This is a genomic window from Nocardia sp. NPDC101769, from assembly GCF_044766925.1.
In the GTDB taxonomy this organism is placed as follows: Bacteria; Actinomycetota; Actinomycetes; order Mycobacteriales; family Mycobacteriaceae; genus Nocardia.
The window spans coordinates 1-56,585 of sequence record NZ_JBIWMX010000021.1 but is presented as its reverse complement, the minus strand read 5'-3'; the positions used below and the strand labels follow the sequence as shown (position 1 = coordinate 56,585).

Here is a 56,585-nt window from a genome sequence, read left to right as displayed (position 1 = left end):
GCCAGGCCCGGCTGGTCGAAACGCGTGGCGATGTCCTGGAAGAACCGGTGGATGAGAATCGTCCAGGCCACGTCGAGTTCCCGCGGGCCGATGGCGGCCATCTCCCAGTCCAGGACCGCGACCGGATCGAACTCGTCGAACATGACATTGCCCGGCCGGGCGTCGCCCCAGCTCAGCACGTCCGGTCCGGTATCGGTGGGGAAGTTCTCCTCGAGCCAGTCGAAGGTGCGCTCCAGCAGCGGGATGCGGAAGCCGTCGCGCGCGAGTGCCCAGTCGTACCACGCCCGCTGGGCCTCGAAGTGCCGCCGCAGCGCCGAGCCCTCGCCCGCCAGCATCGGGAACCGCTGGGCCGGATCGGGAATCGAGTGCACCTCGGCGATGATCTCGATGGTCCGGCGGGTCACCTGATAGCGCTGCTCGGGGGTGGCCTCGTGCAGCCAGCCGATGAACACGTACGGCGGATTGTCCTCGGGCACACGGCCGTTCACGCGTCGCATGACGAAGAACGGTGCGCCGAGCACATTGTCGGAACCGGTTTCCAGCCAGCACAGCGGTGGCACCGGCAGGTCGGTGGCCTCGGCGACCCCGGCCATGACCGCGAACTGCGTTGCCAGGTCGTAGTTCTCGAACACGGGGAAGGAGTTCTGATCGGGCGCGAGCCGCGCCACGAAGGACCCGCCGGCCGCCTGCCCCTGCTCGGTCCACGCGGCGTCGAAGAGCAGCGTGGTGCTGGACATGCCGCCGGCCTGCGGCCGGGTGATCGAGGTGACCTGCGGCGGCTCGTCGGCCTCGACCTTGGTCGCGAGCCACTGCGCGAGTTCGGTCGCGAGCTCGTCGAGGTTCTGGTCGGAGACGGTGAGTTCCATCCGCTGGTTGGGATCGGCGTGGGCCGAAGTCATGGGGTCCTCCCTGCGCGGGTGTGACGGAGTGTGCCTGCGGGATCGCCGGGTGCGGGTGAGTGGCCTGTGTGGTAAGCCCGGGCGGCACGTTGGGTGAAATGTAACGCGTTCTAAATGTGTCCGTAAGGGGATCGGGGAGACCTGTTTCATCAGTACCGGTGACCGGGATGGGCCTTGGTCGCTCAGAGGTGGTCGTGCTGGCACGTAGTCCTCGAGAAGTAGTTCCTATCAGGCATATTCCGGGTCGGCTCAGGGTGATTCCGGAAGCGTGCGGGCGGCGCCGCGGCCTAGCGTCGGAGTTTCCGAATGGAAGCGAGGGGATGTGGAATGAGCATGCAGACAATCGATGCCGCGACCGATCGGGAGGGGAGGGACACCGCACCCACACGGTCCTGGAATCCGATCGGACGCATTCTTTTCCGCTTCGGATTCCTGTACTTCGGGCTCTTCTGCGTCTTCTACCCGCAAATGTTGATCGACTTCGTGGGACCGCTGCAACACTGGCTCCCGCACGACTGGCCCCGCCTCTGGATGAGCGTGTCCCTGCCCGTGGTGAAGTGGGTGGGCCACACCGTCTTCGGGACCGATGTGGCGCTGCACAACTCGGGCAGCGGTGACCAGGCGGTCTTCTGGATCCTTGTGTTCTGCATGCTCGTGATCGCGGCGGTCGGGACCGTGCTCTGGACGATGCTGGATCGCGCCCGGACCGAGTACCACCGCCTGTCCGCGTGGTTCCTGCTCTTCATCCGGTTGTGCCTGGCCGGTCAGATGCTCGGATACGGGTTCGCCAAGGCGATTCCGACGCAGATGCCCGAGCCTGCGCTCAGCACGCTGCTGACCCCGTACGGCGACTTCGCGCCCATGGGTGTGCTGTGGAGTCAGGTCGGCGTGTCACCGGTGTACGAAAGCCTGCTCGGTACCGCCGAGGTGCTGGGCGGTCTGCTCCTACTGCTGCCGCGCACCCAGTTGGCGGGTGTGCTGCTGAGCCTGGTGAGCATGGCGCAGGTGTGGGTGCTGAACATGACCTTCGATGTGCCGGTGAAGCTGCTGTCGTTCCATCTGATGCTGCTCTGCCTGGTCCTGCTGGTGCCCGAGGCGCCGCGGCTCACCGCGCTGCTGACCGGCCGGGCCGCCGGCCCCGCCGCCACACCACAGCCGTTCCGCACTCGCCGGACGGTGAGCTGGGCGGCCGCCGCGCAGGTGCTGCTGATCGTGTGGTTGTCGGCGGGCTACGCCTGGATCGGGGCGAACAACTGGCACGAATACGGCGGTGGCAGCGCGAAATCCGAGCTGTACGGTATCTGGGCGGTCACCGACTTCACCCGCGACGGCCAGCCGGTGCCGCCGCTGCTGACCGATGAGAGCCGCTGGCGGCGACTGGTTTTCGACCAGCCTGAGATGGCCGTCGTGCAACGCATGGACGATGAGTTGATGCCTCTGGGCGCGCAGATCGACACCGGCGCACACCGATTGGTGCTCCGCGGCGAGCAGGCGACCACTGACCTGGCGGATCTCGGCTACCAGCAACCGACGCCGAGCCGGCTGGTGCTCAGCGGTCAGCTGGACGGCCACCCGGTCACCATCACGCTCGATCAGGTCGACCTCGGCCAGCTGCCGCTCCGGAAGGGCCGTGGCCTGCACCTGATTCAGGAAGACGCGAACTTCGGCAAGGTCATGGGGTAGTGATGTCGCTGATCTGGTTGGTCCACAGCGGATTCGGGGCGAGGAATTCGCCGGATCCGGCCGTGAACGCCCGCTGGGCGTCCGCGCGGCCCAGCAGGCGGGCGGCCAGCCAGGCCGTCGGATAGCCGAGGTAGCCGGAGACGCCGGAGGTGCACGGCCAGGAGGCGTCGGCGCAACCCGGTTGGCCCTGAACATCATTGTGATTCGGGCCGACGAGAGTGCCCCACGCCTTCGTGATACCGGCGGGCACCGAATCGTAGAAGGCCCGCAGTGATTGCAGGCCGACGGCCGCCGGCGGGAAGGTCTGCTCGGACGGCGAGATGACGGTGTCGGCCGAACCGTTCACGAAGAACACCGAACCGCCGGCCAGTCCGTGGGTATCGAAGCACGAGCCCAGGAAGCACGACAGCTGGATGGGCAGCTCGATCGGCACCGCGGTCTTGATCCGGCCGCCCGAATGCATCATGGCGTTGAGGACGCCGGTCGCTCCCTGTGAATGCCCCACCGCGCCGATCGCATCCGGGTCGAGCCGGTCGTGGAAGACGCTGCCCGGGTCCGTGGCCAGGGACAGCAGCCTGTCGACCGCCCCCGCGATGTCGATCCCCGACCCGGTGGCCGAGTTCTCGGTGGCGATCACCACGAACCCCCAGGACGCGAAATGCCGCAGCAGATACGCGTATTGGCTCGGATGCGCGTTGGTCCCGTTGCCCCAGGTGATGATCGGATGCCGGAACTCGTTGGCCCCCAGCTCGGTCGGATACCAGATATCGTAGGCCGCACCGGTCGAATCGCAGCAGGCGAAGGCGTGCTGCTCGGTCACGGCCCAGGGCCCCGGCTGCGCATAGACGGCCTCCACCAGTGGGTCCGCGTGACCGATTCCGAGGGGAATGCCGAGCATCACCAGTGCGGCGACCAGGCAACAGCGAACAAGCACGGTGGCACGTGTCATAGCTATTCAGCATAGAAATGACCGGCGTGTTCACGGCGCACGATGGCCGCGACCGTTGTGAACTCTGTATCGATTGCCACCCGGATGCCGGGCGATTGTCGTGCGCTGCCGCTCACGCCGTACCCTGAATCCTTGTGCAGAACCCCGTAGCCACCCCCGATGACCAGCCGGTTCCCGAGTCCCGGGTCGACACCGGTGATCCGAACTACCTGGTCGGCCTCGATCTGAACGGTCGCCGCGTGGTCGTGGTCGGTGGTGGCACGGTGGCGCAGCGGCGGCTCGGGCTGCTCATCGCCTCCGGTGCGGATGTGCACGTGATCAGCCGCGAGGCCACGCCCGCGGTCGAGGGCATGGCCACTTCGGGACAGCTGACCCTGGAGTTGCGTGCCTACGCCGACGGCGATCTCGACGGCGCCTGGTACGCCATGGCCTGCACCGACGAGCCCGAGACCAATGCGGCCGTGGTCGCGGAGGCCACCCGCCGCCGCGTGTTCTGTGTCCGCGCCGATACCGCGCGGCTGGGCACCGCGGTCACCCCGGCCACCGCGCGCTACGACGGCATGACGCTGGGCGTGCTGGCCGGCGGTCAGCACCGCCGCTCGGCCGCGGTGCGCAACGCGCTGTTGGAAGCCCTGCAATCCGGTGTGGTGACCGATGATTCGGCCCCCGTGACCCCGGGCGTGGCGCTGGTCGGCGGCGGCCCCGGCGATCCGGATCTCATCACGGTGCGCGGCCGCCGCCTGCTGGCCCGCGCGAATCTCGTTGTCGCCGACCGGCTTGCGCCGCCGGAGCTGCTGGCCGAGCTCGGGCCGGAGGTGGAGGTCATCGACGCGGCCAAGATTCCCTACGGCCGGGCCATGGCACAGGAGGCCATCAATGCCGCGCTCATCGAGGGCGCGAAGGCGGGCAAGTTCGTGGTGCGGCTCAAGGGCGGCGACAACTATGTCTTCGGGCGTGGCTACGAGGAACTCGAAGCCTGCGTCGACGCCGGTATCCCGGTGACCGTGGTTCCTGGTGTCACCAGCGCGATTTCGGTGCCGGCCCTGGCCGGTATCCCGGTCACCCACCGCGGTGTCACGCACGAGTTCGTGGTCGTCAGTGGCCATGTCGCCCCCGACCACCCGGATTCGCTGGTCGACTGGCCCGCGCTGGCCCGGCTGCGCGGCACCATCGTGCTGCTGATGGCGGTGGAGCGGATCGAGAAGTTCGCCGATGCGCTGATCTCGGGTGGCCGCGCCGCCAACACCCCGGTCACGGTCATCCAGGAGGGCAGCCTGCGCACCCAGCGCATCCTGCGCGCCGATCTGGCCACCGTCGCCGAGCGGGTGCGAGCCGAGGGCATTCGCCCACCCGCGATCATCGTCATCGGCCCGACCGCGGGCTTCACGGCGGGGGCGCCGGACCAGGACAACTCCTGACGTCGCGTAATGAGTTCGGTTCGCTGGATAGCGCATCCATTACAGTGGGCGGGTGCTCGATAACCCCGCTGCGACGATGCAGTATCCGGTGACCAAGCGAGCGTTCGGGCTCGCGATTCTCGTCCTCAGCGGGCTTCAGCTGATGGTCGTGCTGGACGGCACCGTCATGATCCTGGCGCTCCCGCGACTTCAAGAACAGCTCGGCCTGTCCAGCGCGGGCAGTGCGTGGACGGTCACGGCCTATGGTCTTCCGTTCGCGGGCCTCATGCTCCTGGGTGGGCGTCTCGGCGACTCGTTCGGCCGCAAGCGCATGCTGATCCTCGGCGTCGCGCTGTTCACCCTCGCCTCGGCGCTGTGCGGCACCGCGCAGAACGAGGCGTGGCTGATCGCGGCCCGCGCCCTGCAGGGCACCGGCGCGGCCATTGCCGCGCCGACCGCCTTCGCGCTGGTGGCGAGCACCTATGCGCCCGGCCCGGCGCGCAATCAGGCGGTCGCCATCTTCGGATCCATGGTCGGTGTCGGCTCGGTCGGCGGTCTGGTCATCGGCGGCGCGCTGACCCAGGTCGACTGGCGCTGGATCTTCTGGATCAATGTGCCGATCGGCATCCTCATCGTCTGGGGCGCGATCTACCAGCTGCGCGACACCGCGCGCCACCGCATGTCCATGGATGTGCGCGGCGCCATCCTGGGCACGCTGGCCTGTGTGTCGATCGTGTTCGGCGCGACCGAGGGGCCCGAGATGGGTTGGGGCAGCCCGGTCATCCTGGGCGCGGTTATCGGCGGCCTGATCCTGCTGGTGGTCTTCGTCTTCGCCGAGCGCGATGTCGCGAACCCGCTGCTGCCGTGGTCGCTGTTCAAGAGCCGCGACCGCGTGATCACCTTCGGCGCCATCTTCCTGACCTCCGGCGTGCTCGGCGCGACCACCTTCTTCGTGGCGCAGTTCCTGCAGAACGTGTTGCGCTACAACCCCTTGCACGCGGGTCTGGCCAGCATCCCGTTCACCCTCGGCGCGGGCGTCGGCACCGCGGTCGCCTCCAAGGCGTGCATGTATGTCCGGGCGCGCTGGCTGCTGCTGGCGGCGGCGGTCGTGCTGGCGGGTGCGCTGTATTTCGGTTCGACGCTGGACAGTTCGGCCGACTACTTCCCGACGCTGCTGGTCATGATGTCGGTCGTCGGCTTCTGTGTCGGCACCGCCATCGTGATCCTGCCGCTGTGCGTGCTGGTCGGCGTGGACATGGCCCACATCGGCCCGCTGTCCGCGGTGGGGCAGATGTTCATGAACATGGGTACGCCGTTCGCGGTCGGCGTTCTGAGCCCGGTAGCCCTGTCGCGCACGCTGTCGCTGGACAAGGGCGCCACGGGCAAGGTGAGCGAGATGTCGCAGCATCAGATCGACGCGCTCGGCAGCGGGTACACCCTCGTCCTGCTGGTGTGCGCCATCGGCACCGCCGTCATGGGCCTGCTGGCGTTGACGTTGCGGTACACGCCGACGCAGCTGGCCCAGGCGCAGCACACGCAGGACGAGGCTCAGAAGAGCTAGAGCACAGCTCAGGAGACCTGAGGCACCTGGGTCACGGCGATCGCCGGTTCCGAGAGGCTGCCCAGATAGATCGTGCCGTCCCGCTCCGCGACCCCGGTGACCATGGCGTAGTCGGTGCCCTCGCGCTGCAGGTCGTGGACGAGATTCCCGTCGAAGTCGAAGGCCTGCACCCACACCGTGCGGGCCGGTTTCGGTTGCAGCGCTTCGGGAATCGCCCACACCAGTCGGCGTAGCACGCCGGGCAGCGGAAGCAGCATGTCCAGCAGCGGATTTCGCGGCGACACCAGCGCCACCCAGGCCAGCCCGTCACTGCCGAGGCCCATATTGTCGGGGAAGGCGGGCAGGTTCTCGGCGAAGTAGTCGTGGGTGCCCGCCTTCGGCCCGGTCAGCCAGTAGCGGGTGATGCTGTAGCCGCCGGTCTCGGCGACCAGCAGGCACGAGCGGTCCGGGGCGAGCACGATGCCGTTCGCGAATTTCAGTCCGTCGACCAGGGTTTCGACGCTGCCGTCGGGATTGCGGCGCAGCAGCCGACCGGTCTCGGAGTGCTCGAGCATGTCGCCCATGTATTCGCCGAGCGGCCAGCGTCGGGTGGATTCGGAGAAGTAGACGGTGTCGCCGTCGGCGACCACATTGCTGGTGAAATTCAAGGGAACGCCGTCGACTTCGGACACCAGCACCTCGACCTGCCCGCCCGGCTTGTCCAGGCGCAGCAGTCCGCGGTCGGCATCGCAGATCAGTAGCGAGCCATCGGGATTTGCGTGCAGGCCCAGCGGCCGCCCGCCGGTGTGCCCGATCCGCTCGACCGTGCCGTCGGCCGGGTCGACCGCCACCAGGGTGCCGTCCGCGAGGCCCGCGACGACTCTGCCGTCGGGGATGATCACCACATCCTCCGGCCCGTCTCCGGGCACCTCGAGCCGCCGCACGGGCGGCATGGGTGGCGCGCTGTGGTTTTCGTGGGCGCGGGCCGTCGCCTTGGGCGGCGTCCAGCGCTTGGGCTGCATGGACATGGCTCACTGTAACCCGGCACTTGGTAGTCAACAGTTGTTGGCCTACACTTGTGGGCATGACTGTGGAGACGGGTCCGCGGCGGTCGGATGCGACCCGCGCGGCAATTCTGGAGGCAGCGCGCCGCCGCTTCGCCGAGGACGGCTACCGGAAGGCGACCATCCGGGCGATCGCGGCCGACGCCGGGATCGACCCGTCGATGGTGATGCGCTACTACGGCAACAAGGACGGATTGTTCGACGCCGCACTGGATGTCGACCTGGAGCTGCCGGATCTCGGTGCGGCCGTGCCGGATTCGCTGGGCGCCCTGCTGGCCGAGCGCTTCCTGGAGCTGTGGGAGCAGCCGCCGACCAGCGAGATCCTGCTCACCCTCCTCCGTTCGTCGCTGACCGACGAGGCCGTGGTGGAACGCACCCAGCGCATCTTCGCCCAGCAGCTCATGCCGGCCGTGCTGCGTTTCGGCGATCCGGCCGACGCGCCGCATCGCGCGGGCCTGATCGCCACCCAGATCCTGGGACTCGCCCTGTGCCGCTATGTCTTACGGCTGCCGCCGGTGGTGGCGCTGAGCTCGGAGCAGGTCGTCGCCGACATCGGACCCACCATTCAGCGCTACCTCACGCTCGGGAACGCTTGACCGTATGTGCCAGTGGTGAAAACCACGCTGCCGGAGGGGTTTTCTCCGGGCCGAAGATTCGGCACACTGCCCCGATGGGGATGAGTCTGGACGCGGATCTGCTGGACCGCTGGACGAAATTGGCCGGGCCGCAGGCGTGCGCGGTGGGGGAGGACCTGGTCCGCCGCTACCGTGAGCCGCACCGCCGCTATCACACCGTCGAGCACCTGGCCGCCATGCTGGCGGTCATCGACGATCTGGCCGCCGACGCCGAAGATCTGGACGCGGTGCGCTATGCCGCCTTCTTCCACGACGCGGTCTACGCCGTCGACGGCACCGACAACGAGGAGGCCAGCGCCCGCCTGGCCGAAATCGCCCTGCCCGCACTGGGAGTCGGCGCGGGCACGGTGGCGGAGGCCGCACGGCTGGTCCGGCTGACCGGCGGCCACCACCCCGACCCGTCGGACCGCAATGGCGCGGTGCTCTGCGATGCCGATCTGGCGATCCTCGCGGCCGACGCGGCCGCCTACGCCGCGTACACCGCAGCCGTCCGCGCCGAGTACGCCCACGTCCCCGACCCGCTCTTCCGCTCGGGCCGGGCGGCCGTGCTGGCGGCGCTCGCCGGGCAGCCCGCCCTCTTCCGCACGCCTACCGCCCGAGCCCGCTACGAGTCCGCGGCCCGCGCCAACCTCGCGGCCGAACTCGCCACGCTCACCGTGGAGCAGGCGCGCGAACCCGGGGCCGAGTGAGGGTCGCGACCCGATCAGCGGGTGCCGTACTTGTAGGTCTGCTTGCGCAGCTTGAGGTACACCATGATCTCGGCGTGCCGGACCCCGGCCAGTCCGCGAATGCGGTTGGACACCAGGTCGAGCAGGGCTTCGTCGTCCGGGCACACGGCCTCGCAGAGAATGTCGTAGCGGCCGGCGCACACCACGACATAGTTGATTTCCTCGATGGCCGCCAAGGTGTCGGCCACCTGCTGCACCGGCCCATCGACCGTGATGGCGATCATGGCCTGCCGGAACAACCCCACCTGCAGGGGATCGGTGACCGCCACGATCTGGATCACCCCGGCATCGGCCAGCTTCTGCACGCGCTGGCGGACGGCGGCCTCCGAGAGACCGACGGCCTTGCCGATGGTCGCATACGCGCGTCGCCCGTCCTCCTGGAGCTGGGAGATGATCCGCTTGGAGATGTCGTCGAGGATCGGAGCTCCCCGGCCGGAGTTCTGGTCGATCACGAGATCATCCTTCCTCATCGCGGCCGGTCGGGCGAACACCCGACCGGCGGCCGCGAGCGCGCGGGTATGTTGGGATCGGTCGCCGGGTCCGGCGGTTCTCGGTCCGACAAGGATGATCTCCCGTGAAGTACGTTCCGCGCGCGGTTCTGTTCCTCGCCATTCCCGCACTCCTGTTCGTCCTCCCCTGGTGGCTGCTGGTTTATACGACGATGTCCGGGACGTGGTTCTGGTTCGGGTCGGCGGTGTTCCTGCTCGGCTATCTGGCGCTGCCCGCGGGCATGCTGCTCGGGCACGGCCCGCGGCAGTCCGATGCGGCGTCGCTGGTGGGCGACACCATGCTGGGTGTCATGTGGGTGGCGTTCACCTGGTCGGTGATCGGCGCCGCGGTCCGGGGTGCGCTCGCTGTCGCGGGGGTGGATGATCCGGTGCGCTCGCGTGTGGTGGCCGTCGGGGTGCTGGCGGTGTCGGTCGTGCTGTCCGCCTGGGCGATCTACGAGGCGCGCCGGGTACCGCGCGTGCGTACGGTCGAGGTCGAGATCCCCGGTCTCGGTGCGGGTTTGGACGGCTTCCGGCTGGTGGTCGTCACCGACACCCATTACGCCGCGACCGATCGGTTGCGCTGGTCGGAGCGGGTGGTCGAGGAGGTCAACGCGCTGCGTCCCGATATCGCCTGCCACGCGGGCGATCTCGCCGACGGCTCGGTGGACAAGCGCAGGGCGCAGGTCGACCCGCTGGGCAAGGTCGAGGCCGAGTACGGCCGTTTCTACATCACCGGCAATCACGAATACTTCGGCGACGCACCGGGCTGGATCGACCACATGTCCGGCCTGGGCTGGCAGCCGCTGCGCAACCAGCACGAGGTCATCACCCGCGACGGCGACAGCCTCGTGCTGGCGGGCATCGACGACCCCACCGGTCGCAGCCTGCCCGGCCACGGGCCCGATATCACCGCGGCCCTCGCCGGCGCCGATCCGGCACTGCCGGTGGTCCTGCTGGCCCATCAGCCCAAACAGGTCACCGACGCGGTGTCGGCCGGTGTGGCCCTGCAGATTTCGGGCCACACCCACGGCGGGCAGATCTGGCCCTTCCGGTACCTGGTCCGCCTGGATCAGCCCGTGGTGGCCGGGCTCAGCCGCCATGGCGAGCGCACCCAGCTCTACACCAGCCGGGGCACCGGCTTCTGGGGGCCGCAGCTGCGGCTGTTCGCGCCGAGCGAGATCACCGCGCTGATCCTGCGCCGGCCCAGCTGATTCCGGCCGGTCAGCTGTCGAAGCCCAGGCCGGTGTAGTCGAGGGTTTTCAGCCACAGATTGCGCCGGCCCTGGTGCGCGTCGGCGCGGGCCAGGGACCAGCGGGTGAGGTGAATTCCCGCGGAGCGCAACGGTTCCGGCGGCAGCGGCAGGGGCCGGGAGCGGACCATGCGCAGGCGGGTGCGCTCGGTGTCACGGCCCCACAGCTGGTCGAGCATGACTTCCGCACCGAAGCGGGTCGCGCCCACACCGAGCCCGGTGTAGCCGGCGGCATAGACCAGCCGGCCCTTGTAGGCGGAGCCGAAGAAGGCGCAGAACCGGCCGCAGGTGTCGATGACCCCGCCCCAGCGGTGGGTGAAGCGCAGGCCGTCGAGCTGCGGGAAGGTCTGGAAGAAGTGCCGGGCGAGGGTTTCGAAGGTGGCCTCGTTGTATTCCAGGGCGGGGGCGATGCGATTGCCGAAGTGGTAGATGGCGTCGTAGCCGCCGAAGAGGATGCGGTTGTCGCTGGTCAGGCGGTAGTAGTGGAAGCGGTAGGAGGCGTCGCCCAAGCCCATGCGGGTGCCCCAGCCGATGCTGTCGAGCTGTTCGGCGGTGAGCGGCTCGGTCATGAGCGCGTAGTCGTAGACCGGCACCACATGGCGTGACACCTTGGGCACCGGGCCCGCGAAAGCGCTGGTGCACAGGGCGACCCGGGGCGCACGGACCTCACCGTGCGGGGTGTGCAGGGTCAGCGTGCCGCCGTGGGATTTCGAAAGACGTTGCACCGGAGTGCCTTCGAAGATGCGCACACCGGAATCCAGGCAGGCGCGCCGTAGTCCCCAGGCCAGCCGGGCCGGATCGAGCATGGCGACGCTGTCGCGGTCCCACCAGCCGCCGAGGTAGGTGGGGGAGTGCACCATGCCCTGCACCTGGCCGGCGTCGAGCAGTTCGGTGCGGTAGCCGAGGGACTCGGCGGCATCATGGCTCTCCTGCAGCCATTCGACCTCGTGGGGCGCGGTGGCGACCTCCATTTCGCCGGTGCGCTCGAAATCGCAGTCGATGCCGTACCGGAGGATGGCCTTCTCGATGTCGTCCAGGTTGGAGCGGCCGAGGCGTTCGAGCTCGCCGATCTCGTCGGGGAAGCGTTCCATGCCATTGGCCAGGCCGTGGGTCAGGCTGGCGGAGCAGAATCCGCCGTTGCGACCCGAGGCCGCGTGTCCGCAGAGACCGGACTCCAGCAGCACCACATCGGTGCCGGGATCGCGTTCCTTGGCCAGCAGCGCGGTCCAGAGTCCGCTGTAGCCGCCGCCGATGACGGCCAGATCCGCGGTGGTGGTGGTGATGAGTGGGTCGGTGGGGGTCGGCCGCTCGGGCCGGTCGGTCCAGAACGGCGTCGGCGCTGCATCGATGAGTGCCGACGCCCACAGTTTGCTTCCTTTGGCCGACATGGCCGATCAACTCCTTCTCTCTCGTGCCGATACGGCGAACGTTCGCGCCTGCGAGCTCGGGGTACGCGGAAGCCGCCGATGGTCACCCGTGGGGGGACCAGTCGGCGGCTTTCGAGAGAGTCAGCTGGTGGCGGCGCGATCCTCGGAGCGGCGGGGCATACGCACGGTGGACCGCAATACCTGCGTCGGCGACGTCGGCCGGTCCATTTCCGCCTCCTCCTGTGTCATGAGGATAGCCCAGAAATTCGCGGGCGGGCCCTATCGGAGCCCGCCCGCCCGATATCGCCGCCGTCTACCCGGCTCGGAAGATGACGTCGTGCCAGGGCTTGTGCGCCGCGCCGGTGATATCCGACATGACGTGCTTGATATTCGTGTACTCCTCGAACGCGTAGGCGGACATGTCCTTTCCGAATCCGGAGGACTTGTACCCGCCGTGCGGCATTTCGCTGATGATCGGAATATGGTCGTTGATCCACACGCAGCCGGCCTGAATTTCCCGGCTCGCCCGCTGGGTGCGGAACACATCGCGGGACCAGGCCGAGGCGGCCAGCCCGTAGACGGTGTCATTGGCCAGGGCGATGGCCTCGTCGTCGGTGTCGAAGGGCAGTACGACCAGCACCGGGCCGAAGATCTCGTGCTGCACGATCTCGGAGTCCTGGGCCGCACCGGTGATCAGGGTCGGCTCGAAGTAGGAACCGGCCGCGGGAGTGTGTTCCGGAATCCGGCCGCCGCGCACGATTTTCGCGCCGGATTCGCGGGCGCGTTCCACCATACCCAGCACTTTGTCGCGGTGCGCGCGCGAAATGAGCGGTCCCATATCGGTTTCCGGGTTCTCGACCGGACCGAGCACCACCCGGTCCATGAGATCGGCGACGCGGCCGACGAATTCCTCGAACAGCGGTCGTTGCACATAGGCGCGGGTGGCGGCCGTGCAATCCTGGCCGGTATTGATGAGTGCGCCCGCGACCGCGCCCCGCGCCGCGGCTTCGGGGTCGGCGTCGTCGAAGACGACGAAGGGGGCCTTGCCGCCGAGTTCGAGATGGACCCGCTTGACCGCACCGGCGGCGGTGGCCGCCACCCGTTTGCCGACCCCGGTGGAGCCGGTGAACGACACCATGGCCACGGCCGGATGCTCCACCAGCGGTTGTCCCGCCTCGGCGCCGGTGCCGGTGAGCACATTGATGACGCCCGGCGGCACGCCCGCGTCGGTGGCGGCCTCCGCGAACAGCAGTGAGGACAGCGGGGTCAGCTCGGAAGGCTTGAGCACCACTGTGTTTCCGGCGGCGACGGCGGGCAGGATCTTCCACGCCGCCATTTGCAGCGGATAGTTCCAGGGCGCGACGGATCCGATGACGCCGAGCGGTTCCCGCCGGATCGACGAGGTGTGGTCGCCGGAGTATTCGGCCGACGCCTTGCCTTCCAGGCGCCGGGCGGCTCCGGCGAAGAAGGCCGTGTTGTCGATGGTGCCGGGCACGTCGAATTCCGCGGCGAGGCGAATCGGCTTGCCCGCGTTGACACTTTCGATCGTCGCGAGCTCCCCGGCACGAGTGCGCAGGATTCGCGCCCATTCGTGCATGAGATCCGACCGCGCGCCCGGGGTGAGCCCGGCCCAGCCGGGGAAGGCCGCCCGGGCCGCGGTGACCGCCGAATCGACGTCGCCCGCGTTCGCGCCGGCGCCCGAGGCGATGTCCGCGCCCGTGGCCGGCGCGATGATCGACAGCGGCGCGCCCGACCCCGATCGTCGTGCGCCGCTGATGAATTGCAGTTGTTCCTGGTTCACCGCGCTCCTCACATTCTCGAAAGTCACCGTCTCCGCGTCACACGGCATGGGCGTCGGCCACCGTGAGCGCCTGGTCGAGGATGGCGAGTCCCTCCTTGGCCTCGGCCTCGCTGATGGTGCAGGGCGGAACCACGTGCAGGCGGTTGAAGTTCACGAACAGCAGCAGTCCGGCGGCCCGGGCGGCGGCGACGGTCTCGTTCATGGCCGGGCTGGTGCCGCCGTAGGGCGCCAGGGGTTCGCGGGTGGCGCGGTCGCGGACCAGTTCCACCGCCCAGAACACGCCGAGTCCGCGAACCTCGCCGACGCTCGGGTGCCGCTCGGCCAGTTCCCGAAGGCCCGGGCCGATGACGCGCTCGCCCATGTCGGCGGCGTTCTCGACGATGCCCTCCTCGCGCATGGCGGTGATGGTCGCGACGGCCGCGGCCGTGGCCAGCGGATGCCCGGAGTAGGTGAGCCCGCCCGGATAGGCGCGGTCGTCGAAGGTGGCCGCGATGTGCGGTGCGATGGCGACGCCACCCAGCGGCACATAGCCGGAGTTGACGCCCTTGGCGAAGGTGAGCAGGTCCGGCGCCACGTCGAAATGGTCGATGGCGAACCATTCTCCGGTGCGGCCGAAGCCCGCCATCACCTCGTCGGCGATGAACACGATGCCGTACTTGTCGCACAGTTCGCGCACGCCGGCCAGGTATCCCGGGGGCGGCACCATGATTCCGGCCGTGCCCGGCACCGATTCCAGAATGACGGCCGCGATGGTGCTCGGCCCCTCGAACGCGATGGTCTGCTCGAGGTGCTGCAACGCCCGTTCGGTCTCCTCGGCCTCGGTCGTGGCGTGGAACTGCGAGCGGTACAGGAACGGTCCGAAGAAGTGCACGACTCCCGCATTACCGTGGTCGTTCGGCCAGCGGCGCGGGTCACCGGTCAGATTGACCGCGGTCTCCGTGCCGCCGTGATACGAGCGATAGCGCGCGAGCACCTTGTACCGCCCGGTGTGCAGCCGCGCCATACGCACCGCGTGCTCGACCGCGTCCGCGCCGCCATTGGTGAAGAAGATCCGGTTCAGCTCACCGGGAGTGAGTTCGGCGATGAGCCGCGCTGCCTCCGAGCGGGCGTCGTTCACGTACGGCGGGCCGATGGTGCACAGGGTGGCCGCCTGTTCCTGGATGGCGGCCACCACTTTCGGATGCTGGTGTCCGATATTGGTGTTCACCATCTGCGAGGAGAAGTCGAGCAGCCGGTTGCCCTCGCCATCCCACACGTAGCAGCCCTGAGCGGCGGTGATCACCATGGGATCCAGCGACTTCTGCGCGGACCAGGAGTGGAAGACGTGCTTACGGTCCAATTCGTAGGCGCGGGCCGCCTTTTCGCGGGCCGCCTCCGGGGTCAGCCCATTGGGCAGGGTCATCGCGGACTCCGTTCAGTGGTTCTGGGGGAAGCCGAGGTTCAGACCGCCGTGGCTGGGGTCGAGCCAGCGGGTGGTGACGGCCTTGGTGCGGGTGAAGAAGTGCACGCCGTCGGTGCCGTGCGCATGCGAATCGCCGAACAGGGAGTTCTTCCAGCCTCCGAAACTGTAGTAGGCCATGGGGACCGGGATGGGGACATTGATGCCGACCATGCCGACCTCGACCTCGTTGTGGAAGCGCCGGGCCGCGCCGCCGTCATTGGTGAACAGGGCGGTGCCGTTGCCGTAGGGGTTGGCGTTGATCAGGGCCAGCGCCTCGTCGTAGCTGTCCACGCGGACCACCGACAGCACCGGGCCGAAGATCTCGTCGGTGTAGACGCTCATATCGGTGGTGACGTGGTCGAGAATGGTGGGACCCAGCCAGAATCCGTCGGGCGCGCCGTCGGCGGCCACCGCGCGGCCATCGAGAACCACGGTGGCGCCCGAGGATTCGCCCGCCGCGATGTAGGCGGCCACCTTGTCGCGGTGCGCCTCGGTCACCAGCGGGCCCATATCGGTGCCGCGGGTGCCGTCACCGGTGCGAATGGTCTTGGCGCGCGTGGTGATCCGCGCCACCAGGTCGTCGGCGATATCGCCGACCGCCACCAGCGCGCTGATGGCCATGCAGCGTTCACCGGCCGAGCCGAAGCCCGCGTTCACGGCGGCATCGGCGGCCAGGTCCAGATCCGCGTCGGGCAGCACCACCATGTGGTTCTTGGCGCCGCCGAGAGCCTGCACGCGCTTGCCGGCGGCGGTGCCGTGCTCGTAGACGTACTTGGCGATCGGGGTCGAGCCGACGAACGACACCGCCTTGATGGCGGGGTTCGCCAGCAGTTCGTCCACCGCCACCTTGTCGCCCTGGACCACATTGAACACCCCGTCGGGCAGCCCGGCCTCGCGCCACAGCTCGGCCAGCCACAGCGAGGGCGAGGGATCCTTCTCGCTCGGCTTGAGCACCACGGTGTTGCCGGCCGCGATGGCGACGGGGAAGAACCACATGGGCACCATGGCCGGGAAGTTGAACGGCGAGATGATGGCCACCGGGCCCAGGGCTTGCCGCACGGAGAAGATGTCGACCTTGGTGGAGGCGTTCTCGGTGTAGCCGCCCTTGAGCAGATGCGGTATGCCGCAGGCGAATTCGACGACCTCGAGGCCGCGGGTGACCTCGCCCAGCGCGTCGGCGAGCACCTTGCCGTGCTCGCCGGTGATGAGGGCGGCCAGCTCCTCCTTGCGCTCGTTGAGCAGTTCGCGGAAGCGGAACAGCACCTGGGTGCGCTTGGCCAGGGAGGCGTCGCGCCAGGCGGGGAACGCGGCCACGGCGGATTCGATCACGGTGCGGACGTCGGCCGCGGAGGCCAGGGCGACCCGTCCGGTCACCACGCCGGTCGCGGGATTGGTGACCGGTGCGGTCGCCGTGCTGGAACCGGTGAAGGACTTGCCGTCGAGCCAGTGTGCGATGGTCTGCATATCTCCTCGATTCCGTGAGTGTCCGTCCCTACTCTGCGCCATTACCCGCCGGTTGATTCCCGACGTTGTGTATCCATCTTCCAACTTCGTATTACGATTCGTCGGTGCTCCTCTGCGTTGCTGATGTGCTGGCCATGCCGGTCGTGCGGGCCGGGCAGCCGCAGGTCGTGGGCGGCGGTCCGCTGGATCGGCCGGTGCGGTGGGTGCATGTGAGCGAACTGCCGGACGTGGCGAAACTACTGGTGGGACGGGAATTGATTCTCACCACCGGACAGGCGCTGGCCGGTAGCGACGCGGCCGCCGTGGCCTATCTGGAATCGCTGGCCGCGGCCGGGGTGTCCGGGCTGGTCATCGAATTGGGCACCTACGTGCGGGAATTGTCGCCGGTGGTGGCCGAGACCGCCGACCGGGTGGGGTTGCCGATCGTGGCGCTGCACCGGGTGGTGCGGTTCGTGGAGGTCACCGAGGCCGTGCACCGGGTGATCGTGGCCGACCAGTACGCCGAGCTGGAATTCGCGCGCACGGTGCACGAGACGTTCACGGCGCTGAGTGTCCGGCGGGCGTCCCTGGCCGAGATCGTGAAGACGGCTGCCGGGATGCTGGACGCCTCGGTCGTGCTCGAGGACCTGGCGCATCGCGTGCTGGCGCTGACCGCGCGCCACACCGGCACCTCGGCCCTGCTCGAGCACTGGGAGACCACCTCCCGGCTGCTGCCCGACACCGACCCGAATGTGGTTCCGGTGGGCCCGCATACGCAGCGCTGGGGCCGGCTCATCCTGCGCTCCAGCCGGGTGCCCACGGCCCGCGCGCGCACGGTGCTCGAACGCGCGGCGCAGACGCTGACCCTGCACCGGATGATCGAGCGCGACCGTTTCGGCCTGCACCGGCAGGCCCAGACCGGGCTCATCGACGATATGGTCGACGGCCGCCTCACCGACGAGCGCGACGCCGTGGCGCTGGCGGCGGCGCTCGGGCTGGCCCGCCGCGCCCGCTATGTCCCGCTCGCGGTGGATGTCGCGGCGGCGGCCGAAACGGATCCGGTGGCGCAGCAACGCCGTACGGCCGCACTGCTCGACGCTGCGCTGCACGGGGTTGCGCTGGCCAAGGCCACCGCGCTGGCGGCACCCGACCACGGCAATCGGGTCACCATCGTGCTGGGCGTCTCCCGGAGCGGCGACCTGGACAACGCGCTCACCGCGATCTGCTCGGCCATGCTCGCGGAGATCCGCCGTGTGGCGGGTGTGGAGCGCGCGGTCATCGGCGCCGGCGGCGAATCGGACTCCCTCCTCGACACCGCGCGCGAGCTGGCCCAGGCCGCACACGTCGCCGAAGTCGCTCTCTCCCTGGACCCTTCGGTCCCACGCCCGTTCTATCGCAGCGGCGACGTCCGTCTGCGCGGCCTGCTGTCCCTTATCCGCGACGAGCCGGGCGTCCAGCGCTTCGCCGAGACCGAGCTGAGCGCCCTGCTCCGGCACGACATCCGCAATGCCACCGACCTCGCCCGCACCCTGCGCCAATTTCTCGACCTGGCGGGCAACAAGACCGAACTCGCCAAGCGCCTCAATATCAGCCGGCCCACCCTCTACGACCGCCTGTCCCGCATCGAACGCATCCTCGACGTCGATCTCGACAACGGTGAGACCCGCACCTCCCTCCACACCGCCCTGCTCATCCGAGACCTGGTCGCTGCGCCCGAACCCCGCTGACCGCAGCCCGCAGGATCCTCCGCCCGCCCGGGCATACTGGCCGCGTGGAGTTCGGGATTCTGGGTCCGATCGAGGCACGGCGGGCCGATGGAGGCCCGTTTCCGATCGGAGGTCCGCAGGTGCGGGCCTTGCTGGCGGTGTTGGCGTTGGATGCCGGGCGGGTGGTCGGCCGGGAGCGGCTGATCGACGACCTGTACGGGGCCGAGCCGCCGGGGGATGTGGGGCATGCGTTGCAGTCGCAGATGTCGCGGCTGCGGCGGGCATTGCGGAATGCGGTGGGGGACAGGGAGTTCGTCGAGTCCGCCGGGGCGGGTTATCGATTGGCGGTCGATCCGGACGCGGTGGATGCGCTCCGGTTCGCGCGGCTGGCCGAGCAGGGGCGGAAAGCCCTGCGGGACCGGGATTCCGGCGCGGCGATGACGCTGCTGGACGAGGCCCTCGGATTGTGGCGGGGTCCGGCGCTGGCCGATGTGCGGGACGCGCCCTTCGCCGAGAGTCGGGCCGCGCGGCTGGACGAGGCGCGGCTGGCCGCCGAGGAGGATCGGGCGGAGGCCGCGCTGGCGGTGGGGGAGTCGCAGGCGGTGGTGGCGACCCTGTCGGAATTGGTTGCGGCACATCCCCTCCGGGAGCGGGCGCGCGCTCTGCTCATGCGTGCCATGTATTCGGCGGGCCGCCAGGCCGAGGCACTGGAATCCTTCGAAGTGGGACGGCGGCTGCTCGCCGACGAGCTCGGGGCCGATCCCTCGGCCGAGCTGATGGACGCCCACCTGGCGATCCTGCGCGCGGATGGGGGTTCGGCCGTGTCGAATCGGCGGCTGCCCACACCGCTCACCAGCTTCGTCGGCCGGGAGGACGAACTCGCGCGTCTGGTGCCACTGGTCGCCCGGGCTCGTCTCGTCACCCTGATCGGCCCCGGCGGCACCGGGAAGACGCGCCTGGCGCTGGCGGCGGGCAGCCGGGTCCGCGGCGACGTCTGCTTCGTCGAATTGGCGCCGCTGGTGGACGGTGTGCAGGCGGCCCAGGCGATCGCGAGCGCCCTGGGCGGTCGCGACCTGTCGGCGCATTCGGCCCCCGGACCCAGCGATTCCGAGTCGCAGCTGGTCGCCATGCTCGCCGACCGTCCGCTGCTGCTCATCCTCGACAATTGCGAGCATGTCGTCCTCGACATCGCCCGCCTCGCGCACCGCCTGCTGGTGGCCTGCCCGAGCCTGCGCATTCTCGCCACCAGCCGCGAAGCGTTGCGGGTCACGGGCGAAACGCTGTTCCCCGTCCCCCAATTGCCCATGGCCTCAACCGATTCGGTGCTGGCCGACCAGCTGGCCGCCCCGGCCGTGCGCCTGTTCGCCGACCGCGCCGCCGCGGTCCGCCCCGGCTTTCTCCCGGACGCGGGCACCATCGCCGTGGTCGCCCGCATCTGCCGCCGCCTCGACGGCCTCCCGCTCGCCATCGAGCTCGCCGCCGCCCGCCTGCGCACCCTCGACCTCCCCGAGATCGATGCCCGCCTCACCGACCGCTTCCGCCTGCTGGCCCGCGGCGACCGCACCGCCGAACCCCGCCACCAGACCCTGCAGGCCGTGGTGGCCTGGAGCTGGGAACTCCTCGACCCCGCCGAACAGCAACTGGCCCAGGATTTCTCGGTCTTCGCGGGCGGCGCTACCACCGAACAGGCCCGCCGGGTGTGCGACATCGACGATATCGACGACCTCCTCGCCGACCTCACCGACAAATCCCTCCTGGACATCGCCGCCGGGCGCTACCGCATGCTCGAAACCATCCGCGAATTCGCCCGCACCCGCGCCATCGAATCCGGCGAGCACAAGAAAACCCAACGCGCCCACGCCGAATACTTCGCCGACATAGCCGAGACCGCCGACCCCCTACTACGCACCGCCACCCAACTACAGCACCTGGCCCGCCTCGCCACCGACCACGACAACCTCCAGTCCGCCCTGCACTGGTCCGCCACCGCCGACCCCGCCCTCGCCGCCCGCCTCATTGCCGCCCAAGCCTGGTACTGGTGGCTCACCGGCCACTCCGGCGACGGCCCCGCCCTCGCCAACCGCCTGCTCTCCGAACTGTCCCGGCCCGGGTCGCCGGTTGCCGTGGATGCCGAGCAATACGCGGTGGTGGTGGCGGTGGCGGCGCGGGGACGGGATGATCTCTCGGCCGAGGTCGAGCGGGCTGCGGCGAGGGTTGCGGCGCAGGAGTATCCGATGCGGCGACCGCATCTGATCTTTCTGCTCGCCCTCGCGGGCGGGATGCTGCCGGGGGAGCCTGCGGAGTTGCGCCGGCTGTTCGGGGCGGATGACTGGTCGCAGGCGTTTCTGCGGCTGGGGGACGGGATGGGGTTGTTCATGTCCGGGCGGGTCGACGAGTCCGAGCCGGAGTTCGCCGTGGCGCTGGCGGGATTCCGGCGGATCGGGGACCGGTGGGCCATCGCTGCCACATTGGACAAGCTGGCGGCCGTGGCCGAGCGGCGTGGCGATCGGGCGGCCTCGCTGGCTCTGATCGATGAGGCGATCGCGGTGAACACCGAATTGGGTTGGGCCGCAGACACTGCCGACCTCTTGACCCGTCGCGGCGACATTCACCTCGGCGGGGTGGCGGAGCGGGATACCGACGCGGCACGCGCGGATTATCAACGGGCGGCCGAGCTGTCGCGGACGCACGGCGCGATCGATATGTACGCCGGTGCACTTCGTGGCCTGGGGGATATCGCTCGTGCCGAGGACCCGGCCGCAGCGCGGAACCTGTACAGGTCGGTGCTGGAGATCCCGGCCGGTGGTTCGATCGCCATCACCGAGGCGCACGAGCGGGCGCGGGTGGGGCTCGCACTGTTGGGAGACGCCTGAAATCGCAGGTCATGGTGTTGATGAGGGCTGGTGAGCCGACGGTGAGGAGTTGGTGAGCGCCCCGGCCGAAGCTTTGTGACATGACCAGCACACAGCAGTTCGCCAACAAGACCGTCCTCATCTCCGGCGCCAGCGTCGCCGGGCCGGCCCTCGCCTTCTGGCTGAAGAAGTACGGCTTCACCGTCACCGTCGTGGAGCAGGCACCGGCCCTGCGCGAGGGCGGGTACAAGGTCGATATCCGCGGCGTGGCAATGGAAGTCGTGGAGCGCATGGGACTCACCGACGAGATTCGCAAGGCATCCACCGATATGCGCGGCGGCGCGTGGGTGGACGCGACCGGTAAGGCGATCGCCACCCTCGGACCCGACCTGATCGGCATGCGTTCGCCCGGCGACGACGAGGTGCTGCGCGGCGACCTGGCGCGAATCCTGTTCGACGCCACCAAGAGCGGCGTCGACTACCGGTTCGGCGACGCGATAACCGAGCTGATCGAGCACGCCGACGGCGTCGAGGTGCACTTCCGGCACGCCGCTCCCCAGGTGTTCGACCTGGTGATCGGCGCGGACGGCATGCATTCCACAGTGCGCCGCAGCGTCTTCGGCGCGGAGGAGCAGTTCGCCCGGCACACCGGCATGGCCGCCTGCGTCGTCTCGGTGCCGAACTACCTCGACCTCGACCACTGGGAGCTCATCCACGCCGCCCCCGGCAAGGTCGTGCAGGTCTACAGCACGCAGCGCTCGGCGGCCAAGGCGCAGTTCATCTTTCCCGCCCCCGAGCAGCTGCTGGACCGCCGCGACACCGCCGCACAGCAGCGGTTGGTGGCCGAGGCCTTCGCGGACGGCGGCTGGGAGACGGCGACCCTGCTCGACGCCATATCGGACTCGCCGGACTTCTATTTCGACACGGTGAGCCAGATCCACCTGGAGCACTGGTCCTCCGGCCGTATCGCCCTGGTCGGCGACGCCGCCTACTGCCCGTCGCCGCTGTCCGGGCAGGGCACCAGCATGGCTCTGGTCGGTGCGTACGTGCTGGCCGGTGAGCTGCGCGCCGCCGCGGGCGACCATCGCGTCGCCTTCACCGCCTACCAGGAGCGCATGCGCGAGTACGTCGGCGAGAACCTGACCCTGGGCTGGAACAACGCCACCCAGATGGTCGCCGCCGACGCCCGCGCACTGCGCATGCAGATGACCATGATGCGCATGCTGCGCTGGATGCCGTGGAAGGGCATGGCCCTGCGCCCGATCATGAAGCCGATCGAGAAGGCCGCCAATGCCATTCGACTCGAGCGGTACTGATCGGGACGCGGTCTCGGCATCAGGTCTGATCCGGGGTGGCCAGAGTTCATTCTCCGGGTGGATCCCTGATGCCGGCCGATCCCGTTTGATGGTTATCTCGAACTGGAAGGGAGTCCGACGTGACCATCGCCGTGTACACCACCTGGGCGTGGATGGCATTCGAGATCGCGCTGCGGGTACGGGATCGTGTGCGCGGCACCGGCTCCACCGCCGGGGACGGCCATACCAGGCTGCTCATCTTCGTGCTGGTGGCCGCCGCCATGACGGTCGGCAGCTTCGCCGGCATCTTCCTCCCGGCCGACAGCCCGCTGCGCTTTCCCGGTCCGGTCCTGCCGTGGCAGATCCTCGGCGTCGCTCTCATGTGGCTGGGCCTGGTCGTGCGAGCCTGGGCGATCGCGGTGCTGGGCAAGCACTTTCGCACCACCGTCGAGGTGGACCGCGACCAGCCGGTCATCAGCAACGGCCCCTACCGGTGGATCCGGCACCCCTCCTACACCGGCATCCTGCTGCTGACGCTGGGCTTCGGCCTGGCCGCCGGCAACTACGTGTCCCTGCTGCTCACCACCGTGGTCCCGGTCTACGCGTTCCTGCGCCGGATCACGCTCGAGGAGAAGACACTGGTGGCGACTCTGGGCGCACCCTACGAGATCTATCGGCACACGACCAAGCGCCTGGTTCCCGGAGTCTGGTGACCTCAGGCGGGGTCGGCGCCCATCGGGTTCGGATAGGGGACCTCGCCGCTGCGGACCACGGCGCGGGCGGCGGGGGTCAGGGCGGACAGCGTTTCGAGGATGCCCGGGACGCCGCGGTAGGCGGTCATGGCCAGGGCGTCGGTACGGGCCTCGATGTGCGCGCGCAGGGCGCGCCCGGCCTCGGTGATGCCGTCGGCGTTCAGCAGGCCGCGGTCGGTGAGCCGCTCTCGCGCTGCCTTCCAATCGGTTTCGCTCCAGCCGCGATTGTCGCGCCACAGCTGCGCGGGGGTGCCGGTGGACGCCGAGAACAGCACGTGCGCCTCGCAGCCGTCGATTTCCTCGCTCAGCAGGCACGCCACATGGCCGTCGCCGCGGTGTTCGCGCAGGGCCGTGACCGCCTGCCAGAGGGCGTGGACGGAGTCGTCCGGGACGGGAAGGTCCCGATTGGCGGCGAAGAGCGGGCGGCCCGCCGCCGGCGCGGTGGCAATGGCCTGCTGCAGGCGCGGGACCGCGCGGGCGGCGATGTCGGCGATATCGGGCACGACGGTGCGCAGGACCGCGGCCGCGGCGATGGTGCGGGTGGCGATGATCGCGTCCGGTGTGGAGAAACCCCAGGCATCCGGGATGGCCCGCCGGACCATGGCCGGATGGAAGTTGTAGAAGGTCGCCTCGACGACCGACGGTCCGACCGCGCCGAGCGGGGCCGACCGCGACGCGAAGTAGCCCATCCAGAATCCGCGCAGGCCAACGGCTTTGTTGGCGGCGATGCAGTCGGCGGCGAAATAGGTGACGGCGTGCAGAGGCTCCAGCACGCGCCACACCTCGCGGGCGAGGTCGTTGTCCATGCACCCACCCTAGCGTCTGAGTTCAGCGAGCTGAAGCCAGATCGGTGACGCGGAGCGCTGGGGAGTGCGCATCAAAATGGCTGTGCGCCATACGATCCGTAAAGCACTGGCCAGTGTTTCCTGCTGACTGTAAGAATAGTGACCTGAGTCATGCCTTTGGTTTCTGCCGGTAACTCCGTTTCATATCCAGGCAACATTCCCGCCCGAACATTCCTCGCAGGTCAGTCGACCAAGATTGAGGAGATTCACCATGGAATCGAGTGCACCATCCGTACTTTCAGGGGGATCGGACACATCCGCAGTTCGGGTGTCGCGGCTCAAACCCAATGTGGTCGGTCTGCTCGGCGTGGTGTTCATGGCCGTCGCGACGGCCGCGCCCATCACCGCTATGACCGGGAACGTGCCGTTCATGATGTCGACCGGCAGCGGAATCGGCACGCCCGCGGCATTTTTGATCGCCATGGTGGTGCTGGCCATCTTCACCGTCGGCTACACGACCATGGCCAAGCACATCACCACCACCGGCGCGTTCTACGGTTTCATCTCCTACGGCCTGGGCCGCACCGCGGGCCTGTCGGCCGGGCTGCTGGCCACCTTCGCCTACATGGTGTTCGAGCCGTCGCTGATCGGCATCTTCTCGAGCTTCGCGCACAACACCGTCTCCGATCAGGTCGGCGTGAACATTCCGTGGTGGGTGTTCGCCATCCTGATGCTGGTCATCAGCGGCAGTGGTACCTGGTTCGGCGTCGCCGTGGCCGAACGGCTGCTCATCGTGCTGCTGGTCACCGAGGTGACCGTGCTGACCGTCATGGGGCTGTCGGTGCTGCTGCACGGCGGCGGGCCGGACGGGTTGTCGCTGGCCCCGATCAATCCGGTCAACGCCTTCCACGGCGCGTCCGCCGGCCTGGGACTGTTCTTCGCCTTCTGGTCGTGGGTCGGGTTCGAATCCACCGCCATCTACGGTGAGGAATCCAAGGATCCGAAGCGAATCATCCCGCGCGCCACCATGATCGCCGTTCTCGGTGTCGGCGTGTTCTACCTTTTCATCTCCTGGATGACCATCTCCGGCAACGGGCAGGGCAGGGCCGCGGAACTGGCGGCCTCCGACAATCCGATGAATCTCTTCTTCGCGCCCACCGAACGCTATGTGGGGCACTGGGCCGTGGACACCATGCAGTGGCTGATGGTCACCGGTTCGCTGGCCTGCGGCATGGCCTTCCACAACTGCGCCTCCCGCTACCTCTACGCGCTCGGCCGCGAGGACGTGATTCCCGCGCTGAAACGGACGATCGGAAAGACCCACCCGCAGAACGGATCCCCGTACATCGCCGGCCTGGTGCAGACCGTCTTCGCGGCCATGCTGGTGCTGGCCTTCGGCCTCGCGGGCAAGGACCCCTACGCCAGCCTCTACACGTTGATGGCGGTGCTCGGCACCATGGCGATCCTGATCGTGCAGGCCGTATGTTCCTTCGCGGTCATCGCCTACTTCCGCAACCATCACCCCGAAACCCGGCACTGGTTCCGTACTCTGGTGGCCCCACTGGTGGGTGGCGTGGCAATGATCGGCGTGGTGCTGCTGCTGGTCCTCAATATGGACACCGCCGCCGGAAGCGAGGCCGGATCGCTGATCCTGAAGGCGACGCCGTACCTGGTGGCCGCGGTCGCCATCGCCGGTATCGGCTACGCCCTGTACCTCCAGCGCACCGATCCCGGTCGCTACGCGCTGCTGGGCCGGACCGTGCTGGAAGAATCCCACGAGCGCTGAGAGGCGGAAAGCCATGACCGACACCGAGATCCGGCCCGCTTACGGCGAACGCGTGATAGCCGTCGAGCCCGGCGGCGACGACTATATCCCGGAGGACGCCCGGCACGGCACGCCGCGAAAACTGTTCTGGACGTGGATGTCTCCCAACATGGAGTTCGCCACCGTCTTCGTGGGCGTGATGGCCGTGACCGCGTACGGCATGAACTTCTGGCAGGCGAGCCTGGGCATCGTCGTGGGTACCGGGCTGGGCGCGGCCGCCCACTACCTGCTGTCGGCGCGCGGGCCCCTGCACGGCGTCCCGCAAATGGTGCTGGGGCGCTTGGCCTTCGGCTATCGCGGAAATACCCTGCCCGCCACGTTCATGTCGGTCATGTGCGGGGTGGGCTGGTTCGCGACGAACTCCGTCAGCGGCGCGTTCGCGCTGAATTCCCTGACCGGCATGCCGAAACTGACCGCGCTGCTGGTGATCGTGGCGGTGCAGACCGCCTTCGCCTTCTGCGGCCACAATCTGGTGCAGGCGGTGGAACGCATCGCCTTCCCACTGCTGGCCATCGTGTTCGCCATCGTCACCGTGGTGATCTTCAGCAAGGCGTCGCTGGGCGCGCCAGCACCCGCCGGGGGTGTGGGCGGGATGGGTGGATTCCTGCTCACCGTCGGTACCGCCTTCGGCTACGGCGCGGGCTGGAATCCCTACGCGGCGGACTACTCCCGCTATCTGCCCGCGACGGTGTCACGGGTCGCGACGGGCGGGTACGCCTCGGCGGGCCTGTTCATTTCCTGTGTCTGGCTGGAGGTGGTCGGCGCGGCCTCGGCGACCGTGGCGAGCACCGCTCAGGGCAGTCCCACCGATGTGTTCACCGCCAACCTGCCCAAGCTGCTGGCGGACCTGACCCTGCTGGCCATCGCGGTGGGCGCGGTGGCCGCCAATGCGCTCAATGTCTACTCGGGTGCAATGGCTTTCGTGACCATGGGTTTCACGTTCTCGGTGCGCACTCAGCGGGCGCTGGTGTCGGCGGCCTTCGGGGTGATCGGGTTCCTGGTGGCCTGGTGGGCGCTGCCGGACGCGGCGGCCAGCTACGAGGGCTTCCTGCTCATCGTCGCGTACTGGATCGGCCCGTGGCTGGGTGTGGTGTTCGCCGACGAGTACCTGCGTCGCGGTCAGCGCATCGACCATCTGCTCTACGACCGCGGCCACCGCAATTGGGCCGGCGTGGCGGCGTTCCTGGCCGGGCTGGTGGTGTCGGTGCTGCTGTTCTCCAATCAGGAGAAGTTCGTCGGCTTCGTCGCCAAGGCGGTGCCGCAGCTGGGCGACATCACCTTCTTCGTCGGCTTCCTGCTCTCCGGCGCGGCCTATCCGATCGTCAACCGCTTCCGGATCTCCCGCGCCGCGGTGGCAGCATGATCGGCATGATCAATGCGCAGGATCTGCTGGTCACCGCCTACCAAGAGGCGCAACTCGGGCTGCGGGAAGGCGGGATTCCCATCGGGGCGGCCCTGTTCGACAGCGCCGGCATCCTGCTCGGTCGCGGCCACAACCGCCGCGTCCAGAACGACGACCCCAGCGTGCACGCCGAGACCGACGCCTTCCGCAATGCCGGCCGCCGCCGCGACTACCGCGACACGATCATGGTCACCACCTTGTCCCCGTGCTGGTACTGCAGTGGTTTGGTCCGCCAGTTCGGCATCGGCGCGGTCATCGTGGGGGAGTCGCGCACCTTCACCGGTGGCCACGACTGGCTGGCCGCACACGGGGTTTCCATCACCGTGCTCGACGACCCGGCCTGCGTGGACATGATGACCCGCTTCATCGCGGAACGGCCCGAGCTCTGGAACGAGGACATAGGAGCAGCCGAATGACCCCCATCGCGACCGTCGACCTGGACCGCTGGCGCGAAGGCGGCGAGTCCGCGGCCGCGGTGCTGCGCGAGGTGGACGCGGGCATGCAGCGCGCCGGATTCCTCCTGGTGCGCGGACACGGTGTGCCGCACGGGCTTCCGGCCGACCTGAGGGCCTCGGCCCGGCGCTTCTTCGCCCTCCCGCCCGAGGTGAAACAGCGCTACGCGGTCTCCGTCGGCGGGCGCGGCTGGATCGGTCCCGGCCTCGAGGCCAACGGCTACGCCGAGGGCACCGAGACCCCGCCGGATCTCAAGGAGACCTTCGCGATCGGCGCGGACACCCGCACCGGCGACGCGCTGATCGACACCGTGTGGTTCCTCGACAATGTCTGGCCCGAGGAGGTGGGCGAACTGCGCGAGCTGTTCCTCGCCTACACCGCGGCCATGCGCACCCTGTCCGACGAACTGCTCGCCCTCTTCGCCGCCGCACTCGACCTGCCGCACAACCCCTTCGAGGGCCTGGCGAGCCGCCCGACCTGGACCTGCAATATCAACCGGTACCCGCCGCTGGCCGAGGTCGGCCCGCCCGAACCTGGCCAGTTCCGGATCGGTCCGCACACCGACTTCGGCACCGTCACCGTCCTCGACCGCGAACCCGGCGCGGGCGGATTGCAGGTCTACACCGCAGACGGCGGCTGGGAGGACGCGCCCTACGACCCGTCCGCCGTGACCGTGAACATCGGTGACCTGCTGGCCTACTGGAGCGGCCAGCGCTGGCCCGCGGGCCGCCACCGCGTACTCCCGCCCCAGGAGTCCGCACCCGACGAGGACCTGGTGTCGCTCATCTACTTCTACGAACTCGACCATGACGCCCGGGTGACACCCCTCGAGCCGCCCATCGGCCGAGTCTCCGGCCTGGCGCCGGTCGTCTCCGCCGAGTTCCTGCGCACCCGCCTCGACGCCATCACCCTCGGCTGAGGCCGCCCGGCGAGTTCCCGCGGCCGTCGCGTGCCGGCGGCCGCGGGTGCGACCCGTATCCGCCCACCCGGTGACCGCCGGAGAATCTCGCGGGAACATTGCCCGCCGGGACCGCGTTGCCAGCGGGCATGACAACGCTCGGATTGATCGGAAGCGGAAATATCGGCGGCACCCTGGCCCGGCTGGCCGTGGCCGCAGGGATCGATGTGGTGCTGAGCAATTCACGAGGGCCGGAGAGCCTGGCGGAGCTGGTGGCCGAACTGGGGGAGCGGGCCCGTGCCGCGACCCCGGCCGAGGCGGCCGCCGCGGGGGACATCGTGGTGGTGACGGTACCGCTCAAGGCGTACCAGCAGGTACCGGCCGATCCGCTGGTCGGCAAGGTCGTCATCGACACCAACAACTACTATCCCGACCGCGACGGCGAGTTCGCCGATCTGGTCGCGGGTGTGGCCACCAGTTCCGAACTGCTGCAACGGCATCTGCCGCGCTCACGGGTCGTGAAGGCGTTCAACAACATCCTGTTCAAGCATCTGGCCGTGCTGGCCCGCCCCGCCGGGGCGGCCGATCGCACCGCGCTGCCCATCGCCGGTGACGATGCCGCGGCGAAAACCGCTGCGGCCGAACTGATCAGCAGGCTCGGCTACGACACCGTCGACATCGGCTCGCTCGCCGACAGCTGGCGCACCCAGCCCGAAACCCCCGTCTACGGCACGCCCTACGCCGTCGCCGCGCCGTTCTGGGAGAACGAGGCAGCCCCGGCCGATGTGGAGACGGTGCGCAAGGCGGTCGAAGCCGCCGAACGCTGAAGCCCCCGAAAGGGGCTTCAGCGCAAGGAATCCGGGGTCGGCCGATCAGGTCAGGGCGGTCGTCCGGCCCCGGTGGTTCAGTCGTTGCAGATCGCCGTTCGCACGAGGTACGAGTCGGGGTACCACTTGGCGGAGTTCTCGGCGTCGTCCGGCGTCGCGCCGTAGCCGCCGGTGTACTTGTTCATCGAATCCGAGAAGGCCACCGCGCCGCAGCCGGTGAAGGTGGTGACGGTCGAGCAGCTGGCCTTGGCGCACTTGTCGATGGCGGCCTGGCTCGCCGCGCCCTCGGTGTCGTAGTTCCAGGACCAACCCAGGTCGCCGTAGTCGGACACCGCGATCGCGCCCCAGGACCCGGGGGCGGCCTGTGCCGGGGCCGCGGGCAGCACCGCGGCCGCGGTGGCGAAGGCGAGGCCGGACAGGGCGAACAGAGTCTTGCGCATGTTGTTCCTTGTGTTGATCGAACTGGCGCGCGCATCCCGGTGGGGTGGGGGTGCGAGCGCCACTGTCGAGTCAAGATCGGCGGGCCTCGAAAACGCGTTAACCGGCAAGTGATTGGGGCGCAGCGTGTCCGGGGTCGGGTGGACGCCCGCATCGCATCCTTGAATCGGCTCGGTAGGGTAGCTGTGCAACAACGGATTTGACGTCCGCGCGAGTCACTGCGCGATGGAGGAGTCCGCGGCTGGCGTCGATGCGGTCGGCGACACGGAATGTTTCGGACAATCGATCGTTGGTGCCGCGTGGTGGGTGATGATCGAGCACCATCCGATGTCAGGAGTCCTGTCGAGTGACGATGGTGTCCGATCGATGTGCGCGGCAACGGTTTTCAGTTTGACGGACGGGTCGAGCGGATGATCGTCACCGCTCAGTCCAGGGCGCCGGCGAGCGCGAGCGCGGTCGCGGAAATACCGGCTACCGCCACGGCACCGAGCTCGGTCAGGCCGCCCGCCATGGTGAAGTGGTTGTACCCGGCTATCAGAATCGACACACCGAGAAGAGAAACTACGAACTCGGCGCCAACCGCTATGACCAGGCCGTTCTCTTTTCGCAAGAGCAGCCCCGCGCACATGATGAGCGCTATGCCATGTGCGACGAACTCGACCGCCGTCGACGTGAGAGCGACCCCGGCGAATTGGTCGACGCGCTGCGCGCCGCTCACCAGCAGCGCCACCATGCCGATACCGTAGAGTAGCCGGACCGCTCCGGCGCCGCCGATCACCCACGGCGCGGGGGATCCGGTCGACAGTGTGCCGCTCGGGTTCTGGGGCATCATGATTTCGGCGCTCATTGTTTCAGTCCTTCGTGTCGGAGATCTGGTCACGGAAATTCACATACATCCAGGTCCAGCCGCTCTTCTGCACCGTGCCGGCCAGAACCGAGTGTTCGGCCCGTTTTCCGACGGCGCCGTGCAGCCGCGTGCTGGCGATACCGCTCCGGTGGGCAGACCGGTCACGGATGACCGGCGCGAATTCTCGTGCGTCACAACCGCCCTCGGCCATGTCGAGGGCGAAGTGGCAGGTGTGTGTCTTCCTCATCGTCGGTAGGTCGAGTCAGAGAGGTCCGACCCGAACCTGGGGTTTGTGCCTGTCAAAATTGAACCGCGAACGCAGGGAAACACGCAGGAGCACAAGGTCATTGATGAAGGAGGACCTGATTCTCTGCTATCGACGCCGTTGGCGGCGGACCGTACCGTCAGGGGTCCACCCCGAGTTCATGGAAGCCAATGTCAGCGTGAGCTCGCCCTCGTCCTGACGGTACCGGCCCCGAGACGGAAGATTTCAGGAGCTCTTCACACCGGGCCTGTATGGTCGCTGCCCTGCGTCCCTCGTGCCACTCGGCGGGTCCTCGAACCTACAGCGACAGAACAGAACTGAGCGCGCCGGCCACCGCCGCACCTCGCAAGATCAACGGGCACTGGTTTCCGAGGCCGACCGAACGCACGCTACTGCCGATTCCAGTGCACCCTTGCATGTTGTCGCGGCAACATTTATTGTTGTTGCGACAACATGATGGGAGTGTTCGAGGTGTACGAGATTTCGGCCGAAACGGTGATCCGCGGGGATCTGGCTTGCGTATGGGCGACGGCCACCGATGTCGAAAATCGACCCGCGTGGGATCCGCACGAGCGGGCGGCCCGCCTGGATGGGGCGTTCGCACCGGGAACGACCGGGTGGTCCAAGCCCCGGGGCGGGCCGGGGGCCGATTGGGTCATCACGATGGTGGAACCGCTATCTCGGTGGGGTTCGCGGAGTGTGCTGCCCGGCGGGAAACTGGTGGGCGAGAACCTGTTCGAGGATCTCGGTGACGGACGAGTCCGCTGCGTCAAGACCGTGCGGGTCACCGGGCCGTTCGCGGTACTGTTCCGGTTCTACTTCGGCAAACGGATCAGGCGGGACTTCTTCAAGACCTGGGCAGCACTCGAGAACGAAGTCGACCGCCGAACCCGACTCGCCGTCTGAACATCCGGACTGCCGCGACCCGCGCTGACCGAACCCGCCGGCGGGGCGCTGGCGGGCGGAACCTGTTGCGGTGCAGAACGTCCGCTATTGCCGATTGTTTGCCGTCATCGGACGCCCGCCAAGCGGCCGCCTGGGCTGTCGCCGGTCAACGAATCTTCTGCATCACCGGAAGTCGGGTCAACCGCGCCGCGGCAGCATCAGTGCGGGTGCGACAGCGACAGCGCCGATCGCGAGTGCCCACCAGTAGGTGTGGGTGAACGCGTGGGTCAAGACCTGGGTGAGTTCATCGGTTCGGGCTGTTCTGGTGAACGCGTCGGCACCGGGTGTCTGATGTTCGATGTCGCGTTGGATCAGTACCAGCAGCGCCGCGACACCGAACGAGCTGCCTGCGCGGAGGCCGACGTTGGTAGCGGTTGTGGCCGAAGGGATTTCGGAGGGTCGCAAGGTTTGGTAGCTGGTGCCCATCGCTGCGGGCATGATCATGCCGTGTCCGAGGCCGATCACGTACAGTGTTGCCACGACCAGGATGTCGCTGGTGCTGGGCCCGATCTGGGTGAGGCCGAGGATGCCGAGCAACACCACGGGCAGTCCGGTGAGGATCAGCAGGCGTGGGGAGTGCTTGTCGGCGAGTTTGCCGGTGATCAGCGTGGTCGCCATCGCGCCCAGCCCGAGGGGCGCGACCATCGCTCCCGAGCGCAGCGGGCTGTCGTCGTTGACGGTCTGGAAATGCAGCGGCAGCAGCGCCATCAGGCCGGACAGGGCGCCGATGTAGATGAACATCATCACGTTGACCGCGGCGAAGTTCCGATCCCGCAACAACCGGACGTCGACCAGCGCTTCATCGCCCCTGCGGGCCGCGTGCCGGACATAGCAGCCGACCAGCACGACTCCGGTCAGCACGCTGGCGATGACACGGATATCGGTCGGGCTCGTCCCGCTGCCCGCCTGGGCGGTGCCGTACACCAGCGCGCCCAAACCGGGTGAGAGCAGCGCTAATCCGAGGATGTCGAGCCTGGCGTCGTGGTCGCGGACCGGGTCGGTCGGCAGCAGCCGGATCGCGGCGATGACCGCGATCGCGCACAGCGGAACGTTGATGTAGAACATCCACCGCCACGACAGGTGGCCGAGGATCAGGCCACCGACTGTCGGGCCGAGTACCGGGGCGAGCATCGCGGGCACCGCGACCGCGCTCATGACGCGCCCCATCCGGTCGGGCCCGGCGGCGCGGGCGAGCATCGTCTGCCCGATCGGCAGGATCATGCCGGCGCCGAAGCCTTGCAGCAGCCGGAACATGATGAGCGCGGTGATGTTCCAGGCCATTGCGCACAGCATCGATCCGGTGATGAACAGCAGCAGCGAGACGATCCACATCGTCTTCGGGCCGAACCGCACGATCGCCCATCCCGAGAGTGGGATGCTGGCCGACAGCGCCAGGGTGTATCCGGTCAGCACCCATTGGATCGCTGTGAGCGACGTATGGAACTGAGCGCCGAGGGTGTTCACGGCCACGCTGGTGATCGTGGTGTCCAGGATCGTCATGATCGCGCCGAGGACCACCACGATCACGAGTTTGCGCAGGGCCGGGTCGAACTCGGTCGATGCCGTTGGAGCCTGTGTCATTTGCCTTGTTCCCCACCATCACCCGGTTGCTGCCAGCCTCGGCGTGGACGGGCGTAGCGGGGTTTCAGCACGTAGTGGTAGAGGGCGCGAATCGGGGAGAGCAGGAAATCGAGCATCTTGGCCTGTGCGTCGGCGGGCGCGTCGTCGAGTGCCCACGGCAGGTACTCGGTCACGGCGCGCAGTCCGTTGCGTTTGCGCATCTCCGCGCCGAACGCGGCCCATCCGGGCCCGCCGACGGTGCGGTCGATGAGCGGCAGCGCCAGCTGTTCCTCGTGGGTGAAGTGCGTATCGAGCGCCGCGGCGAGTGCATCCACGTCGGACCGCAACCGCAGGCCGCCGCCGGCGGCGGCCATTCCGGATTCCACCCTGGCCAGCAATTCCTCGATGCCCTCGTGTTCGGCCTCCATATCGTCGAGGATCGCCAGGTCTGCCGGATCCGTCACCGCGGCGCGCACCAGTGGCCAAAGGGCGGCATCCTCGGTGCTGTGATGCCGGTCGAGCTGGCGTCGGAACGTCTCCCATCCGATCCGCACGGACGGCTCGGTGAGGCGCCCCTCGGCAACGGCGGCCGTGAGGCGTATCAGGTCGCGCATACAGGCGTCGTGGGCCAGATACATCCCGAAGAAGTCGATTGTCGTGGTCGGTCTGTGGTTGTTCATGGTCATCCTCAGCCGTTCTCGTTGAAAGTTCTTGGGCGTACTGCATATTCAGATCAGGGGCAAACACTCACGGCATGACCGAGCCGCCCGCGATGTCGAGCGTGACGCCGGTGATCCACGACGACGCGGCGGAGGCGAGGAACAGCGCCGCGGAGGCGACGTCGTCGGGTGTGCCCAGCCGTCCCAGCGGGAAGCCCCGCAGCAGGTGCTGCCGTTGTTCGTCGGACATGAAGCGCCGCATGCGCTCGTGCTCGATCGTGGCGGGCGATACGCAGTTGACGCGGACCCCTTGGGGTGCAAGCTCTTTGGCCAGATGACGACTCATCGACACCACTCCCGCCTTGGCTGCCGCGTAGGCGGCCGAAGCCGGGGTGGCCTGCCTGGCCGACGATGACGCCATGGTGACGACGGTGCCGCGGCGGGCGATCAGGTCCGGCAGGAACGCCGAGATGGTCAGGAAGGTGGCCGTGAGGTCGGAATCCACTACGTGCCGCCAGTGTTCGGCGGTCTCGTCGATCGACGGCACCGGTTGGCCGTAGCCGCCGGCGAAGGCGATCACGATGTCGATCCCGCCGAATCGGTCCAGGACCAGGGCGCGTACCCGGTCCAGGTCAGGTTTCGAGGTGCAATCGGCCACGGCCGCCAGGGCCCGCCCGCCCGCGTCGGTGATCGCGGTCGCGACGCCGTCGAGCGCGGTGTGGTCGCGGCCCACCACGGCCACCGCGACACCGTTGCGGGCCAGCGCGGTGGCGGTGGCCGCGCCGATTCCGCGGGAGCCGCCTGTCACGACGGCGGTCTTGCCCGCCAGATCCGGGTGGTTGGCCATCACTACAAGGTCCGGAGTAGTCACGCCACTGTCCTTTTCGTCATTGCGGGTGCCTTGGGTCGAATTTAGTTAGACTGTCTGTATGAATAAATCAGCTTGGCAAGGTACTGTCAAGGCCATGAGCCCACGCCAATACAACCTGGGGAAGCGCACCGCGCAGATCGAGCAGAGTCGCCGGCAGGTTCTCGATGCCGCCAGGGCTGTACTGGGTGAGGCCGACAGCTACACCGGATTCACTCTGGATGCGGTAGCCAAGCGCGCGGACGTGGCCCGTGCAACGGTCTACTACCAGTTCGGGTCGAAAACAGGCCTGCTGGAAGCGGTCTGCGATGATCTCGGCGTGGCCGGCGGCCTGTCCGAACTCGTCAAAGCCTTCACCAACCCCGAACCACTCGCGGCGCTCGCCGAATTCATCGCCTGCTTCGCCCGATTCTGGCAGGCCGATCGCCCCGCCATGCGGCGACTGCGCGCGCTGGCCGCACTCGACGCCGACGTCCACGCGGTCATCAGCGCCCGCGACGAGCGGCGCCGCGAAGGCTTGGCGGTATTGGCAGCTCCCTTCGCCGACGGGAACCCGCCGGAGGAAGGCGCCGATCGGCAGGTGCGTATCCTGCTGGCCCTCACCAGCTTCGAGACGTTCGACACCATGGTCGGACCGGAAGGTGATCTGTTCGATGCCGTTCCGGTGATCGCCGGGATCGCGGCCACCGTGCTGGGAGCAAACGCATAGGTATGTTCGGTCCGCTCGGGCAGACGCGAACGCCCCCCGCAGCAACACCCCATGCTGATACAGAGAGTCCTGAGGACGCACCGCTGATTGCGCGAATCGGCCCCGCCCGTGCGACACCACGGAAGATCAACGGGCCGTAGGCATCCGGCGCAGCCGTACATATGCTATCGCCGATCGAGATACCGGCAGGTTGGTCTCCACCACTCTTGGTCAGGCGATTTCGGCGCCGGAGTCGCCGAACGGGTTGAAACGACAGTGGATACTCTTGGCTGTGCCGCTCACCTTTCCGTCGCATGCGTTGGCCGTGCTCCCGTTGAAAGTCCGGTGGCCTCGTTATCTGGACGGTGTCGCGTTGGTGGTCGGCTCAGCGGTTCCCGATGCCTCCTATCCGGTGGCAGGTTTCTTTTCGATGCCGGAGACCCACGCACTGCCAGCGTTGCTGTGGTGGTGTCTGCCCATGGGGATCGTCGCAACGCTGGTGATCCGCTGGGGCGCCGCGCCGGTGGCCGCGCACCTGCCACGGTTCGGGGCATTCGATCTGCCCGCCTATGGCGTACTCGGTGCTGTGCGGCACCGGTGGTATGTCACGGGATACTCGATCCTGATTGGTGCGTTCACTCACATCTTTTGGGACGGATTCACTCATGATCCGGCCGGCGGGCATGGCTGGGGAGTAGCCAGATTTCCTGTGCTGTTGCAGCCGGGTCCGCTCGGTAGGCCCTGGTGGTACCTGCTGCAGCAGACATCGACCCTGGGTGGTGGGGCACTCGCGGTTGGGTTGTTCTACTACATCGGCCGGCACGGACTGCTGCGAACCTGGCATGGTGAGCCACCGGCCGTCCGGCGCTCGCCGAGGCGATTCTGGCTGTCGGCCGGACTGCTCGCCGTGTCGACCTTATCGTTGATTCCGCTGATGCCCTTGGCATTTCAGCCGTTCGTGCTGGGAGTACGGTTGCTCTACGTGGTGGCGCTTTCGATGCTGGCAGGCGCGGCGTCGATACGCCTGGCAGGTCGTGGATCCCCAAACCCCGACCTCGGCGACGCCAGCGCCGGCAACCCTGGCCTTGGCGTTCAAGGTGTCGAAGACAGCATGCCGAGGCGCTGAGAGGCGCCAGGCGACATCTGCGGTTGGCGTGCGGGGCCGGTTCAGTTGGTGAATCGGGCGACGGCGTCGTAGATGCTGGCTGCCATGGCTGGGCTGCCGGTGTGCCCGGAGTCGTCGATTATCCTCAGTTCCGCTTCGGGCCAGGCTCGGGCGAGTTCCCAGGCCGTGAGCAATGGCGCGGACAGGTCGAGACGACCATGGATGAGAACGCCGGGAATTCCAGCGAGCCGGTGTGCGTCACGCAGCAGCCGGCCGTCGTCGAGCCAGGCCGCGTGCGCGAAATAGTGGGTACAGATCCGCACGAACGCCAACCGCGCCGCATCCGGCTCGGCACTGTATTGGCCTGGTGCGCCCAGGGTTTCGTGCGCGATCACCGCATCCTCCCAGGCACACCATTCCCGCGCGGCCTGCTCGCGCACCGCCGGATCCGGCTGTTCCATCAGTTGCCTGTATCCCTCGACCAGATTCCCGTCCCGGTATGCGGCGGGTGCCCCGCTCCGGAACCGTTCCCATTCGATCGGTAAGAGCAACCGCAGGCCGTGGTAGAGCCAGTCGATCTCCTGCGGCCGGGTCATCGTCACCCCGACCAGCACGATCCCGATGACCCGCTCCGAGTGGCGCTGAGCGTAGGCGAGGATGAGAGTGCAAGCCCACGAGCCGCCGTAGAGCACCCATCGCTTGATACCGAGGTGCTCGCGCAACAGCTCCATATCGGCCAGCAGATGTTCGGTTGTGTTGTGCGCCATGTCGACGTCGGGGTCGGAGGCGTGCGGCAGGCTCTCACCGCAGCCCCGCTGATCGAACAGCACGATCCGGAACGCGTTGGGATCGAACGTTTTGCGGGCTCTGCGCCGTCCCCCGCCGCCGGGACCGCCGTGCACCACCAGCGCGGGCCGGCCGTGCGGGTTCCCGCTGGTCTCCCAGTAGATCCGGTTGCCGTCACCGACATCGAGCAGTCCCGACGCGTAGGGCTCGAAGGGCTGCCGCGCTCCGGACACAGACATAGCCGTAACGGTACTTGCGTCAGATCGCAGACTGCGTCTCCACTCACCGTGCGGACAACCGCCGAGCGGCCCGCTCAGAACCCGGTCGACCGCCGCATCCCGCGCTGACCGAACCGGCCGGCGCGGAGCGGCCGGTGGCCGGAACCTGTTGCGGTGCAGAACATCCGCTACGCCGATGACCGTGCAAATTCCTCGGCCCGGAGGACCGCCTGCGCTACCAGCGGACCCCTCGGTCTTCGATGGTGGAACGAGCTGCGGTCCAGGCTTTTTCGAATTCCCCAGCAGTCATCTCCTCGCGGGAATCTCCCTCGAGGTCCCAGTCGTCGGCGCTGCCTTCCGCGAGCACACCGTATTTGCTCTCGTAAGCCTGTACTGCGCCTATACCCCCGTGATCTCGCGCATGCATTACTTCCACAAGCGCAGCGGCGATAACTGGTTCGCCGTCCGCACCTCGCAGACTGATCTGGCGGCTCGGCCGGCCATCGTCATCGAGTTCGAACAGGAGCCAGATGTCCTCGTCTGCGTAGTAGTCGCGAATCGACCGCATCCGACCAGGATCACGGCTGGCGGTCACCGCTGAGCCATCCGAGCGTTGTCCGGCCGGGCCGTCGGTTTCCAGTGCCGGAGGCGTGGACCGGATCACAGCTCAGTTCGGGCAGGCGGCGTCCAGTGCCTTGGCGGTGGTCTGCAACGGGCCGCTCGATAGCGGAACGAGTTTGTCATCGGAGGCGGTCTTGATCTGGTCCAACACCTGAACGTAGGCCCGCAGTGCGGATTTGACCTTCGGGTCGGCGACTTGGTCGACCATGGGCGTCAACGTGGCGTCCTGAGCTCCGACGGCGGACCGGATCTGGTCGGGAGTCGGTGTGCTATTGCCGAACAGATCATCGGGGACGGCAGCGAGGATCTCCTTGCATCCGACGGTCCGGGCGGTTGTCGCGGCCACGGTGGTCGTCGATGGTTGTGCCGCATCGCTGCTGGTGGTGGTGGACCCGCATCCCGTGGTCAGCACCCCGAGCGCCGCCACCAAGGCGACTGGGATCGTCCGCGAGAGCGCCCGCAGCGAGAGATTGCGAGACAACGCCTGCGGCGCTGGTGAATTCATGGCAAGTCGACCTTCCTGAGTTCTTACCCTCTGCACTCCGATCATGTTGACGTGGCCCCAATAATTTCCGGCTCATCGCCGATAAGTTCCACATCATTCCGCCGCTGCCACCCCTGCTCAACCGAATGCCGACAACGGCATCGGAGGCGCGGGACTAACCGAAAACAGCTGAAGAACGTCGATTGAGCGCACGCCGACGCGGAACAACCGCAGATCCACACACCGAAGTCACCACGACGGGCAGCACTCGAGAACGAAGTCGACCGTCGAACTCAACTCGCCGTCCAAACATCCGCTACTGCCACATACCGCGCTGACCGAAGTCGAGGGAACCAGGCGATCCAGCCTGGCAGGTTACGCCGCCGGGAGATGTCGGCCAGTACATGGATGGGGTGGCACTCGGAGGTTGGCGTGTCAATGCCCCAAAATGTGTGAAGTGATTTCGTTTCAGATTCTCGGTTCGGTAGCTAACGTTTCCGCCGCCCGGTGACCTTCCCCCGGGGCGACCAAGGAGATCCAGCAGCGATGAAACTGAAACCACTGGCCCGCAACACATTTGGCATCGTGGTAGCCACCACGGTTGCCGGCCTCGGACTCGGGGCGGCACCGGCCTCCGCCGATATCACCGGCCTCAAGGTAGTTTGTGATCGCTGGTGGGGGGCACCGGCCCATGTGACGGGTCGGATATCATTCTGGACACTACGGATTCGACTCCGGTGTGGATCACGGTCAACGGTACGGCGCTCGCAGGGAGTCCGTTCTCGCTGCCGCAGGCCAACCCCGGCTATCACATCCAGCTCTTCCTGGATTGCCGCATGACACCGCTCCACGTCGTCGCGATGCAGAAGAGCGCGAGCGGCGCGATCACCAGCCAGCAGTCGACCGATTTCAGCCCTCCCTACACGGTGGGGGATTTGGTTATGGGCGATCTGTTTCGCGGCGTCGCCACCGGTAGTGCCCAAGTCTGGCAAGCCGTCACCGGCAACAACACCCCCAACGTCGGCAGCGCCAGCGGCTCGGCCGCCGCTGCCAGCGATGCCAACGCCGGCAGCGCGGAAAGCGCCGGCTGTCATGTCCAGGTGCAGTCTTAACCAGCCGTAGCACATGGGAACCATTGCTGCGCAAAACATCCGCTATTGGCGCATCCCGCGCGGTTCGAATCGGCCAGAGCGGGCGCGGCCGGCAGTGAGACTGGGATGAACTCGGATGTCAGAGTTGCCGGGGCGGAGTGCTAGCTGCCGGGCAGCAGGTTCGAACTGCCGGATCCGATGCTGCCGCCGCAGCCGCCCTGCTGGGGCTGCTGCGCCGTCGGTGATCCGGGGGGTGCGGCGACCACGACCACCGTCAACGAATCCGTGTTACTGCCGGTGCGGGTGGACAGGGTGTGGGTTCCCGCGGTGAGCGGAACCCAGGTGACGGAATTATTGGAGCTTCCGATGCAGGCGCCGTTGTCGTAGAAGCTGCTGACGGGACCGGTGATGCTCACGCCATCGTAGGGCGCGATGAACGAATAGCTTTGCCCGACAATGTAAGACGCGGGTGTCGTGCAGGTTCCGCTCGAACAGTCCTGCACCTCGATGCCATGAATGCCAGCGGTGGCGAGCGCCGGGAACACTGCGGTGAGGGTTCCAGCGACGCCGACAAGGGTTGCGGCCCAGGCGATGTGGCGGTTTGTGGCGGGCATTGGTGACTCCTTGCTTCGTCCAGATTTCTGGTCGAGCGGAATCCTGCCTTCACTCGCAGTGAAATGGTCTCGCTTCACAAGAATGGGTGACCCCCGACTTGCAGGGGCACCGAAACGGGGGTCAGTCCGCCGCGGAGTACAGCGCGGCGGTCAAGCGCGCGCCGACCAGTGCCCGCTGCCAGAGCTGGGCGCCGCCCGCGGCCAGGTAGTCCTCGATGGGGGCCGGGGTGTCCCCATGGGTCGCGGTCTTCGGCAGGCCGTCCCAGCACATCCGCCGCAACAGGTCGGGGTGAGCAGGTTCTCGACCGGGATCAAGACCTCGCCCGACAGGTCGGTCATGGCGACGCCTTGGCTGCAGATGCGAAGGCCACTGCGGAGCAGGTCATCGCCTCCATCGACGAGAACAACGGATAGTAGCCGTCTGCTTCTGCCGCATCCCGCTTCCAACTCGAGCGGACGTGCGACAATAGTACGTACCGCGTACTACGTAGCGCGAGCTACGCGATGCGTACTACAGTGCGGATCGACGGACAACCAGGAGGTTCTGCGATGCTCGCCAACGATGCTCAGCTACTGGTTCTGTGCGCTCTCGCCGAGGGCCCGCTGCACGGCTATGCCATCAATACCGCCATCGAACGCCTCACCGGTGAAAGACTCGCCCCGGGAAGCCTGTACGGGGCGTTGACCCGGCTGGAGGCGAAGGGGTTGCTGGTCGAAGCCGCCGACGGCACCGGTAGGCAACGCCCGGTCCGCTTGACCGGCAAGGGGAAAGAACTCCTCGAAAGAGAGCTGCGTTCCATGGCCCGGGTCGCCTCGACCGGACTGCAGCGACTCGGAGTGAGCCCGGCATGACAATGGTTCACCACGCCCTGATTCGGTTGTACCCGAAACCGTGTCGCGACCGCTGGGGCGAGGAATTGCGAGAAGCAGTGCACGCTACGGGGTTTCGTTCCTGGCCGAATATCCTCGCCGGGGCGATCGACATGTGGCTGCATCCGGCTATCTGGCCGACGCGCTATGGCAGCCAGCGCCGCGCCCGAGCGGCGGCGATGGCAATCGCGGTCTCGGGCGACGGATGGTTCATCGCGAATCTCACCACCGACGACGAGACGTCTCGATTCCTGCCCATCCTGCAAGCCTGCGGAATCGGATTGGCACTGGGACTGTTGCTGGTGGCACCGCGTCCGCTGCTCGATCGCGCTGAGATCGGCGTGCTGTTCCGACGCGGCGCCCGCGCGCTCACCCTGCCCGCGCTGCTCATCGCGGGGGTTGTGTTCCTCGTCCACGCCGGAACCAATGTGCCCGCACTACCGGCCCTGCGGATCGTGGTACTCGGGATTTGGTGGGGCGCATGGTTATTGCTGGCAGCCAACGGTTGCCGGATGCTAGCGAATCTCGGCCCGGACATCGTGGTCGCGCCGACCCGGCGGCGTTCGATCGCCGGGATCGCCGTGCTGACCGGCACAAGTGCGATCTCGGCAGCAGTATTGCTCGTCTTCGCCGTCACCGGTACCGAATTCGATGCCGTCGCCGCAGGAGGGGGTGTGGTGCTGCTTGCACTCGGCACCACCCTCACCACCACCATCCGCGAACTGCCCTCCCTCACCGACGATTAGGACACACATGCGCCTGACCGACCCCCTGTACGCGCTCTATGCCCGTCGGCTTCGACGCCAACTCCGGGCAGCGCCACTACCGCGACACATCGGCCTGATCATGGACGGTAACCGCCGCTGGGCACGCAAGAAGGGCTTGCCCGATACCCGCTTGGGACATCGCTACGGCGCCGAACATGCCGAGCACGTACTCACCTGGTGCGAAAGCCTCGGCATCGACCACGTCACTGTCTTCCTGTGCTCTACCGAGAATCTGCAGAACCGCCGCAGCGACGAGATCGACTTCCTCATGCGCGTGGTGGAAGACCTCGTCACCGACCGGCTCGGCCGACCCGACTCGCGCTGGCAGCTGCACATCGCGGGCTCGCTGGATCTGCTGCCCGACACGACCGCCCGCGCGCTCAAGGATGCCGTCGAGACCACTGCCGCATGCGCCACCGGCGCCCACGTCACCCTCGCGATCGGCTACGGCGGACGGCAAGAGATTGTCGACGCCTTCCGCGACCTGCTCTACGACAACGCCTGCAACGGAAAGACCTTGGCCGAAGTCGCCGATGCCCTCACCGTCGACGATCTCGCCGCCCACCTATACACCGCCGATCAGCCCGACCCCGATCTGGTCATCCGAACCAGCGGCGAACAACGACTGTCGAATTTCCTACTCTGGCAAACCGCCTATTCCGAACTCTACTTCTGCGAAGCCTACTGGCCCGCTTTCCGCGAAATCGACTTCCTCCGCGCACTACGCAACTTCGCCAACCGCCACCGCAGATATGGCGCCTAACCCCCGCATCGAACGCCGCAAACAGCCTCGGCAACGTGCCGGAGGCACGAATACGCTCTTCCCTTGCACTGGGCGGTCGGTCAGTCGCTGGTTTGGCGGCAGGAACGCGCGCGAGGTCGCGTTCGCACAGCAGGGTGTCCGGCGACGAGGCGCACGCGGCGCCGAAGGCCCGTTGATGCGAGTATCTTTCGGCCGGGCCCAATTGCGCTGGACGCTGCGGTCACTGGCGGCATTGACGCTGGTCCTGATGCTCGCGGCTGCGGCTTATGCGGTTCATGTCGCGCAGCGGCGATCGGCACCGGTGAGCCTGCCCGCACCGACCGGACCGTATGCGGTGGGCCGCACCATCTTCGAATGGACCGATCCGGCTCGGATCGACACACTGGCCCCGCAACCCGGTACGGTACGGGAACTGTCGGTGTGGCTGTGGTATCCCGCCGCGCCGGGGCCCGGCGCGGCCCCGGCCGCCTACGCGCCGGGCGCATGGTCCGGGCTCCAACTGTCCGGGCCGGTGGGTCTGGGCGAGACGAACTTGGCTGCCGTTCACCCGCATGCGGTCGCGGACGCCGAGGTAGCCGGTGGGCGGTTCCCGATCGTGGTCCTGGAGCCCGGTCTGGGTTTCGCCGCACCACAATTCACCACGCTGGCCGAGAACCTGGCCAGTTACGGATTTCTCGTCGCGGGTGTCACCCCCACCTACAGCGCCAATTTGACCGTGCTCGGCGGCCGGGCGGTCCACGCCACCCGGTCCGGAAACCCGCCTGCCTTCGACAGCACGGACTTGCACAGCGACCGGGCCGACCAAGCCGGCGACGCGTTGGTGGCCACGTGGGCCGCCGACGCACGCTTCGCCGCCGCGCAGGTCGCGGCACTCGACACCACCAACCGCTTCCGCGATCACGTCGACCCGGCGATGACCGCATATCTGGGCCACTCCTTCGGGGGCGCTGCCGCGCTGGAGGCATGCCGCACCGATACGCACTGCGCCGGTGCCATCGATCTGGACGGCACTCAATTCGGTCCGGTAGTCCGCGCCGGGCTCGGCAAGCCGATGCTGCTCATCGGCAGCGCCGACTCCTGTATCACCGGAATATGCGCCGACCGCAATTCCACCCGTGACACCGCCGCCACTCTCACCGCCGCCAGTACCGGTCCGATCTGGTGCTACCGAGTCCGCGGCGCAAAGCATTTCAACTTCAGTGACTACGGTGTCTACTACCTGGCCGCCCCGCTGCGGTCCCAGATGGCGCTCGGCGACCTCGCCGGAGACCGGGCGTTGACCCTGGTCGACGAATATTCAGCCGCATTTATCGAACATGTCGTCGGCGGCCGGGCCGAGCCGCTGCTCGCCAACGATATCGCCCCATATCCCGAAATCGAGGTCCAACGGATACCGGACTGACCCGCCGCCGCTGAACTCGGTTCGGACGCATCAACGTCGGCATCTGGCGGACCTCGATCAGCCTGAAGCTCGGCGACCGACCGAAGGCGATCGCTGAGCCTCAAACATCCTGACATGCCGCATATCGTGCTGACCGAACCGGCCAGCGCGGATCCGGGCGGCTGCTCCAATCGCACGGCGGCTTGGGCTGGAGGCCGTTGAGTGGCGATGGAAAGGCTATGGCGAAGTGATTAAGGAGGTAGATCAGCACCCTATGACTCGTCATCGCTCCAGCTGGCGTGGAGGGCCTGCTCGGGAATGTCGCATCGCAAGCTGTGGGCCTTCTTCATGCTCGCCACAGAGAAGGAGCGGATTGCACTGCAGGACAAGCGGTTCAGTGGCACCTATGTGCCAAGCTTGCGCCCGTTAGCGATCATGCTGGATGTAACTGTGGCTACTCTTCAACGTGCTGACAGCCTTCTACGAAGAACGGAGCGCTCCCCTCTTGCAACCGTGACGCCCTGGACTTTCAGAAGCAGCGATTGGTACGCGGACTTACCTGGTGCTGAGCCCGCACTGTCATGCCGCTGACCGCGCTGACCGAACCGGCCAGTGAGAGGCAGGCGAAGGTCAACTGGCCCTGCTGATCCGTCGCTGGCGGAACGCGTCACTTTGCAGTGTGAGTCCGGCCCGAACCCGTACGCCGAGGTGGAGTCGGAGGCTGAGCAAGATCGGTCAAGCGGGTTTCGGGGCCGCGTTGGCAGACTTGTCGTGTGGCCAAGACCGGACGAGATCGACTACGCGAACTGCTCGACGCGGTGCTGGACGAGAACAACACCACGCTCGGTGCGATGGCGGCTGATGCCTTCGTTTCGCCGTTCCATTTCACCCGGCAGTTCTCGCGCGGTACCGGCGAGCCCCCGGTGGCGCTGAAGCGGCGGGTGCTGCTGGAGCGGGCGGCGTGGGAGCTGTCGACGGGTAAGTCGGTGACCGACGTCGCGTTCGCGGCCGGGTACGACTCGGTGGAGGGTTTCAGCCGCGCGTTCAGCGCTGCCTTCGGGCATCCGCCGAGCCTGACTCCCGCGGACGAGCGCCGACGGTGGTTGCCCACGAGCAATGGCATCCACTTTCACCCGCCCATGTCGCTGTGGGTGACGAGTGCGCCGAAAGAACAGGCCGTGCTGGATCCCACGACCCTGCTGATCCATCACGATATCGACGACACCCGCGAACTCCTCAGTATGGCAGCGCAACTCGACGAATCGCAGTACCAGCGGGTGCGATTTCCGGGCCTGCTGGTGGAGTCGTTCCGGGGCCCCGAGGAATCCATTGCCACCGTGCTCGCCCATCTCATCGAGTCGAAGGAGGTGTGGCTGGCCGCGATCGACGGCGAGGACATCCCGACGGCCGCCGACGACGCTCTCCCGGAATTGGTGAAACGCCATGAGCGCGTAGCGGTTCGGTGGCTGGATACCATCCGCGATCTCACCCGGCGTGGCGGGTGGGACGACACTCTGATCGATGCGCTGTGCGAGCCGCCGCAGAGCTTCGTCATCGGCAGCGTGATTGCCCACATCCTGAGCTACTCCATCCACCGCAGGTATCTCGTACGGCATTGGCTGCGAACCGAGTTATCCATCGCCGGAACCGAAATCGTCGACGGCGATCCCATCGAATGGCTACACCAGAGAGGATGACGTGACCTTCAAGACCGTCTACCACACCGCTACCAGCCTGGACGGCTTCCTGGCGACCCCCGACCACAACCTGGATTGGCTGCTGTCTCGGCAGGTCGACTGGGACGGCCCGCTGGGACTGAACCGGTTCGCGGCTGGTGCGGGCGCGATCGCCATGGGCTCGAGCACCTATCAATGGATCAATGAGAATTCCACCGAGCCCTGGCCTTACAACATGCCGACCTGGGTGTTCACCCATCGCGAGTTCCCGGCCTTCGACGACGGCCGCGACGTCCGATTGACCTCGAAGCCGGTGGAGGTCGTACACAAGGAGATGGCCGCGGCCGCCGACGGCAAAGACCTCTGGCTGATGGGCGGCGGCGAGCTGGTCGGCCAATTCGCCGATCAGGGCCTGCTGGACGAAATCATCGTCTCCATCGCCCCCGTCACGCTGGGCGCGGGCGCACCCCTGCTCCCCCGCCGTCTCGAACTGAAGACCACGGAAGTCGCCCACAACGGCGAATTCGCCTGCGTGCGTTACTCGGTCGTGCGCTGACGCCCCACCATCCGATTCATCGCGGTAAGAATTCGGGATATGGCATACAAACTATCGCGCAACGTGATTCGTGGCGCGTTCAGGAATTCCGGCACCCCGACACGGGTCTCGATCCATCTCCTGGATCCTCGAAGCCGGCATGATGTTTTGAGCACTGTCAGATCTGGCAGGTGGGGCTGGGGTGGAGCAGCCAGCAGATGATCGATCCGTCACCGGCGGACCCGGTTCCGCTGGACCCGGTATTGCCCGACCCGATCGGGAACCCCGCACCCGGAACCGCTGTCGGCTCGACGCTCACCGCGGCCGCTGAAGCAGAGTCGGCACCGATGGGTCGGACCCGGTCGACTCCCGCTGTCCGCGCGCCGGTGTTTCCGGCGACGCGGTCTCCCGGCCCCCGAGTACTACGACGGCTCCGCCCACCCGCATCCTTCAGCCGGCATCGGGCCTATCCCCGCCACACCTCCTGGCGTAAGGCGTTGGCGGGGAACGAAACACGGGCGGTTCCCACGTTCACTGTCATCCGATCGACGAGTTAGGCACCCGGCTATACCCCTGCGGCCTCGCCACGACTACGCCGTAGTCCTTCACCGTGGCCTCCCAGCCCAGACGCACAATGCCCGACCAGGAGTTCCCCACCCCTGAGCTGGTGGGTGTGCACCGCCGACCAGCCCATAGATCGATCACACGGCGCTGATGAACCGCCTGCGGGGCCAGATCAAGGACAAGCGGGTGGGTGCGCTGGTGAAGGCGTTCCTGAAGTCGGGTGTCATGGGCAGCTGGAAGATCGCATACGGCGGCTACACGCTCAGCGGCGCATCCAGCGTCGCCGTGACGCGATACCGCTACCGCGGGAACAAGATTCATTCCCCGTGGGCAACAACACCGGCAGCCGCCCGAGCGGCGGTTGACCACCGGGCAAGACACATGGAGAGCCCGGTGCCTTGAGAGAGGCACGCCGGGTTCGGCGGGCGGTCACGGGAAACGGACCGGGAGCAATCCCGGCACCGCGCCCATGACCGACCCAACAGTCGGGGTGAAGGCTGAGCGTAGGGCCGGTAAGGGGCATGTCATCTACCGCAATTGTCCTGTGCTGGTGGTGATCTCGGTGTAGCTTGCGCGGCTGTGGTGCGTGAGGTGGACTACTTGGGGCATCGGAATACTCGGCTCGGTGCGGGGGATTGGTACTGAGAACCTCGGTATAGGGAGAAGGTTCATATGGCATATCGGGTCGCCGATACGTTCCAGCGGTGGGTGCGGGACCCCGAAATCATGACCACGGTCGTCGCGGTGCTGCGGCCATGGGCTTCGGTGCTACCGGGCCTCGGTCCGGACTTCGCCTCCGCACTTCGGTTACGGGCGTTGGCCCTGTCCGTCGAATATCGGTACGACGACGCCCTGATCGATGTCGAGGAGGCACTGCGAATCTGCCGCCGCGCGCCGATCGTTCGGCGCACGACCACCGAGGTTCAAATCGCCACGGCGTTGAGCCTGCGGGCGTATCTGCTGCGGTGTGTGGGCCGGGAGCGGGAGGCGGTGGACGACGCACGGGAGGCGCTCGCCTTGTGTCGGGAACGATTGTCGCGCGCTCCGCACCGGTTCGGCCCCAGCTTGCTGAGCTCTCTGGACGAATTGGCCCGCTCCCTGGACAGGACCGGTGAGCCTGGGCAAGCGCTGCCTTTCGGCGAGGAACTCGTCGACATTCTGCGCCGTCTTGCCCCACGTCGACCGCGCTACGAGCGCTTCTTGGCCAGTGCCCTGCATCAACTCGGTGGCTACATCTCCGATGCCGGGGATCTCACCGACGCGTTGCGCGTCGCCAATGAATCCCTGCAGCTGTATCGACGTCTCGGTCGCGAGCAGCCGGAAGCCTTTGCGCTTCAAGCGGAGCTGGCGACGCATAATCGGGATCTGTTCCTGGACCGGCTGCACCAACAGGGATAGGCGGTATCGGGTCGCATCACCCTGCTCGCGCTGTGCGCATATCGACGGCGACATGGTGACGGGCGGCGACCGGCTGGCGTCGTCATGCCCCGGCCGGTTCGGTCGTGGACGGCAAAAATCCAACGAAGTTCACGTAGCGCCTGGGCCAGGCCCTGGCTGAGCCGAACCGCTACGTCTCCCCGGCGCCGACGAGGCTGATGTGGTCTGTGGCCTGACGCCGCGGCTCTTTCGAACGTCCGCTCATGCCGATGAGCGTGCGGACGAACCGATCAGCGTCCGACACCATGTCCGAAGGCCGGCAGGGCCCCTGGCATCTATTTTCCTAATAGAAAGTAGATGCTAATCTGACAGTATGAGCAGTGATACATCTCCTGAGACGGCCCTCGATGTCGCTCGATCTGCCCGGCGGGCAGCCGTCAGTGCGACCAGGATGCCCCGATGGTTTCCTGCGTTGGCGGGCCTGAGCTGTGTGCTCGGGTTCGGTCTGCTCGGTGTTTCTGCGCTGACTCACGGAAGCGGGCGCGCAGCATTCGCTATTGCCGGTCTTCTGATGTGCATTGTCAATATCGCGTCCCTGGGCATTCTGGCGGGGACGTGGGTGCGCGCGGGGGTTCTGCCGCACTCCGCCGGCGCCACGGTGCCACCGCGTTGGGTTTGGTTGTCGGCAGGCATCGTTCCTGCTCCGGTTGCGGTGGCTGGCCTGGTCTGGCTGGTGACCGACCGGGTCGGGTGGGGAAGCCTCGCGCTGGGAGTCTTGCTGGGGATGTCGACCTGGTGGCGCCTCTCCGCCTGGCGGCGGTCTGTCGAGGCGCGGCGAAATCGGTGACCGGAATCGACGAGGCCTTCGCCACGATGGCCAGGCTCAAAGCCGCCGCATTCCTTGCCGGCTGCGCTGAAGCCGAATTCGGCGTCGTCGCGCAGAAATGCGATATCGCGGCCTCCGCACTGTCGAAAGCGGCGATCACACTGGAAGAAGCCGGTTACGTGCGGATCCGCAAAGGCCACGTGGGTCGTCGCCCGCGGACATGGCTGGCCCTCACAGCGGTGGGCCTGAAGGCCTTTGAAGCCCACCTGGCCGCCCTTGCCGAGCTGACCAACCAAGGTCGAGCGCTCACAGGAAGGGAAACTGGAACAGAAGAATCACCCAGCCCAACTGGTTGATTCATTCCGTCCAGCCACGACTTCCTTGATCTGCTCGGCAACGGACTCGTCCATGCGGTGATCATTTTCAGCTGGGTTGTCAACGCACCGTCATGCCGCATACCGCGCTGACCGAACCGGCCAGCGCGAGGCGGGCGAAGATCAACTGGCCGTGCCGATCCGAGGCCGGCCGAACGCACGGTAATGCCGATGAGCGATTACTTGAACGATGGGCGGATGCCTCCCGGAGAAGTCGACGCTACCGGTCGAACTTGACCGGAATATCCAAGCGCCACATCGCCAGCGTGCTGTCGCCGTACACCCACGCCTCCGCGACTAGTTCCGCGGGCGAACCAACTCCGGATCGGCGCAGACCCGCGACCAGCCGGCGAGCGATGCTGTCGCACACATTGGGCACATCCGACAGCGGTATCTCCCACCAGTTGTCGTCCTCCCACTCGTCATCAAGCGTCCAGCCTTCATCCGCCAGTTCGCACGGATCGTTCTCGGCGAATATCGAGGGCTCCATACCGACCGTCAAGCGCTCGCTGCGTGTCGCGCTCTTCGAGGGTCAGGCCCTGCGGGCTGACCCTCAACACCTCGCCTTCGGCCAACATCGGCCGACCATCCCGGAAACTGAAATAGAAGCCTTTGACAATGCGGGTATCGGGTGGTTAGCGTCAGCGGGGCCATACCACTGAAGAACGGGGAGACTTCTTGCAGCGCAAACGAATCCGTCGGGCGAGCATCTGGATTGTGGGGGCCGCAGTAGCCGTGGCGACTTCCGGATTGACCGCACCGACCGCGTCGGCGAATGCGATCGACGTAACCGTGACACCGGGGGCCGGTGGAGATCCGGGTGCGTATACGATCACGGCTACCGTGAGCGATCCCACGATCTCGCAGGTCTTTCTGTACGACATGCTGTTCGTCGGCCCGGGCAATTTGACGCAGGCGGTTGTCATCGGTGGCGGTCCGCAGAAGGTCAGTGGCGGGAAGGTTCAGTTGACCTGGTACCCCACGGCGACCGGAACTCACGGCATCGCGTTCGACGGATGGGACGCGAGCGGCAATTTCGTCAGCCGTGCCGGAACCGGGGCTTCGGTGAGCCAGCTTCCGAAAACACCCGGACCTGCTGGGACAGAGCCTACTGGCGGAAGCCTGACCCAGGCGGGCATCACGATCAACGGACTTGTCCACCACCCGAATATGACCTATACGCTCAGCGTTTCCGCAGCGTCACTTCCCGCCGGAAGCATCGTCTATTTCGATGACAATGGCGGCACGGTCAATCTGGGCCAAGCCACCGTCACCAACGGTGTGGCGACATTATCCTTCACGCCCACCACACTCGGCGCCCACAACCTCACGGCTGTCTACACCAACGCAACCACACCCCCACCCCCCGACGACTCGGTCACCACGACCCCGTCCGGCGCAGGTCAATTCGCCGGCCAGGCCACCTTCATAGTCACCACCCCGGTAGCGACCGCCACCCCGACCGGCACCGGCAGCGCTAACTCCATCCCGGTCATCGGCCCTCTCCTGAACTCGCTCAGCGCGGGGTCATCGCACTAGGCGACGGTCCGTGCGTCCGGATCGACAATGCCTCGCGGACGCACGGAACACCCGGGCCTACCGCCCACCGTAGACCGAAATCCCCTGAGCAACGACGTTTTCGGTCCCCGGAACCGAAACGGCGAACACATCTTGTCGTCCGGGACTGGTTATTTCGGATATCCGATCCCAGAAGACGTCGTTGGTGCAGAGCATCGCCAGTTCGGGAGCGCCGAGGTATCCGCCGCTCGCGCAGGTCGGAGTCGGCTGGGGGCGTGCTTCCACATGGTGGATCCGCAGAATTTGGCTCCCATTGCCGACTGGGACTCGCGATGGGTCATGCCACGGGTCGCCAGGAGCGCTCGGGCCGTATTCCAAAACCGCTGCCGAGCGGGTACGGTCCAATCTGCATGTCTACCAGCTCTTTCGAGTGGGTCGAGTGGCGGACTTTTTGCCGCGAATTGGCGGCCGTGTGGGCAACAATCGCCACTGCCATGAGAATCCTAGCTGTGTTGTCTCATGAGATTGGTGTCGGCAGTCGGCCGCTGGGGCAGCTCGCCAGTCTCGTGAACCAGCCTCCGGAGTGCCTCCAGCGCCATTGTCCAGCAGAAGCATCCGGACTACGAAACCACCGCGCCCGGACCACCACCCAGCGCGTACACATTGCTAACGACCAGAACCGATCCAGAGCAACACACTATTTTGCCGCATACCGCGCTGACCGAATCGGCCAGCGCGGGGCATCGGAAGATCCACGGGCAGAGCGCCGTACGACCGCTAGCAGTGCGCGCTCATGCCGATGAGCGAGCATTCGGCGGACAACCGGATGCCTCGCGGAGAAGTCGACACTATCGGTCGAAGGTGACCGGAATGTCTATGCGCCACAGGGACACCGTGCTATCGCTGTACACCCACGTATTCGCGGTGAGTTCCACGGTCGACCCCGCGCCGGACCGGCGCAGTGCCGCAACCTGTCGTCGAGCGATGCTGTCGCAGACGTTGGGCACATTCGAAAGCGGTATCTCCCACCAGTTGTCGTCCTCCCACTCGTCATCACCGGTTTGGTCGTAGAGCCATGAGCGTGAGATCCCGGCGTGGTCGGCGACGGATTCGAAGGTGATTCGCGCTCCGGCCTGGTCGAGGCCGTGGAGGGCCGCGATGGCCTCGGCGCGGGTGTTTTCGTGCCGTCGCCGGGCCGCGGTGCGCAGGTATTCGGTGTTGTCAGCGCGCATCGGTGCCGGAATCTGTTGTATCCGTGCCCGAAGGCTTGGGCGTAGCTACGGCGACCCGGTGCAGACCGGGAGCGGTCTGGCCGTAGATATGACGGCCTGTGCAGTCCGTGGCCCCTGGGCCGCCCATGGAAATCAGGGCAGCATTCTGAAATCAATCTATTTTAGAGTCCTTGGAGCATTGCACCTCCAAGGAGTCCGTAGTTGAAACCCCTTCTGGCCTACCGGCTTCCTACCATCGCGACCGCCTGTGCAGTCGCAGCCATCCTGTACGGCACCGGGGTCGCCACCGGCGCTCCGCTCACCCTCGATCCGGTGGCCACGACAACCGCTTCGGGCTCGGCGGACTCGGGATCGGTCACATCCGGTTCAGCGACGCAGACTCTCGACGCGAATGCGAACACTGGCTCCAGCTCGGCCCAACTGCTGTGGCGCCAGTTCTGGTGTCAATATTCCGGCGGCGACTGGTACCCAGAAACCGGTTACTGTCAACATTACGACGGCTCCAGGGTGGGCTAGCTCGGGCCGAAGACCTCCCTTTGATCGTGTGTCGGCGCTTATCGCCTTCGGACCCCGGATGCGCCGGGGACGGGCCGCCATGCGTCCCGGACCCCATCCGGCTTGATCTCGGTCAGTAGCTCACCGCAGTCGACGCCGTGACGGCGGTGATAGTTGCAGAGCGAACCGATCGCTGCCAACTTCCGGTTGATCGTCGATGCCGAACACGCCGAGTCCGGACTCGGAAATGCCGTCACCTGCGCCGACCGTAGACCCACCGGGATCCGAAGCCGATGCGCCGAACAGCCGGAGCATGTCCGGCAGACGTCCGCTCATCAGCGTACGTCGTTTTGTGTCAAGTGGTCCGGTCGGTTGCCCTCGGTTTGTCGTCGTCCCGGCATAGCGGTAATGGGGTTGGTCACCCTGCAGCGTGTAATCGGGTTGTGGTGACGACAGGCCGGGGCTGCCCATGATGAGCGGCGAGATCGCCGGTGTGTCTCGATGCCGCAGAGGGCTCGCCCCGACCGACCGCTCGACGCGCCGCCGCTGAGGCGGCGGTCGAGATCTTGGCGCGTGTGGTGCCGTGGGTGGCGATATGGGGGTCCCAGGGTTGTCGGGTGGTGATGACGGCGTGTAGCTGGCGCAATACTGCTGCGGCGATCACGGTTTGGGTTTGGGTCGGGGTGAGCCGATTGGTCTCGCGGCCGGTCAGATGCTTGTAGCGGGCGGCATAGACCGGGTTGGCGCGTTGGGTGCCCCAGACCGCGCGCCAGGCGGCCACTTTCGGCGACTGTTCACCAGACTCGACGGGGCCGCGGTGGCGACGGTGTCGCATGTCGGTGGCATCCTCGATCTGGCCGAGCGCCGACTGGTCGCCGACCCGGCGGCGCAGTACCGCGCGATCGCAAAGAGGCCGGAGCTGCTGGGTCTCTGATCGCACCTGCCGCTGAACCCCGCGCCCGCCCGCTGGCCCTCTACCGGCATCCGTAGCGATTCGCTACCACCAGCCCGGATAACTTAGTGCTGGAAGGCGAATCGTGCCTGCACCGCTTCATCGGGCGGCAGATACCGGCATTCTTGGACAACCTGGCGGAATCCGGCGCAGCTACGCAGACCTGCCGGACCGGGTTGCAAGGGCGAGATACTGTGCGAAGGTCGAGTTTCCGGCGCCTGCCCCGGAAATATCCCCCTGACTCTAGTGAACTCAAGTGCGCGCTATTGCCGCATACCGCGCTGATCGAACCGGCCAGCGCGAGGCGCCGGCGGCCGGAACCTGGTGCGGTGCAGAACATCCGCTATTGCCGATGATCGAGCACTCTGCGGGGCACGTACGCGCTGTCGCTTCCGGGAAGTTGTGCCCTCAAAATTTGAAGCATGCTCGTTTCATCATGGCCGTGAAGGCGTATCGTCCGTCTGGCAAGTTGTCACGAGCAAAGGTAGTCAAATGGCCCGAACGCCGATGAAAATAGCTACAGTAGTGATCATTTCAGCCGGAATCGGACTTTCCACCCTGGGTACGGCCGCGGCGGGTCCGTTGCCGGAAGTCGGTCCGATCGCGGACACCGGGAGTTTCCAAGGGGCCATGCAGCAGCAGGGGAGCTTCATCGGCACCGTGGCGTCGCTGCTGTGCGTATTGACTGGTGGTCACCCACATATGGGTATGGGCGGCCCGCTCGTCTGCTACGGCGGCCTATTGGGATCCCAATAGGCGATTCGCGGGCGAACCACTATGCCCCCAGTTTGATTCGGTCCCACCGTCCCGTGGGGGGCCGAACCGCACGGGTTCCCGCTACGTCGGCGAGCAGAGCGCAAGATCGACGAAGCAAATGCGGCCACATCCGCACATGCCGCATACCGCGCTGACCGAACCGGCCAGCGGGGGGCGCCGGCGGCCGGAACCTGGTGCGGTACAGAACGTCCGCTTCTGCCGATGACCGGCCATCGGGCTCTCACTCGCATGGAGTCACAGCGTCACGAAGGCGCCAATGTTGTACGGGCGGTATACCGTCGCCCGGACATGGTCATAGATGTTCTACAGGGGTTGAAGTGAGCTGGGAGTTCGAACGGGATGCCTTGATCGAGGTAGCCACAGCACTCGCGCCCGATCGGCCGACGATCGCCCATGCGGTAATGGACAGGGTAAGCGCGGATTCTGGTAAGCCCTACCAGCTCGCGAGGGCTCGGATGGTGCTGGTGGACCAGTTGGATGATGCCGGGCTGGTCGCGTTGATCAACTACAGGGACGGCAGTGAGTACATTGCGGGAAGGCTACAGCAGCTATCGACATATCCCACGGCGATGGCGTGGGACTGGTATGAGCACTTCCTCCGCGACCTGCCGGATTTGAAAGGAGGCATGAAGCGGTTCTTGGAGTTGGTTGGCGAGCACAGCTATGCGGTCGGATCAGCCTTGGTGAACATCGATACTGGATCGGATGCCGGTGCGTTGGCTTTCGTTCCTACAGAACAGGTCTCGGGTATCGTCGAGCGAGCACGACACAGTTTGTCCCTGATTCGGCTCGGCACAATGACCGCGATCCAGGACGACGTACCCGCGTTTCCACAACTACAGGCACCCGATGTGGTTTGTACCGCGTTACCCCAGCTTGCGGAGATACTGGCGCCGAATCGACCGGACATCATGGAACTGTTGCGCCTTGTTCTCGACGACCCGCGCGCCTACCTTGATGCGTACCCGGCAATGGATTACCTCTGCTCCGGAGAGGGTGATCTCGCCCGTCGCGGACTACTCGCGATGCTGCACGGTACGGATTGGGGCATCAGCCCCGCGTTGCTGGAATACTTCGACTGGCGCGACGATATCGAAACCATCAGGGAACAGTTGGGACGACTGTGTCCCCCGGAGTTGTCCTCGCTGTGGTCGGCCGAATACGGTTCAGCCATTAACATCGCCGACCCACAAGATCGGGTGACCGAGACCAGCACCTTCCTCAAAGAGACCGGCGACCAGTTCCACAGGCTCGGATTCGCGCTCGTGTCGATCACCGTCGGTGATGGCTACCATCTGGGTCTCTGCCAGGCGGCCGATGCGGAACGCGCTGTGAGACTCTTACTCTCAGCCGGCTACGACGCGGCGGAGACCCTGGGTACGACGACCCGTCCGACTCCCGATGTCAACGCACCATAATGCCGCATACTCGCGCTGACCGAACCGGACAGCGCGGCCCGGCGGAAGATCAACTGGCCGTGCCGATCCAAGGCCGGCGAACGCACCATAATGCCGATGACCGAGCACTTCTTCGTCAGCTGGTGTGGTCAGTTGGCGGGCACTGTCGGTTTGATTCTCGATCCTGGTCGTCCAGCTCGCCGCGCTAGGCTCATGATCGGAAATCCAGCAGCACCAACGACATTCGGTGTGCGGAATCGTGGAGGGGAATCATGGCCGGACGTGGCGACGGAATTCGGGCCGAGTTGCGGATCAGGCCAGCGTCCCGGCCTTGTGTGGGCAGCAGCGTAGCTTGTGCAGCACCTTCCAGCTCTTGAGCTGCGCGTTGGCGCGTTCGCCGCGGCCACGCA

Annotated in this window: 54 protein-coding genes and 1 pseudogene (1 of these 55 running past the window's edge); 31 read left to right on the top strand and 24 right to left on the bottom strand. The window is 67.1% G+C overall.

Annotated elements, in window-relative coordinates; all coding sequences use genetic code 11:
• Window positions 1-899 carry the 5' portion of a phosphotransferase family protein gene (locus ACIRRA_RS28625; RefSeq protein ID WP_402774290.1) on the bottom strand. Its footprint begins 238 nt before the window's first position, so only the first 899 of its 1,137 coding nucleotides appear in the window; its start codon is at window positions 897-899; its stop codon lies off the left edge, out of view.
• A gap of 327 nt (window positions 900-1,226) precedes the next feature.
• On the opposite strand from ACIRRA_RS28625, the gene ACIRRA_RS28620 reads away from it, so the two are divergent.
• Window positions 1,227-2,582, top strand: coding sequence for a DoxX family protein (locus ACIRRA_RS28620; protein WP_402774287.1), 1,356 nt, complete (start codon window positions 1,227-1,229; stop codon window positions 2,580-2,582).
• On the opposite strand, the gene ACIRRA_RS28615 is transcribed toward ACIRRA_RS28620, so the two are convergent.
• Complete coding sequence (locus ACIRRA_RS28615) at window positions 2,572-3,531, bottom strand: hypothetical protein (protein ID WP_402774284.1); 960 nt, start codon at window positions 3,529-3,531, stop codon at window positions 2,572-2,574. The two genes, ACIRRA_RS28620 and ACIRRA_RS28615, sit on opposite strands and share 11 nt — an antisense overlap.
• A gap of 209 nt (window positions 3,532-3,740) precedes the next feature.
• Here ACIRRA_RS28615 and cobA point away from each other — a divergent pair, with 209 nt between their 5' ends.
• The gene (gene cobA, locus ACIRRA_RS28610; protein WP_402774526.1) at window positions 3,741-4,949 is read left to right on the top strand and encodes a uroporphyrinogen-III C-methyltransferase; all 1,209 of its coding nucleotides are present in this window, start codon (window positions 3,741-3,743) and stop codon (window positions 4,947-4,949) included.
• Between the two features lie 52 nt (window positions 4,950-5,001).
• Complete coding sequence (locus ACIRRA_RS28605) at window positions 5,002-6,489, top strand: MFS transporter (RefSeq protein WP_402774281.1); 1,488 nt, start codon at window positions 5,002-5,004, stop codon at window positions 6,487-6,489.
• An 8-nt stretch (window positions 6,490-6,497) separates the two neighbouring features.
• Here the strand turns inward: ACIRRA_RS28605 and ACIRRA_RS28600 are convergent, their stop codons facing one another.
• Entirely contained in the window at window positions 6,498-7,496 is a 999-nt protein-coding gene (locus tag ACIRRA_RS28600; RefSeq protein WP_402774278.1) for an SMP-30/gluconolactonase/LRE family protein, read from the bottom strand.
• Between the two features lie 56 nt (window positions 7,497-7,552).
• Here ACIRRA_RS28600 and ACIRRA_RS28595 point away from each other — a divergent pair, with 56 nt between their 5' ends.
• A complete protein-coding gene (locus tag ACIRRA_RS28595) occupies window positions 7,553-8,128 on the top strand; it encodes a TetR family transcriptional regulator (RefSeq protein ID WP_402774276.1) in 576 nt (191 codons plus the stop codon).
• Window positions 8,129-8,202: 74 nt separating this feature from the next.
• Entirely contained in the window at window positions 8,203-8,856 is a 654-nt protein-coding gene (locus tag ACIRRA_RS28590; protein ID WP_402774273.1) for a metal-dependent phosphohydrolase, read from the top strand.
• Window positions 8,857-8,870: 14 nt separating this feature from the next.
• On the opposite strand, the gene ACIRRA_RS28585 is transcribed toward ACIRRA_RS28590, so the two are convergent.
• Complete coding sequence (locus tag ACIRRA_RS28585) at window positions 8,871-9,365, bottom strand: Lrp/AsnC family transcriptional regulator (RefSeq protein WP_402774270.1); 495 nt, start codon at window positions 9,363-9,365, stop codon at window positions 8,871-8,873.
• A 104-nt stretch (window positions 9,366-9,469) separates the two neighbouring features.
• On the opposite strand from ACIRRA_RS28585, the gene ACIRRA_RS28580 reads away from it, so the two are divergent.
• Window positions 9,470-10,597 carry a metallophosphoesterase gene (locus ACIRRA_RS28580; RefSeq protein ID WP_402774268.1) on the top strand — a complete coding sequence of 376 codons (1,128 nt, stop codon included), beginning with the start codon at window positions 9,470-9,472 and terminating at the stop codon, window positions 10,595-10,597.
• A gap of 10 nt (window positions 10,598-10,607) precedes the next feature.
• Here the strand turns inward: ACIRRA_RS28580 and ACIRRA_RS28575 are convergent, their stop codons facing one another.
• From ACIRRA_RS28575 to ACIRRA_RS28560, 4 genes are all read right to left on the bottom strand, one after another.
• Entirely contained in the window at window positions 10,608-12,023 is a 1,416-nt protein-coding gene (locus ACIRRA_RS28575) for an NAD(P)/FAD-dependent oxidoreductase (RefSeq protein WP_402774265.1), read from the bottom strand.
• 292 nt (window positions 12,024-12,315) lie between these two features.
• Window positions 12,316-13,803 carry a gamma-aminobutyraldehyde dehydrogenase gene (locus ACIRRA_RS28570; RefSeq protein WP_402774262.1) on the bottom strand — a complete coding sequence of 496 codons (1,488 nt, stop codon included), beginning with the start codon at window positions 13,801-13,803 and terminating at the stop codon, window positions 12,316-12,318.
• A gap of 37 nt (window positions 13,804-13,840) precedes the next feature.
• A complete protein-coding gene (locus ACIRRA_RS28565; RefSeq protein ID WP_402774259.1) occupies window positions 13,841-15,205 on the bottom strand; it encodes an aspartate aminotransferase family protein in 1,365 nt (454 codons plus the stop codon).
• Between the two features lie 12 nt (window positions 15,206-15,217).
• Window positions 15,218-16,708 (bottom strand): CoA-acylating methylmalonate-semialdehyde dehydrogenase, encoded by a 1,491-nt coding sequence (locus tag ACIRRA_RS28560; protein WP_402774256.1) that lies wholly within the window; start codon window positions 16,706-16,708, stop codon window positions 15,218-15,220.
• Between the two features lie 104 nt (window positions 16,709-16,812).
• Here ACIRRA_RS28560 and ACIRRA_RS28555 point away from each other — a divergent pair, with 104 nt between their 5' ends.
• From ACIRRA_RS28555 to ACIRRA_RS28540, 4 genes are all read left to right on the top strand, one after another.
• Window positions 16,813-18,414, top strand: coding sequence for a PucR family transcriptional regulator (locus ACIRRA_RS28555; RefSeq protein ID WP_402774253.1), 1,602 nt, complete (start codon window positions 16,813-16,815; stop codon window positions 18,412-18,414).
• 44 nt (window positions 18,415-18,458) lie between these two features.
• The gene (locus ACIRRA_RS28550) at window positions 18,459-21,266 is read left to right on the top strand and encodes a BTAD domain-containing putative transcriptional regulator (RefSeq protein ID WP_402774250.1); all 2,808 of its coding nucleotides are present in this window, start codon (window positions 18,459-18,461) and stop codon (window positions 21,264-21,266) included.
• Between the two features lie 80 nt (window positions 21,267-21,346).
• Entirely contained in the window at window positions 21,347-22,561 is a 1,215-nt protein-coding gene (locus tag ACIRRA_RS28545; RefSeq protein ID WP_402774247.1) for an FAD-dependent monooxygenase, read from the top strand.
• A gap of 119 nt (window positions 22,562-22,680) precedes the next feature.
• Window positions 22,681-23,253 carry a methyltransferase family protein gene (locus ACIRRA_RS28540; RefSeq protein WP_402774244.1) on the top strand — a complete coding sequence of 191 codons (573 nt, stop codon included), beginning with the start codon at window positions 22,681-22,683 and terminating at the stop codon, window positions 23,251-23,253.
• Between the two features lie 2 nt (window positions 23,254-23,255).
• Here ACIRRA_RS28540 and ACIRRA_RS28535 read toward each other — a convergent pair whose 3' ends face one another.
• Complete coding sequence (locus ACIRRA_RS28535; protein ID WP_402774241.1) at window positions 23,256-24,098, bottom strand: hypothetical protein; 843 nt, start codon at window positions 24,096-24,098, stop codon at window positions 23,256-23,258.
• A gap of 250 nt (window positions 24,099-24,348) precedes the next feature.
• Between ACIRRA_RS28535 and ACIRRA_RS28530 the strand changes: the two genes are divergently transcribed.
• The 5 genes from ACIRRA_RS28530 to ACIRRA_RS28510 all read left to right on the top strand — a co-directional run bounded on the left by ACIRRA_RS28530 (window position 24,349) and on the right by ACIRRA_RS28510 (window position 29,482).
• Entirely contained in the window at window positions 24,349-25,863 is a 1,515-nt protein-coding gene (locus tag ACIRRA_RS28530; RefSeq protein ID WP_402774238.1) for an APC family permease, read from the top strand.
• 13 nt (window positions 25,864-25,876) lie between these two features.
• Complete coding sequence (locus ACIRRA_RS28525) at window positions 25,877-27,265, top strand: purine-cytosine permease family protein (protein ID WP_402774236.1); 1,389 nt, start codon at window positions 25,877-25,879, stop codon at window positions 27,263-27,265.
• A 5-nt stretch (window positions 27,266-27,270) separates the two neighbouring features.
• Entirely contained in the window at window positions 27,271-27,720 is a 450-nt protein-coding gene (locus ACIRRA_RS28520; RefSeq protein WP_402774233.1) for a nucleoside deaminase, read from the top strand.
• Window positions 27,717-28,676, top strand: a complete 960-nt coding sequence (locus ACIRRA_RS28515; protein WP_402774230.1) for an isopenicillin N synthase family dioxygenase — start codon at window positions 27,717-27,719, stop codon at window positions 28,674-28,676. The genes ACIRRA_RS28520 and ACIRRA_RS28515 overlap by 4 nt, the downstream gene beginning before the upstream one ends.
• 128 nt (window positions 28,677-28,804) lie before the next feature.
• Window positions 28,805-29,482: an NADPH-dependent F420 reductase gene (locus ACIRRA_RS28510; RefSeq protein ID WP_402774227.1), complete on the top strand. Its 678-nt coding sequence runs from the start codon at window positions 28,805-28,807 to the stop codon at window positions 29,480-29,482.
• 77 nt (window positions 29,483-29,559) lie between these two features.
• Here ACIRRA_RS28510 and ACIRRA_RS28505 read toward each other — a convergent pair whose 3' ends face one another.
• The 3 genes from ACIRRA_RS28505 to ACIRRA_RS28495 all read right to left on the bottom strand — a co-directional run bounded on the left by ACIRRA_RS28505 (window position 29,560) and on the right by ACIRRA_RS28495 (window position 31,014).
• On the bottom strand, window positions 29,560-29,922 hold the full coding sequence (locus ACIRRA_RS28505) for a DUF4189 domain-containing protein (protein ID WP_402774225.1): 363 nt from the start codon (window positions 29,920-29,922) through the stop codon (window positions 29,560-29,562).
• A gap of 422 nt (window positions 29,923-30,344) precedes the next feature.
• A complete protein-coding gene (locus ACIRRA_RS28500) occupies window positions 30,345-30,767 on the bottom strand; it encodes a hypothetical protein (RefSeq protein WP_402774222.1) in 423 nt (140 codons plus the stop codon).
• Between the two features lie 4 nt (window positions 30,768-30,771).
• A complete protein-coding gene (locus ACIRRA_RS28495; RefSeq protein WP_402774219.1) occupies window positions 30,772-31,014 on the bottom strand; it encodes a hypothetical protein in 243 nt (80 codons plus the stop codon).
• Between the two features lie 480 nt (window positions 31,015-31,494).
• Here ACIRRA_RS28495 and ACIRRA_RS28490 point away from each other — a divergent pair, with 480 nt between their 5' ends.
• Window positions 31,495-31,938, top strand: a complete 444-nt coding sequence (locus tag ACIRRA_RS28490) for an SRPBCC family protein (RefSeq protein ID WP_402774216.1) — start codon at window positions 31,495-31,497, stop codon at window positions 31,936-31,938.
• A 177-nt stretch (window positions 31,939-32,115) separates the two neighbouring features.
• On the opposite strand, the gene ACIRRA_RS28485 is transcribed toward ACIRRA_RS28490, so the two are convergent.
• The 3 genes from ACIRRA_RS28485 to ACIRRA_RS28475 form a co-directional block, all read right to left on the bottom strand.
• Window positions 32,116-33,558, bottom strand: coding sequence for an MDR family MFS transporter (locus tag ACIRRA_RS28485; protein WP_402774213.1), 1,443 nt, complete (start codon window positions 33,556-33,558; stop codon window positions 32,116-32,118).
• Complete coding sequence (locus tag ACIRRA_RS28480) at window positions 33,555-34,217, bottom strand: hemerythrin domain-containing protein (RefSeq protein WP_402774210.1); 663 nt, start codon at window positions 34,215-34,217, stop codon at window positions 33,555-33,557. The genes ACIRRA_RS28485 and ACIRRA_RS28480 overlap by 4 nt, the downstream gene beginning before the upstream one ends.
• Before the next feature lie 67 nt (window positions 34,218-34,284).
• Window positions 34,285-35,067 (bottom strand): SDR family NAD(P)-dependent oxidoreductase, encoded by a 783-nt coding sequence (locus ACIRRA_RS28475; RefSeq protein ID WP_402774207.1) that lies wholly within the window; start codon window positions 35,065-35,067, stop codon window positions 34,285-34,287.
• A gap of 94 nt (window positions 35,068-35,161) precedes the next feature.
• Here ACIRRA_RS28475 and ACIRRA_RS28470 point away from each other — a divergent pair, with 94 nt between their 5' ends.
• Window positions 35,162-35,773, top strand: a complete 612-nt coding sequence (locus ACIRRA_RS28470; protein ID WP_402774204.1) for a TetR/AcrR family transcriptional regulator — start codon at window positions 35,162-35,164, stop codon at window positions 35,771-35,773.
• A 271-nt stretch (window positions 35,774-36,044) separates the two neighbouring features.
• Window positions 36,045-36,878 (top strand): DUF4184 family protein, encoded by an 834-nt coding sequence (locus ACIRRA_RS28465; protein WP_402774202.1) that lies wholly within the window; start codon window positions 36,045-36,047, stop codon window positions 36,876-36,878.
• A 41-nt stretch (window positions 36,879-36,919) separates the two neighbouring features.
• On the opposite strand, the gene pip is transcribed toward ACIRRA_RS28465, so the two are convergent.
• From pip to ACIRRA_RS28450, 3 genes are all read right to left on the bottom strand, one after another.
• A complete protein-coding gene (gene pip / locus ACIRRA_RS28460; protein WP_402774199.1) occupies window positions 36,920-37,882 on the bottom strand; it encodes a prolyl aminopeptidase in 963 nt (320 codons plus the stop codon).
• 214 nt (window positions 37,883-38,096) lie between these two features.
• On the bottom strand, window positions 38,097-38,429 hold the full coding sequence (locus ACIRRA_RS28455; protein WP_402774196.1) for a hypothetical protein: 333 nt from the start codon (window positions 38,427-38,429) through the stop codon (window positions 38,097-38,099).
• 99 nt (window positions 38,430-38,528) lie between these two features.
• On the bottom strand, window positions 38,529-38,987 hold the full coding sequence (locus ACIRRA_RS28450; RefSeq protein ID WP_402774193.1) for a hypothetical protein: 459 nt from the start codon (window positions 38,985-38,987) through the stop codon (window positions 38,529-38,531).
• Window positions 38,988-39,703: 716 nt separating this feature from the next.
• Between ACIRRA_RS28450 and ACIRRA_RS28445 the strand changes: the two genes are divergently transcribed.
• Entirely contained in the window at window positions 39,704-40,078 is a 375-nt protein-coding gene (locus ACIRRA_RS28445; RefSeq protein WP_402774191.1) for a hypothetical protein, read from the top strand.
• 140 nt (window positions 40,079-40,218) lie between these two features.
• Here ACIRRA_RS28445 and ACIRRA_RS28440 read toward each other — a convergent pair whose 3' ends face one another.
• Together ACIRRA_RS28440 and ACIRRA_RS28435 are read right to left on the bottom strand one after the other, a co-directional pair.
• Window positions 40,219-40,671: a hypothetical protein gene (locus tag ACIRRA_RS28440; RefSeq protein ID WP_402774188.1), complete on the bottom strand. Its 453-nt coding sequence runs from the start codon at window positions 40,669-40,671 to the stop codon at window positions 40,219-40,221.
• Between the two features lie 121 nt (window positions 40,672-40,792).
• Window positions 40,793-40,954: a hypothetical protein gene (locus tag ACIRRA_RS28435; RefSeq protein ID WP_402774523.1), complete on the bottom strand. Its 162-nt coding sequence runs from the start codon at window positions 40,952-40,954 to the stop codon at window positions 40,793-40,795.
• Window positions 40,955-41,220: 266 nt separating this feature from the next.
• Here ACIRRA_RS28435 and ACIRRA_RS28430 point away from each other — a divergent pair, with 266 nt between their 5' ends.
• From ACIRRA_RS28430 to ACIRRA_RS28390, 9 genes are all read left to right on the top strand, one after another.
• Complete coding sequence (locus ACIRRA_RS28430) at window positions 41,221-41,523, top strand: PadR family transcriptional regulator (protein WP_402774186.1); 303 nt, start codon at window positions 41,221-41,223, stop codon at window positions 41,521-41,523.
• Entirely contained in the window at window positions 41,520-42,287 is a 768-nt protein-coding gene (locus ACIRRA_RS28425) for a hypothetical protein (RefSeq protein WP_402774183.1), read from the top strand. The genes ACIRRA_RS28430 and ACIRRA_RS28425 overlap by 4 nt, the downstream gene beginning before the upstream one ends.
• A gap of 7 nt (window positions 42,288-42,294) precedes the next feature.
• On the top strand, window positions 42,295-43,071 hold the full coding sequence (gene uppS / locus ACIRRA_RS28420) for a polyprenyl diphosphate synthase (protein WP_402774180.1): 777 nt from the start codon (window positions 42,295-42,297) through the stop codon (window positions 43,069-43,071).
• A 175-nt stretch (window positions 43,072-43,246) separates the two neighbouring features.
• On the top strand, window positions 43,247-44,473 hold the full coding sequence (locus ACIRRA_RS28415; protein ID WP_402774177.1) for a hypothetical protein: 1,227 nt from the start codon (window positions 43,247-43,249) through the stop codon (window positions 44,471-44,473).
• 752 nt (window positions 44,474-45,225) lie between these two features.
• Window positions 45,226-46,149 carry a helix-turn-helix domain-containing protein gene (locus tag ACIRRA_RS28410; RefSeq protein WP_402774175.1) on the top strand — a complete coding sequence of 308 codons (924 nt, stop codon included), beginning with the start codon at window positions 45,226-45,228 and terminating at the stop codon, window positions 46,147-46,149.
• 1 nt (window position 46,150) lies between these two features.
• Window positions 46,151-46,684: a dihydrofolate reductase family protein gene (locus tag ACIRRA_RS28405; protein ID WP_379403694.1), complete on the top strand. Its 534-nt coding sequence runs from the start codon at window positions 46,151-46,153 to the stop codon at window positions 46,682-46,684.
• 693 nt (window positions 46,685-47,377) lie between these two features.
• Complete coding sequence (locus ACIRRA_RS28400) at window positions 47,378-47,629, top strand: hypothetical protein (protein ID WP_402774170.1); 252 nt, start codon at window positions 47,378-47,380, stop codon at window positions 47,627-47,629.
• A 270-nt stretch (window positions 47,630-47,899) separates the two neighbouring features.
• The gene (locus tag ACIRRA_RS28395; protein WP_402774167.1) at window positions 47,900-48,625 is read left to right on the top strand and encodes a tetratricopeptide repeat protein; all 726 of its coding nucleotides are present in this window, start codon (window positions 47,900-47,902) and stop codon (window positions 48,623-48,625) included.
• A gap of 822 nt (window positions 48,626-49,447) precedes the next feature.
• The gene (locus tag ACIRRA_RS28390; RefSeq protein ID WP_402774164.1) at window positions 49,448-49,786 is read left to right on the top strand and encodes a transcriptional regulator; all 339 of its coding nucleotides are present in this window, start codon (window positions 49,448-49,450) and stop codon (window positions 49,784-49,786) included.
• Between the two features lie 238 nt (window positions 49,787-50,024).
• On the opposite strand, the gene ACIRRA_RS28385 is transcribed toward ACIRRA_RS28390, so the two are convergent.
• On the bottom strand, window positions 50,025-50,306 hold the full coding sequence (locus ACIRRA_RS28385; protein ID WP_402774161.1) for a hypothetical protein: 282 nt from the start codon (window positions 50,304-50,306) through the stop codon (window positions 50,025-50,027).
• Window positions 50,307-50,647: 341 nt separating this feature from the next.
• On the opposite strand from ACIRRA_RS28385, the gene ACIRRA_RS28380 reads away from it, so the two are divergent.
• Entirely contained in the window at window positions 50,648-51,343 is a 696-nt protein-coding gene (locus ACIRRA_RS28380) for an Ig-like domain-containing protein (protein WP_402774158.1), read from the top strand.
• Window positions 51,344-52,170: 827 nt separating this feature from the next.
• Here the strand turns inward: ACIRRA_RS28380 and ACIRRA_RS28375 are convergent.
• Window positions 52,171-52,554 (bottom strand): hypothetical protein, encoded by a 384-nt coding sequence (locus tag ACIRRA_RS28375; RefSeq protein WP_402774155.1) that lies wholly within the window; start codon window positions 52,552-52,554, stop codon window positions 52,171-52,173.
• A gap of 201 nt (window positions 52,555-52,755) precedes the next feature.
• Here ACIRRA_RS28375 and ACIRRA_RS28370 point away from each other — a divergent pair, with 201 nt between their 5' ends.
• Window positions 52,756-53,070 carry a hypothetical protein gene (locus ACIRRA_RS28370; RefSeq protein ID WP_402774153.1) on the top strand — a complete coding sequence of 105 codons (315 nt, stop codon included), beginning with the start codon at window positions 52,756-52,758 and terminating at the stop codon, window positions 53,068-53,070.
• Between the two features lie 397 nt (window positions 53,071-53,467).
• Here ACIRRA_RS28370 and ACIRRA_RS28365 read toward each other — a convergent pair whose 3' ends face one another.
• On the bottom strand, window positions 53,468-53,830 hold the full coding sequence (locus tag ACIRRA_RS28365) for a hypothetical protein (RefSeq protein ID WP_402774150.1): 363 nt from the start codon (window positions 53,828-53,830) through the stop codon (window positions 53,468-53,470).
• Between the two features lie 1,265 nt (window positions 53,831-55,095).
• Between ACIRRA_RS28365 and ACIRRA_RS28360 the strand changes: the two genes are divergently transcribed.
• Window positions 55,096-56,196, top strand: a complete 1,101-nt coding sequence (locus ACIRRA_RS28360; protein WP_402774148.1) for a hypothetical protein — start codon at window positions 55,096-55,098, stop codon at window positions 56,194-56,196.
• 291 nt (window positions 56,197-56,487) lie between these two features.
• Here ACIRRA_RS28360 and ACIRRA_RS28355 read toward each other — a convergent pair.
• A pseudogene (locus tag ACIRRA_RS28355) lies at window positions 56,488-56,585 on the bottom strand (IS5/IS1182 family transposase); the annotation flags it as partial.

Coding starts and splice junctions, on each gene's coding strand:
- ACIRRA_RS28620 (WP_402774287.1), top strand. CDS start 1,227: ATGAGCATGCAGACAATCGATGCCGCGACCGATCGGGAGGGGAGGGAC.
- ACIRRA_RS28615 (WP_402774284.1), bottom strand. CDS start 3,531: ATGACACGTGCCACCGTGCTTGTTCGCTGTTGCCTGGTCGCCGCACTG.
- ACIRRA_RS28600 (WP_402774278.1), bottom strand. CDS start 7,496: ATGTCCATGCAGCCCAAGCGCTGGACGCCGCCCAAGGCGACGGCCCGC.
- ACIRRA_RS28595 (WP_402774276.1), top strand. CDS start 7,553: ATGACTGTGGAGACGGGTCCGCGGCGGTCGGATGCGACCCGCGCGGCA.
- ACIRRA_RS28590 (WP_402774273.1), top strand. CDS start 8,203: ATGGGGATGAGTCTGGACGCGGATCTGCTGGACCGCTGGACGAAATTG.
- ACIRRA_RS28585 (WP_402774270.1), bottom strand. CDS start 9,365: ATGAGGAAGGATGATCTCGTGATCGACCAGAACTCCGGCCGGGGAGCT.
- ACIRRA_RS28575 (WP_402774265.1), bottom strand. CDS start 12,023: ATGTCGGCCAAAGGAAGCAAACTGTGGGCGTCGGCACTCATCGATGCA.
- ACIRRA_RS28565 (WP_402774259.1), bottom strand. CDS start 15,205: ATGACCCTGCCCAATGGGCTGACCCCGGAGGCGGCCCGCGAAAAGGCG.
- ACIRRA_RS28560 (WP_402774256.1), bottom strand. CDS start 16,708: ATGCAGACCATCGCACACTGGCTCGACGGCAAGTCCTTCACCGGTTCC.
- ACIRRA_RS28545 (WP_402774247.1), top strand. CDS start 21,347: ATGACCAGCACACAGCAGTTCGCCAACAAGACCGTCCTCATCTCCGGC.
- ACIRRA_RS28535 (WP_402774241.1), bottom strand. CDS start 24,098: ATGGACAACGACCTCGCCCGCGAGGTGTGGCGCGTGCTGGAGCCTCTG.
- ACIRRA_RS28530 (WP_402774238.1), top strand. CDS start 24,349: ATGGAATCGAGTGCACCATCCGTACTTTCAGGGGGATCGGACACATCC.
- ACIRRA_RS28525 (WP_402774236.1), top strand. CDS start 25,877: ATGACCGACACCGAGATCCGGCCCGCTTACGGCGAACGCGTGATAGCC.
- ACIRRA_RS28520 (WP_402774233.1), top strand. CDS start 27,271: ATGATCAATGCGCAGGATCTGCTGGTCACCGCCTACCAAGAGGCGCAA.
- ACIRRA_RS28515 (WP_402774230.1), top strand. CDS start 27,717: ATGACCCCCATCGCGACCGTCGACCTGGACCGCTGGCGCGAAGGCGGC.
- ACIRRA_RS28510 (WP_402774227.1), top strand. CDS start 28,805: ATGACAACGCTCGGATTGATCGGAAGCGGAAATATCGGCGGCACCCTG.
- ACIRRA_RS28505 (WP_402774225.1), bottom strand. CDS start 29,922: ATGCGCAAGACTCTGTTCGCCCTGTCCGGCCTCGCCTTCGCCACCGCG.
- ACIRRA_RS28500 (WP_402774222.1), bottom strand. CDS start 30,767: ATGAGCGCCGAAATCATGATGCCCCAGAACCCGAGCGGCACACTGTCG.
- ACIRRA_RS28495 (WP_402774219.1), bottom strand. CDS start 31,014: ATGAGGAAGACACACACCTGCCACTTCGCCCTCGACATGGCCGAGGGC.
- ACIRRA_RS28485 (WP_402774213.1), bottom strand. CDS start 33,558: ATGACACAGGCTCCAACGGCATCGACCGAGTTCGACCCGGCCCTGCGC.
- ACIRRA_RS28480 (WP_402774210.1), bottom strand. CDS start 34,217: ATGAACAACCACAGACCGACCACGACAATCGACTTCTTCGGGATGTAT.
- ACIRRA_RS28470 (WP_402774204.1), top strand. CDS start 35,162: ATGAGCCCACGCCAATACAACCTGGGGAAGCGCACCGCGCAGATCGAG.
- pip (WP_402774199.1), bottom strand. CDS start 37,882: ATGTCTGTGTCCGGAGCGCGGCAGCCCTTCGAGCCCTACGCGTCGGGA.
- ACIRRA_RS28455 (WP_402774196.1), bottom strand. CDS start 38,429: ATGCGGTCGATTCGCGACTACTACGCAGACGAGGACATCTGGCTCCTG.
- ACIRRA_RS28450 (WP_402774193.1), bottom strand. CDS start 38,987: ATGAATTCACCAGCGCCGCAGGCGTTGTCTCGCAATCTCTCGCTGCGG.
- ACIRRA_RS28440 (WP_402774188.1), bottom strand. CDS start 40,671: ATGCCCGCCACAAACCGCCACATCGCCTGGGCCGCAACCCTTGTCGGC.
- ACIRRA_RS28430 (WP_402774186.1), top strand. CDS start 41,221: ATGCTCGCCAACGATGCTCAGCTACTGGTTCTGTGCGCTCTCGCCGAG.
- ACIRRA_RS28425 (WP_402774183.1), top strand. CDS start 41,520: ATGACAATGGTTCACCACGCCCTGATTCGGTTGTACCCGAAACCGTGT.
- uppS (WP_402774180.1), top strand. CDS start 42,295: ATGCGCCTGACCGACCCCCTGTACGCGCTCTATGCCCGTCGGCTTCGA.
- ACIRRA_RS28415 (WP_402774177.1), top strand. CDS start 43,247: ATGCGAGTATCTTTCGGCCGGGCCCAATTGCGCTGGACGCTGCGGTCA.
- ACIRRA_RS28400 (WP_402774170.1), top strand. CDS start 47,378: ATGAACCGCCTGCGGGGCCAGATCAAGGACAAGCGGGTGGGTGCGCTG.
- ACIRRA_RS28395 (WP_402774167.1), top strand. CDS start 47,900: ATGGCATATCGGGTCGCCGATACGTTCCAGCGGTGGGTGCGGGACCCC.
- ACIRRA_RS28375 (WP_402774155.1), bottom strand. CDS start 52,554: ATGCGCGCTGACAACACCGAATACCTGCGCACCGCGGCCCGGCGACGG.